This is a genomic window from Nostoc sp. (assembly GCF_036917755.1).
Classification (GTDB): domain Bacteria; phylum Cyanobacteriota; class Cyanobacteriia; order Cyanobacteriales; family Nostocaceae; genus Nostoc.
Genome location: NZ_JBALFC010000014.1, coordinates 1 through 44,059, shown reverse-complemented (window position 1 = coordinate 44,059; position 44,059 = coordinate 1). Strand labels below are relative to the sequence as shown.

The window sequence follows — 44,059 nt, the reverse complement described above, 5'->3', positions numbered from 1 at the left end:
GGTGTTGGATTATCTGAAGGTGTTGGACTTGGTGTTGGATTATCTGAAGGTGTTGGACTTGGTGTTGGATTATCTGAAGGTGTTGGACTTGGTGTTGGATTATCTGGAGGTGTTGGACCTGGTGTTGGATTGTCTGAAGGTGTTGGACCTGGTGTTGGATTGTCTGGTGGTGTTTGGCTGATCGGATTATTTGCAGGTGGTAAGGTTGACGCTGTTTTTGGTGATCGATTAACAGCCGTAGGTTGCGCTAGGGATGGTTCTAGAGAAATAACTAAACTCGTAATAGTCAGTAAAGAAGTTTTAGATAAAACTAATATCAGCTTTCTAAGTAACTTTCGATTCATTTCTCACTCCTCTAAATATCAACACACACCAAAGATATAAATCAACTTATCGCAGATTAGTATACAGGGTAAGCGCATCTAAATTAGTCTTGACAAAAACCTGATTATATGGATTTAGGAAAGAATCAGAATTTCTCGTTTGATATATTTTCTGATGGTCAAAGCGATCGCTTATATCTTGTACCAGGCGACTAGAAGTCGCGCGCCAGGTGCTTCAAGGCAGTTGCTTCTCCCAAAGACGCTACGCGAACAAGCCGGGAAACCCGTCCAACGCACTGCCTCCCCAACGCAGTGGCTTGGCTACACAGGCAAAACCTTGATTTGACCTTAGTCCGCGTAGGCGGACTTCGTTTGTATAGCCGCGATTTCTAATCGCCAGGGCTAGGTGCAAGGCGGAATTCAAAATTCAAAATTCAAAATTCAAACAGGTATACAGCATAAGCGTTTCATTGATTTGGAATGGGTGGCTTATTTACGCCGTACTGTACTAGGTGCAAGATGTGCGATCGCCTAACATTTATCAACAAACAGGAATTAATGCGATTATCCTCCAGCTTATTGATACTGAGGTCTTCTTGTTGACAAGAAAAGTGGCAGCCATATCATAAAATGTTGCCACAAGAAACTTATAATATTCATCTTCTTTTATTTTTATGCTTTTCCTAATTCATCTAATTTTTTTACAACCAGTGTGATTATTTAAACACTGGATAAGCCAAAGTATTCAAAAATAATATCTCTGAAAAATTATTCGCAGCTACTAAAAGTCTTATTACTTCCTTCCAATTTTCCCTGCTGCCAAGTTCCACTAAAACGCGAGCCGTCTTTAGATATAAAAGTTCCTTGACCATCATACTTATTATTTTTTGATTCCCCTATATATTCACAACCATTTTTGTATTTATATTTTCCTACCCCTTGAAACTTCCCCTGATCAAACTGACCTATATAGCGGTCATAGGTATTATCATTTTTATATATGAAGGTTCCACAACCCTTTAACTTATCATTTTCTACATCTCCATAATATCTATTTCCATTATTATAAATAATTATCCCTTTGCCTCCCAGTGGTGAAACATTTGAAAACCCATAAGCTATGCCGTTACCTAATGGCGTGCCTGATGTGTTTGGTAAAGGTGGTACATCTGTTTCTGGGCAAACCAATTGCACATCAGCTACAGATTGTCCTCGATCAGGTGTGACTTGTCCTGAATCAGATGTGGGTTGTCTCCAAAAACTCATAAATAGCAATCCCATTCCGATTAGCACACCCACCCCGACTCCAGCACTAATTAAAATTTTCTGGTAAAGTCTCAATTCTTGTGGTGTTGCGGTTGGTAATAACGGTGATGGCGGTGGTGGTGTTAGCGCTTGCAACGCCTCGGATGCTGTTTGATAACGTTCATTGAACTGATAGCACACCATTTTATCTAACACATCTGCCAGTCTAGGGCTAACCGAAGCCCGATTTCGCCAAATGACTTCAAAAGTTTCGGAGTTTTTTGGCAGTTCTTGAGGTCTGATCCCAGTTAAAGCATAAATCCCTAGCATCCCCACTGCATAAATATCGCTACTCAACTTCGGATATCCATTCAATTGTTCGCTGGGCATATAGCCAGAAGTACCAACAATAACGGAGACGTTTGCTTGCCCTTGAGAATTGACTGCTAATCCGCTAATTTGCTTCACAGCCCCAAAGTCTATCAATACTATCTTGTCGTCTGTGTTGCGACGCATTAAGTTTTGCGCTTTGATGTCTCGGTGAATGATATTTTTATCGTGAATAAATGTCAAAACTTCTAAAATTTCCTGTAATATCTGTGTCACTTCAGCTTCACTCAACCTGTTACCAGGAAAAATTTTCTCACTTAAATCGTGCCCATCTATAAATTCCTGTACTAAGTAAAATTCGCCGTTTTCTTCAAAGTGGGCGAAAAGTCGAGGAATCTGACTGCACTCATTGCCTAAGCGATATAAAACCTTTGCTTCTCTGTCAAATAACACTCTGGCAAGTTGCAAATCTTCTGGATTTTGCATTTGCTTGAGGTTTTTTACAACACACAGAGGATGATCGGGTAAATCTAAATCTTCAGCTAAATAAGTAACTCCAAAGCTACCGCTTCCTAAGAGTCTGACAATTTTGTAGCGCTGGCGGAGAATTTGACCGACGAGCATCATATCTAACCAATAATAAGATGAATTATCTTAAATTTTGCCATATTAACCACATCTATTTTGAGAACCATAGTTTTAAAAGTAGTGGAAGCATCTTGCTAAGATGCGAGTAGTAGTGGGCAAGATGTCCGCACTATTCCAGGTTTCAAAATGGAGAAGGTTTACAACCTAATCGCCCAACCTCTTTATTTCTGCAAGTGAAGAGAGACAGTTTTTCACTTGCAGAAATCAAGAACAACTGTGTAATTGGATACTAGTTATAATGAATACTGTTAGCGTCTAATTTCTAAAGTGTGATCGTCTCTTCTGCTTTTATTATACCGGATTCGTTTCTGTGGAAAAGCTGCACGCTACTGCTTTTCGGATTCGTAAAACAATTCATCAAAGGTCTAATAAATAAAGGCTGGGGAAACTAAGTTCGACTTTTGGCTAGTTTTGATTTTGATGCACTACCTTTAGCCTTAATGTTATGACGGATTTTTTATTTTATTTATGGATAAAACAGGCAAAGAAACTTTTTTAGCGCCTATACCTATAGGAGACGTTGGTGGTACTACCGGATACGCCGATGTTTCAGTTGCTTCTGATGCTAGCACAGCTGCTCAAGAAGCGTATAAGTACCTTAACAACTCGTTGTTAATCAACGAACTTACAGAACGTGTGTATGAGTTGTTACTAGAAGACTTGCGCTATCAGCGTGAGAGAGTAAATAACTATGGTATTGGGAGGTAATTGTATATGGGTTCTAACGGTAATAGCAGTGTTGCCCAGGAATTAAACTATGTCACTAGCAATCGCTTTTATGTAGAGATAGATAGTTCTATTGCTGCTTCCTTTACTGAATGTACAGGATTAAGTGTTCAAATCAAAAAAAATGTCTTCCACGAAGGTGGTGTGAATGACCAGCAACGTGTTTTCTTGGGTCATGCAGAGTTTCAAGATGTAACTCTTAAACGTGGAGTTACAGATAACTCAGGTTTTTGGCAATGGATTAATCAAGTATTTATTGAAAATGGCACAACATCTCGACGCAATGTTAATATTTTAGTTTTTAATCAAGCCGGAGAAACAATGATGAGTTGGACTTTGATTGGTGCGATTCCAATAGCATGGAAAACACCTACACTGCAAGCAGATGGAAATACAGTTGGTATTGAAGAGTTAACTCTAACTTATGAAGGTTTACAAGTAGGAAAAGAACAAGGAGGAGGTAATACCACAACAAGGATGAGTTCGGGATTTTTTGAGTCTAGGTAATTGGCTATTTTCTCACTTGAACTATGCAAATAATTCCATCTTTTCTGAAAACCAAAGCCCCTCCTATTAGGGCAATAGAATCTTTAGACAATCCTCATAGACTTATGTTAAAAAATAAGTCTAACTTTCTGCATCGAGAAAATAGTTTTTTGAAGCAAATAGCAACGCGATCGCCATTAGTCGATTACTCTAAATTTTTATTATCTAAAAAACAGAAACTCTTTCCAGAAACATTTTTAGGATGGGAGAATTGGGAAACTCAAAGTCAAGACTATGATTTACAATCAATTCCATTTGAACCTTTAAACTTAATTATCGAAGAAAATAGCAAAGATAATACAAATGATGAGATAAAAGGTAGTGAAACAGATATATTAACCAGTAAAAAGACAAGTAAGATAAATGATAAAATAGAAAGTAATTTTCAAGAGAAATCAAAATTACCAACTCAACTTAAATCAAAAAGAGAAAATAAGCAATCAGTAAAATTACCTGTTGAAAAGAAAGTTTACCAAGCTTTTAACGAAAGCAAATCAAGCATTAATCTTAATCAAGATAGATTATTGACGACAGTTCAAGCTTTTGATTCGGAATCTCAAATCGACACATTTGACGATAATCTTTCATTACTAGAACAGCATATAAATTTGGCTGGCACTAATATTACAAGTGATAATGAGGGTGTCAACAGTACACCGATTACAGCAATACCTACATCGCCGAATTTTCAAGAGGAACCTTTTAGCAACCTGGGCAATGATCAAGCGCAAGTATTTTCTGAGTTAACATCTACTTTCCCCAGTGGTGAGTTAGCAACAACGGCTAAGGCTGCTGATGTTTTGCAAAATACAGCGCTGACACCAAAGGACGATTATACCACAAAGGAGCTAACAACAACTACGCCGATAGTGCCGATACTGCCTAATGTTGGGGAAACGTTAATGCTCCAATCCCACCTTACTCCCGACCATCCGATCAGCCACCCAGAGGGCATCTATAACAAAGGAGAGTTACCTACGTCCGTTGCATCTCAACCAAAAGCCGAAAGTAGGATCTCAGATATTTCACCCAATATAATTAATCCTAATACAAGTAGTGAAAATCAACTAAATATTCCAGAAAAACCTCAGTCTAAAGAACAAAATAAAACTCCAAAAAAACCGAAATCTCGGAAATCTTTATCTCCAGTGAAGTCACCTGTCAATAATCAAGTTGACCAAGTTTTTGATAAAAATAAACCGAGCATTAATCTTAATCAAGATAGATTATTGACGACAGATCAAGCTTTTGATTCTGAATCTCAAATCAACACATTTGAGGATAATCCTTCATTACTAGAACAGCATAGAGATTTGGCTGGCACTAATATTACAAGTGATAATCAGGGTGTCAACACTACACCGATTACAGCAATACCTACATTGCCGAATTTTGAAGAGGAACCTTTTAGCAACCTTGGCAATGATCAAGCGCAAGTATTTTCTGAGTTAACATCTACTTTGCCTAGTGCTGAGTTAGCAACAACGGCTAAGGCTGCTGATGTTTTGGAAAATACAGCGCTGACACCAAAGGACGATTTAACATTCAACAATACCACAAGCGAGCCAACAACAACAACGCCGATAGTGCCGATACTGTCTAATATTGGGGAAACATTATGGCAACAATCCCCCGTTACTCCCCACCATCCGATCAGCCACCCAGAGGGCATCTATAACAAAGGAGAGTTACCCACGGCCGTTGCATCTCAACCAAAAGCCGAAAGTAGTATCTCAGATATTTCACCCAATATAATTAATAATAATACAAGTAGTGAAAATCAACTAAATATTCCAGAAAAACCTCAGTCTAAAGAACAAGCTAAAACTCCAAAAAAACCGAAATCTCGGAAATCTTTATCTCCAGCCAAATCTCCAAATCAGGAATCAGTCAAGTCACCTGTCAATAATCAAGTTGACCAAGTTTTTCAGAAAAATAAACCGAGCATTAATCTTAATCAAGATAGATTCTTGACGACAGATCAAGCTTTTGATGCTGAATTTAACAATAATTCACCAGCACTACAACAGCATAAAGATTCAGATAATACTAGTGCTACAAGTGATAATGATGGTGTCAGCAATACGCTGACTGGGGCAATACCTACATCGCCGAATTTTGAAGAGGAACCTTTTAGCAACCTTGGCAATGATCAAGCGCAAGTATTTTCTGAGTTAACATCTACTTTCCCCAGTGCTGAGTTAGCAACAACGGTTAACGCTACTGATGTTTTGGAAAACACAGCGTTTGCAGCAGAGAATTTAACAATTAACAATATCCCATCCAAGTTGCCCCAACACAATGCTGACTCCCCAACATCTAGAATATCAGAAGGAAAAAAGCCCCAAACTTCAAGCATTCCACTACAAGCAGTAACAGAATTAGATTCGGGTGGAATTGAAACAACTGGAGCTAAAGTAAATGCAACGGATTTAATATCAAACAGTACTAAAAAGGATGCGATCGCAAGTAATTTTATAGAAAATACGCCTACTTTGTTGCCTCACCCTACCAATTCGGATTTACCTTCTATTGTACCCAGTTTTGAGTCTTCAGAAATTGTTAATGACTCAGTTATCACACAAAATAACATCAATGCAAATATCACCCCAAGTCAGCTTACAAATATCCCCATCTTAACCCCACCCACATCGCCTGCAACTTCTAATGTCATCGTTAATGAAGTTAAAAAAAGTACAGAAATACAGTCTGCACCTACACCTGAAACTTTCCAGCAAACTGCTGAACTTACAGAAACTACACAACTATTTCCAGCAACTACACCTGAGACTGTAGAAAAAAGTACTTCTAAGGTGGTAGAAAATACTAGTTTGCCCTCAGCAGCTATTACACCTAATGTATTCAGCAATCTGATTAACGATAAACAAGTAATATCAGATTTACCATCTCCTGTTACAAACACTGATATATCAACAACAATTAATATTTCAGATAACCCAGAAAGATTTACTCCTCCACAAAATCAGCAAGACTCCTCACCCAACGAAGCAAAAGCAAAAATTGACCCCAATATGCCAGTACCTCAGGGTTTTGCGACTGGTGGACATGTAACAACTACCTACGTTAATAACAACCAGCAGATAGCACCCTCCGATACTGTAGCTGCCATGCTTACACCTGGGGAGTTTGTGATCAATGCCAGGGATGCACAGAAAAACCTCAATACACTAAAGCATATCAATAGTGGTGGTATAGCCAACGATACAAATCTTACAGGTTTAGAAACATCCAATCCCAAAAAGCAAAAACAGACAACTTCTGTGGAGTCTTCGACTAAAGTCGATTCTTTGCAAGACACTTCATTACAACCAAAAAACTCTGATAATATTTCATCTAAGGTATCTAATTCGCTGATTTCTCCGTCTTTGGGATTAGACATTGGAAAGCAGAGACGTTCAATGCTAAGTTCTCCAAATCTTAATCAGAATGTCAACATAGCAAATAATGTGAGTGGACATTCATTTCATTACTCATCACCTTCTTTGATTTTTCAACCAAAAAATTCCTCGGCTTCTACTAATACTAATACACCTTCTGAATGGTCAAATGTTGAAGAATTGCTGAATGGAAGTACTGGCGTGGAATCTAATGGGCATTTAGATTCTCGTCAAGTTAGATCACATACTTCAGAATCGCCAAAAGTATTTACCAAAAATTTAGTTCAACCTAGAGGTTTTGCTGATGGAGGAGAAGTAAATAAAGCAGATGTAAATACAAAAAAACAACCAATAACTGAAACCATAAAAAGACCATCTCCAAGTTCTAAAAAAGAAGAAAATGATGGAAATTTGGAAGTCTTAGCACGGGAAATTTACAGTAGATTGCGGCAAAGAATAGAAATTGAACGAGAACGTTATGGTGTTTATTCAGGTCGCTTACCTTGGTAAAATTACTTTTATAAAAGGATAAATAGTCAAATGGCAGGTCAATCATTAGAAAAAGCCAAACTCATAGCTTATAACGGTGAAGCAGATGATATTGAATTGATGTTTAATCCTACAGAAATTAGTTTCTCTCGAACTGTTAATTGGCAAAAACATCGAGGTAATAGAGGGACTACTTTACTACCTAAGATTAATTTTGCTGGTGTTGAACCTTATAGTTTTACACTCAAACAATTGATATTCGATACTTATGAGACTAAAGAATCAGTTATGAAGTACGTAGATATTATTAAGCAAGGTGTAGAGACTATTAGTGGTGAACCTGATACGCGTCCACCTGTTTATAGATTTACTTGGAATCAAGAATATTTTTATTGTGTAATCCAAAGTTTAACTTACAATTTAACCATGTTTCTTTCAGATGGTACACCAGTAAGGGCAATGGTAGATATCTCCTTAGAAGAAGTAGATCCAAAGAATGTTTCTGGAGGAAAAGAATCGGCTTCTACAGGCGAAGATCGTCAGCAAGATTCGCGGGTAGATCAACAAAATAATCGTTCTGGAGAACAACAACCTTCAGATAGAGAGCAAAATCAGCAGTCCGGTTCCCCAACAAATAACAATAACCGTGGTGGAAGAGGACAATCGCCTTCTGGTAGTTCAAATCGTCGGCGAAAACGTAGATAATTATTAATATATTATTATTACCTTAATAAAAGGAACGGAGACTCATGGTAAAAGGTAAGAAAAAAGATTTGGCGTTGCTGAATCATGGGATGATTTAGCTCAATTTGTAACGAGTTTTCAATGGCTTAAAACGCCAATTCATCCCGCCTTGAACGCCAAAGATTTTGGCTCTCCTAGACTTCGTTTGATAAATTAATACTAAAAAACACCTAAAACACTTGGTATAACAAGATTCCGCTAAAATAGAATCACATATTTAATAAAAATATGCTTTCTGATTATTGAATCCCCTACTATGTAAGGACTTAACCTGATATCAAGTATTAATTTTCTATAACTAGTCTAGGAGAGCCAAGATTTTTACTTTAAGGTGCGTTATAGCTCAATACAGTTCAGTTAATAAATTTTTTCCTTCTCTTTCTTCTCTCTCTGTGTTCTCTGCGCCTCTGCGGTTCGTAAAAAAATGACTTTGACAAAGAAAGAGTGCTAGCCTTAACTGAACCGTATTGCGTTATAGCTTATGCCTAACACACCAGATATTGTAAGTTTTTTCATGTTGACTTATTTACCTTTCTCACTCTTATTAGGTTACTGTTTATGTCCAACCCAAGTCTTTATTTATGCAAACCCACAATCCAATTTTCTAGCGGAGGACAAAGTTGGGAAAGTGCTTCACCTGAATTAATCAAAGATTTGTTGCAAATTACGATAGAAGAAAGTCTTCATTTGCCAGCAATGTTTACGCTGGTGGTGCATAATAGCAATCTTCCCACGAATGATGACCGTCCAGAATATAAGTTTTGGCGTCATGAAAAACTGTTTGAAGTTGGTAAAAAAATCAAGTTAGGTTTTACTTCAAGTACTACCCAAGATAAAAATTTTAAACAGGAGTTAGATGGTGATTTGATTGAAGGCGAAATTACGGCAATTGAGGTTCGCTTTAATGACAAATCAGAAGCGCCGATTGTTGTTCGCGGCTATGATATTTCCCATCGTCTTCACAGAGGTCGTTATAATCGTTCTTTTTTGAATGTAACTGATAGCGATATAGTTAGTAAAATTGCTTCCGAAGCAGGTATAAAACTTGGTAAAATAGATCCTAGCGGTGAACCCCATGATTATGTATTCCAAGAAAATCAAACTAATATGGAGTTTTTGCGCTCAAGGGCGGCTCGCATTGGTTTTGAACTATTTATTCAAGACGATCGCATAAATTTTTGCAAGCCCCAAACAGAAGAAGAATCTCTGATATTAACATGGCTAATTGATCTTAGTAGTTTTAATACCCGGATCACCAGTGCAGAACAAGTGAGCGCTGTAGAAGTCCGTTACTGGGACTACACTAAGAAAAAATTAAGAACCGCAACAGCTCAGAAAGAAACAGTAATAACTGAGACTGGTAATGGAGCGGGTAGCAGTACTAGTAGCAAATTTAATAACAGTCAGTCTCCGATCATGACTGTGGTAGATAAACCTAGCTTTAGCGACAAACAAGCAGAAATCATGGCTCAGGCTTTATGCGATGAACTCGGTGGTGAATTTGTCTATGCTGATGCAAAAGCTCAAGGTAATCCCAAAATTCGACCGGGACGAATTGTGACTTTAGATAAAATGGGCGATCGCTTTACCGGTAAATATTACATTACAGAAGTGCGCCACAATTTCAATCAAAGAACTTATACAACTGATTTTAGTGTCCGCGGCTTACGTGCTGGTAATTTATTTACAACATTATCACCCCAATTACATTTACATCCCGGTCAGACATTTTTAGTGGGAATTGTCACTGATAACAAAGATCCCAAAGGATTAGGTCGAGTGAAAGTGCAGTTTCCTACCCTTACCGAAGAGCATACAAGTAATTGGGCGCGAGTTGTCGCCCCAGGAGCCGGAAACAATCGCGGTTTCGATTGTTTACCAGAGATCCGGGATGAAGTATTGGTAGGTTTTGAACATGGCGACATACATCGTCCTTATATAATTGGAGGAGTATGGAATGGTGAGGATGCATCACCAGAAAATGTGAATGACGCGATCGAGCAACAGGGAGATGTTAAAAGAGTTAGATTACGCACATTTAAAACTCGTACCGGACATACCCTACAGTTTGTCGAAAAGGATAAAAGTGCAAGTAAAACCGGTATTCGCCTAGAAACTGTTTACGGTCATAAAATTTACTTGAATGATAGTGACAAAATCATAGAAATTACCACCACAGGGGGTCACTCGATCAAGATGGATGACAAAAATAAATCAATTTCCATCGACTCAGCAGGCAGTATGTCATTAAATGCTCAGACAAGCATAGATATTACAGCTAACGCGACGATCACAATTAACGGTACATTAATACGACTGAACTAAGGAATAAGAATTAAATAATATACAATGTCCCTGGCTTACCTCACCCTCAATCCCTCTCCTTATAAAGGAGAGGGAAGCTAGATACAGGATGAAGTTTTGCATTTTATTTAATAGTGTTGAGGAGATTTTCATGGGTAAACCAGCAGCAAGAATTACCGACTTAGTGGCACATCCTTTACCGCCAGTCTTAACAGGAGGTCCAGGAAGCTTGAATGTGCTGATTGGGGATCTCCCTGCGTGGCGAGGTATACCTGCGGTATCGGTAGCTGGATTGCAGGCAGCCAAAACAGCTACAGATGCAGTTATCGAAACTGTTGAAGCCGCCTCAAAGGCCGCCGAAGGTACACCAGAAGCACCTGTTGCCATAGCTATAGAAGAAAGTACCAAAGGATCACTACTAGCTTCGATGAATAGCACTATTAACAGTAGCGCTCTTGGTGCTGATATTCATGTTTGCATGACACCCCTCCCCGTCCCTCCCCACGGTTCTGGTGTTGTGATTAACGGTAGCAAAACAGTGCTAATTAACGGCTTACCTGCTTGTCGCATGGGTGACAGGATTTTGGAAGCACTCGGTCCAATTAATATAATTACCCGTGGTTGTAACTCTGTTTTAATCGGCGGGTGACACAATCCAACATCTAAAATCCATAATTTCAAAATTGTATCGACTTTTGGCGAATATGTTTAAAACTTATCTGCGGATATTTTTGAAGTTATAAACCTAATACCATTTCTTTATGGCAGATAGAGTTTACGGTCAAGCAAGACCATATTTGGGGACAGGTTGGGATTTTCCACTCAGTTTGAATTTGCAAGGTGGGATACAGCTAAGTAGTGAAGAGGAAAAAGTTAAACAATCTATTTGGATCATTCTCCGTACTGGAGTAGGTGAGCGGGTTTATCGACCTAATTTTGGGTCACGCTTATCAGAATTGGCGTTTGCACCTTTGAATAGCGATACCTTGATCCGAATTCGTATTTCTGTTTTAGAAGCTTTAGAAGTTTGGGAACCGCGCATTATTGTTGATCAAGTTCTGACCGAACCTGACCCGGTGCGTGGCAAAGTAGACATCATCGTTAATTATCGCCTGAAAAACTATTTTGACGTTAACAGCTTTATTTATCCTTTCTATTTGCTTAACGAAGGTCAGTAATTGTGGAATTTGACTTTTTGCCTAAACTGCCAACTTCCAACTTAGACGATCGCTCGTTTGATGACTTAGTGGAAGAATGCATTACACGTATCCCTCGTTACTGTCCAGAATGGACAGACCATAACCTCAGCGATCCAGGGATTACGCTGATTGAGTTATTTGCTTGGTTAACTGACCAAATGTTGCTTAGATTCAACCAAGTACCACGTAAAAACTATGTCGCTTTTTTAGAATTACTCGGTATTCGGCTTGAACCTCCCGCTCCAGCACGAACAGAGTTAACCTTTTATTTAACCTCCGACCTACCCGAAGCTTATACAATTCCGGTGGGGATAGAAGTCTCAACTTTGCGTACAGAGATCACAGAAGCGATTACCTTTAGCACAGATTCTCCTTTAATCATCGGCAAACCTTATCTAGAACACTTTTTAACTAGCCAAACTGTTGAAGAAATTCCTCAATCTTTCCGAGTCAGAGTGATGAATCAGTGGACTCGTCAACCTGACGGCTATTGGGAAGGTAGCGAGCAATCTGTATTTGAGGAGCAACCTGAGTTTGGTAACTGCTTTTACCTAGTGATTAATTCTGATGACCCTTTAGATGGTAATGTCTTAGCAATCACCTTTACAGGTCCGACTGCTACGCCAACTGGGATTAACCCCAATCAACCACCCCGTCGCTGGGAAGCTTGGGATGGAGAACAATGGCGATCGGTTTTATTGCGCGAAGCAGATGATCTGACTCGCGGCTTCAGTTTTTATGAAATGGCTCAACAAGGTCGCAATCCTGAGCAAGGAGCAGATGTAGTTCTGCATTTACCTCCAAATTGGCCTGTAACCAACTTTACTACTTACCGAGGTCGCTGGTTGCGCTGTGTCTTGACGACTCCAGAAGAAAATCAATCAGGTTATAATCGCTCACCACGAATTACTAGTTTAGGGGTGCAGGCGATTGGTGGTGCGGTTCGCGCAAGTCAAAGCACACTAATTTCAGATGAACGCTTGGGAATTAGTAATGGTAAACCAGGTCAGACTTATCAACTACAATCGGCACCTGTTCTAGAACGCCGAGAAAATGAGGAATATATCATCGTCACTCCTCTCGGTGGCTTGCCGCAAAGGTGGGTTGAGGTAAGAGATTTTGCCGACTCAGGACCCCAAGACCGTCACTATACTATTGATTCACTCACTGGTACAGTTCAGTTTGGACCCTTGATTCGTGAACCCGGTCAAATTAAACGACAAACGCAAGTTCGCTCCCATTTACAGCAACCAAGACAGCAACTCAGAACAGAAGACACATCAGTTCAAGTTACTGATATTGACACCCTTGAACATCAATATGGAGCGGTTCCTGCAAGTGGCTCAGAAATTAAAATGGTTCTTTATCGTATAGGAGGTGGTAGACAGGGTAATGTTAAGGCTGGCACACTCCAGTTTTTGAAGTCTGGCGTTCCTTTTGTTGCCAGAGTCATCAACCATAAAGCAGCGATCAATGGTAGTGATGGAGAATCTTTGGAGCAAGCTGTAATTAGGGCACCGTCCATACTACGCACCCGCGATCGCGCCGTTACTGCTGAGGACTTTGAAGTTTTGACGCAAGCAGCTGGTGCTGGGGCGATCGCTCGCGTTCGCTGTTTGCCAGTGACGGCTGAAACTCAAGCCGGTACGGTTAGTTTAGTTATTGTCCCTCAGACAAATACTATGGCGATCGCACAAGGGGAAGGTATATCTCCAGAAGAACTTAGCCTCAGTCTGGCACTGCAAGACCAAGTTCGGCAATATTTAGATGAAAGACGGTTATTAGGAATACAAGTACAACTGCAAGAACCGGAATACATTGGTGTTTCCATTCAGACCCAAATTTCTCTAGAACCAGCTTATGAAAATACCTTGGCGCGAGAGGAGATTCTCCGCAACGTTCGGGTTTCTTTGTATAAATATTTAAATCCCTTGACTGGAGGACTAGACGGTAAAGGGTGGCCTTTTGGAAGACCCGTTTATCAATCAGATATTGTCGCATTACTGCAACAAACTCAGGGAGTGCGTTATTTAGGAGCAGTTTTGTTATTTCCGATTCGCAAGCAGCAGGGAATTTGGCGGCGACAATCCGCATCAGAACCTTTGATTGACCCAGGTGCAAACGGTTTGATATGTTCTTGGGCTGATCCGGTTTTGCGATCGAGTCATGTTATCGATATCATCAGTAGCTAAGGGAAAATAGTATGGTTCAAAGTCGTTCTAGCCCAGCTGTACGCGTTCTATTAACTCCCATGCAAATTCCTGAAGCTTTACCCGTCTCTAATTTGACATTTGGCATTTCAGAAAGCATGGATGTGGCTGGCACTCATTTGCTCTTGCATCCGGGAGAGCCAAGCGAGATGATTGTGCAAGTGCAAAACTTGGAAAGACGCCCCTTACGGATGAGTTTGAGAGTTGAAGGCGATTTTCCTAGTAGTTGGTGTCAAATTGGTACAGAGGGTAGCGAGCTAGTTCCTGGTTCCAAGATGGATGCTGTGCTTTATTTTCAAATACCGGCGACATTTTTTGAAGAACAGCAAGCGATCGTTGCGGGAAGAACAGATAAATTAACTCTTAACTTTCGCTGCATAGTTTCTGTATACATTGACGAAAATACAGACACTGAAGAAATTCAGCAACAAGAATTTGGTTTATACATACGTCCCTATAGTAACTACATGGAGTTTTTACCAGTTTTATATCGGGAAGTAGACTATATTGGTCGCTTCATGAAGATTTTTGAACAAGCTTTTCAACCTGCGATCGATAGTTTCCATGTCATGTGGGCAAACTTAGATCCGTTGACTTCCTCACAGGCACTATTACCTTTTTTGGCTCATTGGGTTGGTTGGCCTATAGATTCGATTTGGAATCTCAACCAACAGCGACGTTTAATTCGCCGTGCAGTAGAACTTTATTGCTGGCGCGGAACCCGTAAAGGTTTGCGTCTTTACTTGCATCTATATACAGGTTTACCTTTAGATGAGCAACATATTAGCATCACAGAACCTTTTGGTCAGAGTTTTATACTTGGGGAAGCAAAACTAGGCGCAGCAGTGCTAGCAGGTGGGCGACCATTTCACTTTGTTGTGTGTTTGCGTCCAGACCGTCCTAATAGTATCCATGAAGAATTAATCCGACAAATCATAGAACAAGAAAAACCTGCTTATTGCACTTATGAATTATTGATAGAAAATCCCCAAAGTTAAAATTTTACATTTTATATTTAATGAAAAAAGCTTTAGAAAAATGAACAGCAGGGTTACGTAGCTCTGCCGAAGTATTGATTATGACTCCTGAATTCTGAATTCTTCTTCAATAAAAATTGGAGCAAGAAACTTCTATTTATTTATGATTATATTTTTATAGGACTTACGCAAAATATCTCTGAAACTCTGATTTCTCCGTGTACTCTGCGCCTCTGCGGTTCGTTATTCCGTAACTCGTGCGTAAGTCCTATTTTAGAAAAAATCAATATTGAAAATTTTTTAGCCCTTTAGCTCTAAAACCGAATGGCACTAAGAAAAGATATAGCCCATACCCTGACTGGTTCCCAGCCTCTAGGCTGGGAATCCATTCTGGGAGGCTCCGCCTCCAGTAGCTTGACGAGAGGCAGAGCCTCTTTGAATACATTCCCAGCCTGGAGGCTGGGAACGAGGCGACACAAGCCTTTGGGCTTTTCTTAGTGCCATTCAGATCTAAAACCAATATAAAATCCAAAATCCAAAATCCAAAATCGTATGACACATCCTTTTCCACCACCCTCCATCCAACCCTTTGAACGACTTAAACCAACAGATGGTTTACTCATAGATGCTAAACTTTGGAGCAAAGCACACGATTACCATCACAGAAAGCAAAATGTTCATTATCAATGCTTAAACCAACCAGGAATTGCCTGTGGTTTGGGCATCAGAGTTATTCCTGCTCCCCGTAAAACAGAAGCTAAATATCGTGATGGACGATGGGTGCAAATTCAGCCTGGTATAGCAATTGATGTAGCCGGCAATCTGATTGTTGTGCCTCAGTCTTATGACTTTCCCGTTGATTTAGAAGTCGCAAAGACCGACCCGATTATGGTCTACTTAATAGTAACTTACGTAGATCCCAACGAACTGCGAAACGAGCAACAGAAAAATATTGTTCAAGAAACCTACCGATTTGACCAAAAAAATTCTACACCAGAAAGTTTAGAAATAGAACTTTGTCGGATACTCCTACAACCAGGAAAAAGTACGATTACCCAGCCGACGGATGTTTTCTTTCCTGGTTACAACAATATTGATTTATCGTGCCGACGTACAGCACAAGCACGTCCCCAAGCAATTGTACGTATGGCGCAAGTAAATCATAGCGATGGTGAATCCGATCGCAACTTTTTTAATTTATCTTACTTGATGCAATCCGTAGAACCACTGTACTCATTTTTGCAAGGGGCTGATGAAGTCGGTCAAGTCAGTTTACAGGAAAATATCCAAGAATATGACCTCTTATACCTTACGGGAAAACAAGCATTATCTCTAAATAATCCCGAATTTGAATCCTTAAAAAATTACTTAAACAGTGGTGGAGTGCTTGTAGTTGATGCACCTGCTGACGCTACAGAACTGATTGAAAGTACTCAAGCCTTGGCTATTAAGTTAGAAAGCCCCTTGAAACCTTTAGAAGAATCGCGAAGACATCCTTTAAGGACACGACCTTTTTTATTTGCTGCTTTGCCGACAATCAATCAACACCTGATTCGAGTTTCAATTGGGGGAGGAATTATTTTAGTGGTTGGTGACTTAGCAGCAGCTTGGGGATTGGATAGAGAATTGAGTTTACCCAGACTTGTGATTCGCACTGCTCAAGAATTAGGAATTAATATTCTTCACTACGCTTGGAAACGACGACAGTTGATTGGTTTGCAGCAGGAGGATTCTTCAGCGCAGTGGTAAATGCTCTATTATCGTTGCACTAAACTAAAAGTAAAAAGACTTATACCATAAGCATGAGCGCTGATTTGGTGATAGTAGCCTTATTTCCGCTTTTTTGTAATAGGTAAGGTTAAGGATGAACGCAGCAGCAACAAGCAATGGGGAAATTAATAATCATGCCTATCTGATAGCATATCTCGATCAACTTCGAGATATTTTGGTGCAGCACGCCGATCCGAATTTGCTGGAGGATGAATTTAAACTTGGGGAGAACTTAAGTGCAGATTCTACAAAGCCACCTGCTGAAGCATCTGCTTTAGAAAGACTTTGCACCATTTTTGCCTTGAGTGATTTTGAGCGGAATTTGTTGCTGTTATGTGCAGGTATGGAACTGGATGCTAGTTTTGCAGTACTTTGTGCTGCTGCTTGCGGAAATAAACAACATACCTATCCCACTTTCGGTTTGGCGATGACAGTGTTAGAAAGTCTACATTGGAGCGCCTTCACTCCCGCAGGAACGCTACGCAGGTGGCGGTTAATTGAGGTGGGAAGCGGAAGTGAACTCATGAGTAGCCCTCTCAGAATTGATGAGCGCATACTGCATTATTTAATCGGCATACAACATCTCGATCAGCGCCTGTTGGGAATGGTAGAGCCTGTGCAGGTGACGGAGGAATTAGTGCCTTCTCAGTTGCAGCTGATGCAGAAAATGGTAGCTGCTTGGTGCGTGGAAATTAATGATTACCTGAAGTTGCCAATCTTGCAATTATGTGGTAATGAAGTGGCAAGCAAACGCCCGATCGCAGCTTTGGCTTGTCAGTATTTAGGGCTGAATTTATATACAATTGCGGCACACAGCATACCAACAACTTCTAGTGACATCAACCAGTTTAAGCTACTTTGGGAGCGAGAAGTCGCATTAGCCAGCAGCGTTTTGTTGATTGACTGTGATGATTTAGAAGCAACAGATACGGCTAGGGAGGGAGCGATCGCCTATTTGAGCGAATGCCTTCGTTCTCCGATAATTATTACTACTAGCGATCGCAAACGAGCGCGATTAAGACCATTGCTCATTTTTGACATTGCCCGCCCCACAACAAAGGAACAGTATGGTGTCTGGGAGGCAGCGTTAGGAACAAATGCTCAATCTTTGAACGTTAAAGTCGAGAATTTTGTATCTCAATTTAATCTCAGTACACCCGTAATTCAAGCCGCTTGTTCTCAAGTTCGCGTCGAGTGGCAGCAGACACAGCATTCAAAAGCGACAGTAGATTTTCAGTATCTGCTTTGGGATACTTGCCGCGCTCAAGCCCGTCCCAAGTTGGATGATTTGGCACAACGGATTGATTCAATCGCGGACTGGGAAGATTTGGTCTTGCCAGAAGCTCAGATACAAGTCCTGAAAGATGTTGTTACCCATGTCAAGCAACGGACTAAGGTGTACGAACTCTGGGGATTTGGTAATAAAAGTAATCGGGGACTGGGGATAAGCTCTCTGTTTGCTGGTGTGAGCGGTACTGGTAAGACGATGGCGGCGGAGGTGTTGGCGCAGGAGTTGCGACTGGATTTATACCGCATTGATTTAAGTGCAGTGGTGAGCAAGTATATTGGGGAAACGGAAAAAAATCTGGGTCGGGTATTTGATGCGGCAGAGTCCGGCGGCGTAGTATTACTTTTTGATGAGGCGGATGCATTGTTTGGCAAGCGTACTGATGTCAAAGATTCTCATGACCGCCATGCCAATGTCGAGGTAAGTTATCTACTGCAACGTATGGAATCTTATCGAGGGCTATCAGTATTAACAACTAACCTCAAGAGTTCATTGGATCAGGCCTTTCTCCGGCGTATCCGGTTTATTGTGCAGTTCCCGTTTCCAGATTCAACTCAACGGGCGGAGATTTGGCGGAGAATTTTTCCGAAAGCGGCGCCAACAGAAGGTTTAGAATACCAGAAGTTGGGACAACTGAATGTAGCCGGGGGCAATATCCGTAGTATTGCCATGAATGCAGCATTTCTGGCGGCTGATGCAGATGAAGCGGTGACGATGAAGCACATATTACAGGCTGCAAAGAGCGAGTATATCAAGTTAGAGCGAACGCTGACGGATACTGAGGTCAAGGGGTGGGTTTGACAATTTTGGATTTGAGATTTTGGATTTTGGATTGAAAACTTTTAATTTGGGATAGTGATAAATATGTAGTGCTGCTTTGCATTAGCTTGAGAACATTTTATCGAAACAGAATTCAGGAGTCAGAATTCAGAATGAATTTTGACCGAAAAGCGGATGAATAGACTCTTTTTAGCAGGGCTATTTCATTCTCATCTAGTCCGCCTCAGAATAAATTCTGAGTCTAATAGCGAAAGTCATCTAAAGACGACTAAGAAAAGGTTATAGGTTATAGTCAGTTTTAACGGACTTTAGCTATTAGCCCTGAACTTCAGTTCTGGGCGGTTTCTGTCTAGAATGAAATAGCCCTGCTCTTTTTAGACCCCCACCAAATCTACGATTTGGTGGTCTTCAATCAGTGGCCGGTCGGAATCCCCGACTGATGGTTACGTAGCTCTGCCGAAGTATTGATTCTGACTCCTGAATTCTGACTTCTGAATTCTGACTCCTGAATTCTTCTTCAAAAGTGGTTGTTTAGCTAAATTCTCTAAATCTACGGATTTAAGCAAATTCATCCACTCCACCGCTAAAGTTCGATCTTCAGGTTTGGCAAGACGCAATTCAGCCAGAGTAGTCAAAGCATCGTACCAAATGCCATTCTCAGCATAAAGCTTTACCCGTTGCTGAGGAGTTGCTTGCTTCGAGATATCTACTAATTTAGGATTTAGATTCACCCGTTGCACCCATCCTTCCACATACTCCTGCTCTGGAGGTTGTTGGGGATTGCAATTGATTTGAATCTTGAAAAACCAGTGATACATCTTGTTTACTTCCAATGGGGGAGTAGTTGCGTTTAAGCGAATACTAATAATTCCTGGCTCTTCTGGTTTTGTTAGATAAAGAGTTTGACTTAGTTTAGCTGACTCATCTTGGAGAACAAACTCAATGGAATGAATTGTAGATTTTTTATAGGGAACAAAAAACCAAAAAGTTGGATGTTTCTCGGTCGTCAAGCCCCAAACTGTAGTAACAGGAACTGCTTCTGTTTCTTCTCGCTTGAGTGTCTGTTTGTATACAGGTACAAGTGCAATGATCGACTGATTACTAACACCACAGCCACGACTTGCAGCACCGCCGCGATCGCCTGCTGCACCCCTGTCTGGAGGAGGTGGAGGCGAAAATCTAACGCGACTTGCAGCGGCTCCGCGATCGGTTGGTTCACCCCTGTCTGGAGGAGGTGGAGCAGGTGAATATGCCACAGGAATGGCAGCAGATGGTGTCATCCAAATCATTGGAGAAGAGCCGATAATTCCCAACCAAGCCATCCCGACGAATGCAGCGATTAATTGTATTTTTGTGCAATAGTTTTTCATAGAAAATTAGGAGTTACACAATTTGGGATTCTGGATTATGCAAAATTTATACAGCAATACTTTTCAATATTAATTTTTAAATTTTATGTTTAAGTAAGTTGTAACTATTAAAATATTACCTCCTAAAGCCAACATAGCAGGAATGAGGGGAACCCAACAACTATATGCAATAAAAAATATAAAACAGCTACCGTATAAACTTGTAAAAGCTATCCCTGCTGCCAAGCTTAAGTAAGTGAATCGGTGCAGATAAGCAGTAAGCAAACCGCCTACAAAAGACCAGCCCCAAATCCAAATTACTTCACTCCAAAGTGGCCAAGTCCACAACAGAGGTTTTCCGTCCAAAGCAGCACTGAGCAGTTGACTGACCATCTCGGCTTGTAAAAATACTCCTGGTATTGGCTGTAATTTCCCTTGAGGACTGGTGTAGGGAGTTAGCCAGTAATCACCAAAAGTTTCTGCTGTTGTGCCAATAATGACTATCCTGCCTTTGACTGCATTGGCATTTAGCTTACCCGTTAACACTTGTCCCAAAGTAATGTGTGGTGCGATCGCATCTGGGGAACCAGAGAAGCGATAATTTAACAAAATTTGGTGTCCAAAAGCGTCAATCCCTTGATAACCTCCGGCATGAGCTTCTATTGGTTTAAATCCCTGCTTCCCTAATTGCCACGCGCCATCAGGGGTAAATTGCAACTGAATTCCCTTGGTGTACAGGTAACGCAATGCAAGTTGAACACTCAGGGCATAGGAGGCAGTACAAGGAGATGAGGGTGAGGCAGTTAACGCTAACAGATGGCGACGCACGACATTATCTGAATCTACGGCAATATCGCTAAAACCTAGACCCTTTGGAGAAACTTCTGGTGGTGGTTTCACACCTGGTTTTCCGGCTTGGGAATCGCTGAGTTGACACACCCCCACAAAGCGATCGCTTTTTCGCATTCGTTCTGCCAATGCTGGATAATCCTTACCCACTGGATAATCTCGGTATATATCCAAACCAATAACTTGTGCTTGATATGTCTCTAATTTTTCTAAAAGTTGAGCAAGTGATTTGTCTGACAAGGAACCTTGAGGTTTTTCCTGTTTTTGCGCCTGCACATCTTCTTCAGTCACAGTGACAATCAATAGGCGTGAGTCTGGTTTCTCAGCAGGACGCAAGCGTAACATTTGGTCAAACGCACTTAATTCTAATGGTTGCATCACACCCAAATACCTTACCCCTGTTAATATTCCAGTCATTACCATGCTCGTCAGTAAGAGCAATGAAAAACCAAGCCGATTTGTGATTCTTTTAACAGCCGTGGTTTTAGACAAAGATGTGGGAAGATTGGGTGTATTTCTAAATAATTCCCCCCAATTCAACGGCATCTCTGCGGGATTTTGACAGATCACAGGCAACCATGTCGCGCAGGGAAATTGATTTTCTAGTCCCTGTAACCTTTCTCGTGCTTCCCTCACAGCTAAATACAACGAGTTTCCCCCCGCGAAGGCTTCCAAAAAATACTTTAAAAACTGCTGCGCCACCCGATCGGGTACAGGCTCTCGCATCACGATGATTTCGGGAATCTGCAAAGAAGCAAACTCCCGTGCCAATCCCAAGCCATCACAGGAATTGAAAATCGCCAGTTGTAGTCCTCGTTCCACTGCCTTTTTCAGGGCATACTTTAACTGGCTAATTGTGAGACTTTCAGTTTGATTGATGTAGATTTTTCCGATTTCATTCGTTTCCTGAGTAGAACTGTGTCCGGCAAAAAATAGAATCTGCCAATGCTGCTCCCATAGCTGCTCAGTCAGGTCTTGGCATTGTGGTTCAACTAAAAAAGTGATGTCTGTATTCGGTAACAAATTAAGTAGCGCCTGGTCTGCTTTGGTATCAATTCCTTGACTGTTACCCAAAATCGCTAAGATTTTTACTTTGTCGTATGTGGTTGCGGTTCGGTTGACTTGTTCGTAGGCGGGAGCGCTCAGGGCTATTTCCGCCTGGGGATAGCGTTCCAGCAAATCCCAAAGATGCCAGGGGAGTTTCTGTAATCGGAGGTCTTTAGTTTGTAAAAGCACACGGATATTATCCGCAAGCCTGAGTTTTTCCAACCATTTCTCGCGGATAGGACGAAAGGAATCGGCAGCAAGCCAAGTATTAAAACGTATTTTAAATTCCTCACTCACCTGCTGGCAGTCTTCTAGGCTGGCGGCTTGCTTAAGTTCCTTGGGTAAACCAATAGGACGAGATGGCAACCTTAAATTACGATAAATAGATTGCCAACGATAATAATCGCGGAGAATTTCTGGGTTGGGGGGAAGCGCACCCATAATTTCCACACTAGGGCGGACATTTTCATCGCCAATCTGTAGCGTCACCGGAAACCCTTGTTCAAAGTTTCCTTCTCCTAACTTTAAGATGACTAACTTGCCCACAGTGAGTTCTCCACAGATGATGAGTTGTATCTATTATCTCGGTTGCTAAAGTTCTTTTCCTTCTTCCTTTGCGCTCTTTGCGACGGCAGTCGCTCATGGGGGAGACCCCCAAGACCGCGCTGCCTCTCCTTTGCGGTTCGTTCCTTTACCCTTCAAACTTAGCTTGACAGACTACTAGAAAGTCCGATTAAAACCGCAAAATCTCTCGGTCATAATCTTCAGGTGCGGGTTCTATTTCCCAAACTAATCCCTCTCCTAGTTCCAAAATTACTTCCAAATACAACATATCTACAGGAGTTGTTGCTGCATCTTCATTATTCTCAAAAGCTTGTAAGTCTTCCGTTAGTAGCCGAAGCTTAAACCCAGCAGGAATTTGACCACTAGGAGTTGCACTTCGCAATTCAAAGCGCCAAACATATTCCTCAGAAGCGCTTTTTGGGAAAATACGTAACTCGTATGTATGCTCTGCAACTATTATTTGCCGAGACAAGCCTAAGAATGGTTCTGCACTCCGCATTCCTGTAGACACGACGAATTCTCTTTTTTCCCATCCCCACTGTTGAGCTAAATTGCCTACTCCTGTCTGCAACCATTGCGGAATTGACCACTGGATGAGTAAACCCTGACGCAGTTCATACAATTTTTTACGCCAACCGCTATGTGCCAGGAGCGCACCCCATAGTGAAAAGGGAACTGCCAAACGCGGGAATTTCACATTGGGATTACCCAACCTTTCTAAGAGGTTTTCTGCCTGGGTTTTGGCAATCGGAGTTAAAGGTGTAATCTCGGCGCGTAAGGCTTCTGGATCATTAAGTTGGCGTGTAACCCATAACACATTGATATCTGCAATTAAATCTTCAGTTTCCAAGCTGTAAGTACGATCGCCAGCATCATAAACCCCTTTTGTTTTCAGAATTTGATGGGTTGTGTAGCCAAAAATCTTCATCCAGCCATCATCGGGATTGACCTGTACTGCTATGTAGTAGTCAGCAACCCACTCTGGTATATCTACCCATTCTTGCGGTACGCGCAACTCATCGTCATCTATAGCGAGGGTGGGAATTAATACAAGGCGATCGCAATCAAAATTAATAGCTGTACCATTGACTACTTCCCAAAAACTCGGTAATGCCGCACTGTTGGGATAAACCCTGGCGGTGGGAGCAATTTCCTGTTTGAACCAAGGCAAAAATGCTTGCAAGCAAATTTGATTTATCCACCCACGTTGACAAGCACCAGCTGTTGAGTATGGTTGTTCTTGCTCCTCTGGAGATTGGGGAATTTCTAAATATAACTGCCGTGAGTCAATAATGAATGGGGGAGGTGCGTTAAACATAATTTTAGAATGGCTCCATATTAAAAATGAATGGGAAATAGGGATTTTTTCGCCCACCCTACTCTACGAGACGCTACGCGTAGCAAGATCCCGTTCGCCTCTGGAGTCCCGTAGGGAAGGGTACGGCAGAGCTACGGGCATCGCAAGGGGCGAGGCTTAAAACCAAGTTTTCTATCTCTAGTTTTCTCTTCTGTTCCCCACTCCCTACTCCCTACTCCCTACTCCCGCCCCGAAGGTATGGCTATATTGGACTTTGAGCCATTCCTCTAAGCTTGTGTTTATAGCATCTATTACGTCGGATTTATGAGAAATATGCAAGGTGTTTTGACTCCACTGCGTTAAAGTCAGCAGCAATGACTTTTTAATGCTGCTAAGGCGACGGGAAACAGTATATTGCTTAATTTCTAACTGTGCAGCAACTTCTGTTTGAGTCAGCTGCTGACCGTAGTAAGCTTGTAGTAGTTGTTGTGACTTTGCATCCATTGCAGCGATCGCTTGCTGCAAAACTTGGTTTAACTGAGCTTGCTGATTTCGTGCATTCGCAGCTTCTTCCTGCTCAATAATTTCCGTTAGTAAAGATGTTTGCAAATTTGCAGGCAATATCTCTAATAAATTACCATCATCTTCTTTGAGGGGAGCGTCTGCGGAAACAATCTTAGGATAGAGGAAGGTACGAGCAGCTTTAGCAGAAGATAATACCCAGCTTTCTATGGTTTGCTGGTTGACTGCGGCAGTGGGTGAACTCAATCGGCTTAAACGTTCTGTATTATAAAGATTAGTAATAGCCTCCCAAGTCAGAGCATCTGGTTTGGTAAGCTGGCGAATTTTTGTATTGTCACCTGTGTAGAGTTCCTTAAAGCATTCCCAGGCTAAAAGATAACTCTCGATGCTTTGAGCGTTAAATCCGGCATTTTGTAATGACTGCACTAGTCGTTTGCGGCTGAGTTTATGTAATAATGCCCAGTCTGAGCAAATGTTTGCTTCCCGACGTAAGCGGAGTACATCCTTGAGAATCGATTCAAAAGCTAATTCTGCATAGGCTTTTAAATGTGAACTGTATTGAGGATTGAAAGTTTTGAGGATTTTGTTAATATGAGCGATCGCCATCTGAAAACAGTCTGCTAGAGACGATTGTGTGGCAAAGTTGAGGGCGAATTTTCTTGCAGTCCAATAGCACACCTCTTGTAAATAAGCAGAAAGATGTGCGATCGCCACAGTACTAGATTCATTATGCCAAACTTTATACCAGTAAACAGCCCAAAAGGTATCTGATTTCTCAGTTGACGACTCCTCCAGGCAAACTTTCATACTGCGTCGCAGTTTGGCATCTTTTGCCCAACCACTAAATTGGTCTGCCTCAAATTGCACAAATGTAGAAAAGATTTCAACAATGCCCTGTCGGGGTTGCATGGAATATTTGCCGTTGTTTGAAGATAGCTAATCTCAATTATACAGCGATACAGCCAAAAGCTAATTCCTTACTGCATAAGGATTTTACAGATTTTTCCCAACTTTTCTATTCTCAATGCATAAAAACTAAAAGTAATCGTAAAGAGTGATATGCAAAGAAGTTCATTTAGTAAGTATCACAAAAAAGATGGATCCTTTACTACCAAACGTACAGCTGGATACAGGTACTATCAGTTTTAATAATGGAGTTCCAGTAGGAGGCTATGCTCACCTGAGTTTGTTTCCAGATGGAAGTTATAGCTTTACAGGTCATTTCCATGATAGTGGCGCTACTAGCTATAATACATCACTTGTTTTTGCACTTAAAGATGACTTAGATGGTTCAGTTTTTACGTTCTCGCATACGGGGCGAACTCATGGCACTTTTGAGGCTGGTTCTAGAAATGATGATTGGGGTGTATCCGGTACTAATCCAGCGCTAGCTGCTGCTTGGGGCGGAATATCGAGTAACTACAATTGGTCTTGGAATGCTGGGGCAAATCTCGATTTAACGAGTATATTTGATGGAGCAATTAAGGCAGTAGGTTTCGCTGGAGCGGTAATTGCTATTGTTTGATATATATAGCAATCCTAAATCATTCGTGAGAAAGAAAATCGCTGAAATACTTATAGATACGAACTTTCTGGCTACGTATTTTCTCACGTTTCAATTGCGATTGCTATAGCTGTTTTTCAGGACTTACGCAACTGTCATTAGTGACTAAGCTTTTGGGCGATCCATATTTTTCAAATTGGTAGAACTTTCCAGAAATAGCCCAATACTCACAAGTCTAGGTTTAACAAACTAAATATCATCTCTAGTCGGGGAGAAAACCCCGACTTCTTTTTTTCCCTTACCATTCGTCTTGAAAATGAAATACCAAATAGTTCTACAACACAGTGAAAAAGACTGTGTGCAGCGTTCCTAGCAACCATTGCCAAACACCACGGACGCACCTTTACCCTCAAATTGTACAAAGGTAGAAAGATTTCAACAATGCCCTGTCGGGGTTGCATGGAATATTTGCCGTTGTTTGAACCATAGCTGCTCTCAATTATACAGCCATACAGCCAAAAGCTAATTCTTTGCTGCGTAAGGATTTTACAGATTTTTCAAAAATTTTTCTGATCCAAGTGCATAAAAACTAAAAGCCGTCGTAAAAAGTGATATGCAGAGAGATTCACCAAGTAAGCACTACAAAAAATGTGCAAATAAGGTGAATTAAAATTTATCCACTTCTCTCTGTTTGGTGACTTTTTAATTGAAATTAAAACTTAATTACAGAGTCATTGAGCCAACTTTGATTTTGAACCTCGAAGTAACAAATCTATCTGGAAAAATTCCTTCAGGAAATTCCAGTCAATTACAATCAAGGAGAAAAACAATGTCAAATATCGACAATATCACTTCTAACAATTCTGTTGTTGCTCAAGAACAACTGTTCACCGAATTAACTCTCGATGAAGGAGCAATGATTGAGGGAGGACAGTTTACAGTTTTAATTAGAGATGTCGGTCCAGCTAAGGCCAGCGTGCCTCCCCAAGGAGGTTTCCATGCTCTGGCCCTTACAGCCAACCCGACAGATCTTCAAATAACAAATGGCACTAACTACAATTTGTCCTATGACTTAGCCTTTGATGCTTCTAATGCTGGCAGTAATCTTTCCATTGCACCAGGGCAAGTTTCAGATTTTCTAGGTCGAGATCCAATAGCTACAGCAAGTTGGGATCTTGATCTACTGACGCCAGGGGTACAAAATAGGACTCAGGATCTAGCACCAGGAAGGAGATATGAATTTTACGAAGTCTAACTGAACTGGTTGTCTGACATCCTAAAGAGTCCCTACTCAGTCAGACCTAATAGTAAAGAGTGGGGTGAATCGCAGATCGGTGCGTCTTGAGGGACTGCCAAGCGATCGCTCTTACCAACTACTTTTTACTTTTGACTACACCCCCAAGCAGTCAAACGTCTGAATGGAAAAACTAAACACTGAATACAGTCGGGTCACAAGACCCGATTGTATTTTCTCGCCAATCATCACACCAGAAGATGAAATACCAGATAGTCCTCCAACACAGTGAAGAAGACTGCGGGGCAGCGTCCCTAGCAACCATTGCCAAACACCACGGACGCACCTTTACCCTCAAATTGCACAAAGGTAGAAAAGATTTCAACAATGCCCTGTCGGGGTTGCATGGAATATTTGCCGTTGTTTGAACCATAGCTGCTCTCAATTATACAGCCAAAAGCTAAATCCTTACTGCATAAGGATTTTACAGATTTTTCAAAATTTTTCTGATCCAAGTGCATAAAAACTAAAAGCCGTCGTAAAGAGTGATATGCAGAGAGATTCACCTACTAAGTACTAAAAAAAGGTGCAAACAAGGTGAATTAAACTTTATCGAGTTATCTCTGTATGGGGCATTTAATTAGTGCCTAATTGGTGAATTTTACTTGGAATTAAAACTTAATTCCAGAGTGATTGAGCCAACTTTGATTTTGAACCTCGAAGTAACAAATCTATCTGGAAAAATTCCTTCAGGAAATTCCAGTCAATTACAATCAAGGAGAAAAACAATGTCAAATATCGACAATATCACTTCTAACAATTCTGTTGTTGGTCAAGAACAACTGTTCACCGAATTAACTCTCGAAGAAGGAGCAGTGATCGAAGGTGGTCTTACCTACGATCTCAGTAATAAATTGACTACTCCCGTCAACTACAATATTGACGGAGTAAGTGACGTTTTGAACCCTGGCGGTGATAAGCTATATACTTCCTCTACACCACCAATTGTTAACTTCGACTCACAGATTGGATCTGGCTATGTTCCAGTTAGCCAAACACTAGTTCCAGATCCAGGAAAAAATGTTTTTGATGTTGCTCCCGGCAATACTTTAGTCTTAACTCAATCTAGTATTTTTGGTGGTCCTCCGGTTGGAAATGATCAGGGAGCTTTCCTCGCAGGCAAAGTGTAATGACATTTTACTGCCTCAGCCAAGCAGTGAAAGGTCGAATATGACAAGCTAAATGCTCAATCAAGTCGGGTCAAATGACCCGACTGTATTTTTTCACTCAGTATTAATTAATTGCACCTGAAAATGAAATACCAAATAGTCCTTCAACACAGTGAAGAAGACTGTGGTGCAGCAAGTCTAGCCACCATTGCCAAACACTACGGACGCACATTTACCCTCAAATTGCACAAAGGTAGAAAAGATTTCAACAATGCCATGTCGGGGTTGCATGGAATACTTGCCGTTGTTTGAAGATAGCTGATTTCGATTATACAGCGATACAGCCAAAAGCTAATTCCTTGCTGTATAAGGATTTTACAGATTTTTCAAAAATTTTTCTGATCCAAGTGCATAAAAACTAAAAGCCGTCGTAAAGAGTGATATGCAGAGAGATTCACCTACTAAGTACTAAAAAAGGTGCAAACAAGGTGAATTAAACTTTATCGAGTTATCTCTGTATGGGGCATTTAATTAGTGCCTAATTGGTGACTTTTACTTGGAATTAAAACTTAATTCCAGAGTCATTGAGCCAACTTTGATTTTGAACCTCGAAGTAACAAGTTTATCTGGTAAAAATTTATTTACATAACTTCCAGTCAATTACAATCAAGGAGAAAAAGAATGTCAAATATCGACAAGATCACTTCTACTTCTAACTATTCTGTTGTTGATCAAGAACAACTGTTCACCGAATTAACTCTCGAAGAAGGAGCCGTGATCGAAGGTGGTTTTACCTACGATCTCAGCAATAATTCGGGTATTGGCATCAACTACAATATTAACGGAAAAAGTGCCTTTTTGAAGCCTGGTGATCAAAAGCAATATTTTTACTGTACAGCACCAACTGTTAGCTTCGACTCACAGATTGGACCTGGCTATGTTCTAGTTTTCCAACAACTAGTTTCAGATCCAGGACAAAATGTTTTTGATGTTGTAAATGGCAATACTTTAGTCTTAACTCAATCTAGTATTTTTGGTGGTCCTCCGGTTTCACCTCCGGCTTCAATTGATCGGATTGTCCACCCCCTATTCTAAGCGCAATGACTTTTTACTGCCTCAGCCAAGCAGTCAAAAGTCGAATATGACAAGCTAAATGCTCAATCAAGTCGGGTCAAATGACCAGACTGTATTTTTTCACTCAGTATTAATTAATTGCACCTGAAAATGAAATACCAAATAGTCCTTCAACACAGTGAAGAAGACTGTGGTGCAGCAAGTCTAGCCACCATTGCCAAACACTACGGGCGCACATTTACCCTCAACCGTGTCCGGGAAGCCGTAGGCACTGGTTCCAGAGGAACATCCTTGCTGGGATTGAAGCGAGGAGCGGAAGTACTAGGATTCAATGCTCGCCAAGTTAAAGCCACTCCCCAACTAATCGACCAATTACACCAAATATCCCTACCAGTCATTATTCACTGGAAGGGCTACCACTGGGTAGTTTTATACGGGCAAAAAGGTAAGAAATATGTCATCGCTGACCCTGGTATTGGTATCCGTTATCTTACCCGCCAGGAGTTAGTTGCAGGTTGGGGTAATGGCGTGATGTTACTGCTAACTCCTGATGAAAGCCGCTTTTATCAACAAGAGTCAGATAAAATTGGCGGTCTTGGGCGTTATATGCAACGGGTTTGGCCCTATCGCTTTATTCTCGCTCAAGCGATCGCGATTAACATCGCTATTGGACTGCTTTCTTTAGCATCTCCCTTCATGATGCAACTGCTCACCGATGATGTGTTAGTACGAGGTGATACCCAACTACTAACTACTGTGGCAATTGGCGTTATTACCATGAACTTAATTAGAAGCGCCATTAGTTTAGTACAATCTCATCTCATCGGTCACTTTGGTCAAAAATTGCAATTAGGACTAATCCTCGAATACGGACGCAAACTCTTACATTTACCCCTCTCCTACTTTGAAGGACGACGCAGTGGGGAAGTTGTCAGCCGCATTTCTGATGTTAAGTCCATCAATAACTTAGTTTCCCAAATTGTCCTCGGATTACCCAGTCAATTTTTTATCGCTGTAATTTCCTTGGGCATTATGCTCTTTTACAGTTGGGAACTAACTCTAGCTTCCATAGTTGCATTTATTATTGTCACGGCTGTTAACTTGCTTTTCTTACCAGCAATGCGCCAGAAAACCCGCAATATGATTGTTTCTGGTACAGAAAACCAAGGCTTTTTGGTGGAAACATTTCGCGGTGTCCAAGTATTAAAAACTACCCAAGCCACTCCCCAAGCTTGGGAAGAATACCAAGGGAATTATGGTCGTCTTGCCAACTTGGGCTGGAGTGTGATGAAACTGGGACTTTACAGCAGTACAATTACTGGCGTTCTTTCCACTTTCATTAGTATTGGCATCCTCTGGATGGGTAGCTATTTAGTCATTAATCGCACCTTAACAATCGGTCAATTGATGGCATATAACGGCATGAGTGGCAATTTTCTGGGCTTCCTAAGTGCTGCGATCGGCTTAGTAGATCAGTTTATCACTGCTCAGATAGTCATTCAACGGATGACAGAAGTTATTGATGCTACCCCAGAAGACGAAAATGATTTTAAAAAGCCTTGGGCACAAATTCCTGGTAATGCAGATATTACTTGCACTGAACTTAACTTTCATCACGCAGGTAGAGTTGACCTACTAGAAGATTTTTCCTTAACTATTCCTGGCGGTCAAGTCATTGCTTTAATTGGTAAATCTGGCTGTGGTAAAAGTACCCTGGCGAAATTGATTACTGGTTTATATAAACTTCAGTCTGGCAATATTCGTTATGGTTTCTATAATCAGCAAGACCTGTCTTTAGAATGTTTGCGACAACAGGTAGTATTAGTTCCTCAAGAACCCCACTTCTGGAGTCGTTCTATTATTGATAACTTCCACTTTAGCTATCCTCACATCAGTTTTGAAGAAATTGTCAGAGCTTGTCAAATTGCTGGTGCAGATGAATTTATTAGCAAACTACCCGATAAATATCAAACTGTCTTAGGAGAATTTGGTGCAAATCTTTCCGGTGGACAACGCCAAAGATTAGCGATCGCCAGAGCAATAGTTACTGAGCCACCGATCTTAATTTTAGATGAATCCACGGGCGCACTCGACCCTGTAAGCGAAAGACAAGTACTAGATAGACTTTTATCCCATCGTCATAATAAAACGACCATTCTGATTAGTCACCGTCCCAAGGTCATACAAAGAGCAGATTTAATTGTACTTTTAGAACAAGGACGCTTAAAAATCCAAGGGACACCAGAAGAATTGCGGAAATTACCTGGTGAACATTTAGACTTCCTAGATGATATTTTCCCCTCTCAGGATGCGTTAGCGCTGACATATTCACCCGCTCACCGTAACGGCAAGTCTGCGATAATTCGTAATTCGTAATTTTCTTGATTCTGATTTATGACTCCTGAATTCTTCTTCAATCATATTACATCATGGTTAGCAATACAGATTTTCTACCCCCAATTCAAACTAATGAATTTCTTCCACCAATTAATCGTTGGACAACCTTTGGCGGAATGTTTATTCTCTGCGTTCTAGGACTAGCTGTTCCAATCGCTGCTGTTACTAAATATAAAGTCACCGTCCAAGGACAGGCGGTTGTGCGTCCGGCGGGTGAATTGCGAATTGTGCAAGCGGCGATTGAAGGTCAAGTAATGCACATTTATGTCAAAGAAAATCAAGTTATCAAAAAAGGAGATGCGATCGCAACTATCGACGACTCCCGTCTGCAAACCAAAAATAGCCAATTGCAAACTAGTATTCAACAATCTAAGTTACAACTAGTGCAAATCAATGCCCAGATTAATGCCCTCAACAGCCAGATTCGAGCCGAAACTGACCGCGTAAACCGGATTATTACTGGCGCCCAAGCCGAATTGAGCGGTCGCCGTCGGGAATATCGAGATAAAAATCTTACCACTGTTTCCGAAGTGCAAGAAGCTGATGCCAACGTCAGAATTGCTGAATCAGAATTGCAGGCTGGGAAAGCACAGTTAAAAACAGCACAAGCGAATCTTCACGCTACTGAAGCTGCTTTGGGTGCAGCCCAGTCAAAACAGAACCGATATGAGAGTGCAGCTGCCCTTGGGGCGCTATCTAAGGATCAATTGGAAGAAGCACAATTAGCTGCAAAACAGCAAGAGCAAGCGGTAAAGGCGCAAGAAGCAGCAGTGGAGGCGCAAACAGAAACAATTCAACGGTTACAACAAGCTATATCTGCTGCCATTGCGAGAAGACAACGCACCCAAGCATCCGTAAATCCAAGTAATGCAGAAGTAACTGTTGCTACTGAGCGCATCGCTCAAGAAAAAGCTGGAGGAGAAAGCAATAAGGCGACTTCAGAAAAGGAACGTCAAGCCCTAATTAAGCAACGGATTGAAATTGAGAAGCAGCTAGAGCGTGATACTAGCGAACTCAAACAAGGGAAAATAGATTTAGCTCAAACCGCGATCGCAGCTACCGCCGATGGGATAATATCTCAACTAAATTTGCGAAACCCAGGTCAAACTGTGCGTGCTGGCGAAGAAGTGGTGCAAATTGTCCCCACTGATGCGCCTCAAGTTTTGAAAGCATTAGTGGCATCTGAAAATCAAAGTAAGTTAAAAATTGGTCAAAAAGTTCAAATGCGGGTGAGCGCTTGTCCTTACCCAGATTATGGTACTCTTAATGGAAAAGTGCAGGCGATTTCTCCAGATGCGATCGCTCCCCAAAAGAATAATAGCAATTCATCTACTGACACATCTGTTAGTCGGCAAGCACCAACGGCTGGTGCTTTCTATGAAGTGACTATTGAACCGGAAACTCTGGTTTTAGGCAAAGGTAAAAACCAGTGTCACATTCAATTGGGCATGGAGGGTAGGGTTGATATTATTTCCCGTGAAGAAACGGTGCTGCAATTCTTTCTCCGTAAGGCGAGGTTGATGAGTGATTTGTAACTTTTTCTTTTGGGAAGCATTACCTAATGTAAAGTTTTAGAAACTTTACTATCATCTAGTTAAAATATCTGCTGAAATTAATTGTAGAAAAATTTATCAATATAGCGTATAGCGTTTCCTAATCACATGAAGTCCATCATAGTCCCCTCTCGAAGAGCGGGGAGGGGGTTGGGGGTGGGGTTCTTGTATCTCATTCAAGCGAGAAACGCTACAGCGGTTCTCGTTTGTATTAAATACACTCTGACCTCTCTCCTAAAAGGAGAGAGGCTTTGAATCTTACTCCCCTTCCCTTGTAGGGAAGGGGCTGGGGGTTAGGTCTGTATTGAACTCAACCCGAAGCGCTATAGATTGATTGCATATTCACAGGTAGGAAATGAGCAAGTGAGGCTGATTCTGATATGGCAATCTGTGGATATAGGAATTGGCGCTCAGATTTCTTAGGAGTTGTTAGCATTATTGGAGTGCTTACTCATGTCATATTTGGTTCCGAAAATCACGCCTTAGCCCAGATTATCCCTGATGGAACTTTGGGTAATAACTCTTCAAGAATCACTCCTAATGTCAATATTAAAGGTAGTGCTGGTGACCGGATTGATGGCGGAGCAATTCGCGGTGCAAACCTGTTCCAGAGTTTCCAGGAATTCAATGTGGGGGAGTTGCAGCGTGTTTATTTTGCCAATCCCACAGGAATCTCCAATATTCTCACACGAGTGACGGGGAGCAATGTCTCGAATATTCTCGGCACTTTGGGGGTAGATGGTGGTGCAAATTTGTTTTTTCTCAATCCCAATGGCATCATTTTTGGACAGAATGCGCGTTTGGATGTGAGCGGTTCCTTTATAGCGACTACGGCGAACTCATTTGTGTTTGGTAATGGGTTGGAATTTAGTGCAACTAATCCTCAGACTCCTTCTGCATTACTAACAGTTAATCCTTCGGCGTTGTTTTTTAATCAAATAGAGGCTGGTAGCATTGAAAACAGGTCAATTGCACCAGCAGGAATAGACCCAACAGGTTTCCCATTAATTGGTTTAGGAGTACCTGATGGTAAAAGTTTGCTGCTAGTGGGCGGTAATGTCAGCATGGATGGCGGCCAGTTAAATACTTATGGTGGGAGAGTTGAATTAGGGGGGTTAGCAGCACCGGGAAATGTCAATCTTCTTTTTAATAATAGGGATAATCTCAGTTTGAAATTTCCTCTTAATGTGACTCGTGCTGATATATCGCTTACCAATCAAGCGGCTGTATTTGTGACTGGGGCTGGTAGCGGTGATATTGCAATTAATGCCCGTAATTTAGAGATATTAGGAGGAAGTATCCTTTCTGCTGGTATTGGGCAAGGTTTGGGTACACCTGAAAGTGTTGCTGAGGATATTACACTTAATGCTACCGGGGAAATCAAAATTGCAGGTTCTGGGAGCATAATTCGCAATTTAGTGCGCTTGGGATCAAAAGGCAATGGAGGTAACATAACCATCGATTCTGGTGACTTCTCATTACAAGATGGCGCTGAACTTCAAACATCAACTTATGGACAGGGGAATGCGGGGAATGTGACAGTGAGTGCAAAAAATGCTGTTTCCCTTGCAGGTAACGCTTACATCCTCAGCACAGTGGAAGCAGGAGGTGTAGGTAAGGGTGGCAATATCGACATCAATGCAGCAAACATGTCACTCACTGATGGCGCTGAACTGGAAACCATTACTAGTGGTGCATCTGATACCCAACCAGCAGGAAGAGGGGATGCAGGTAATGTCAATGTGAAAGTTACAGGTGCTGTTGATATTGCTGGGGAGAAAAACGATTTTCCCAGTGGGATTTTCAGCAGTGTGGAAACGGGAGCAGTTGGGAATGGGGGTAACATTACCATCGATTCTGGTGACTTATCATTACGAGATGGCGCTTTACTTGAAGCCTCAACTTTGGGACAGGGGAATGCGGGGAATGTGACAGTGAGTGCAAAAAATGCTGTTTCCCTTGCAGATGCTTACATCTTAAGTACGGTAGAAGCAGGAGGCGTGGGTAAGGGTGGCAATCTCGACATCAATACAGCAAACCTGTCACTCACTGATAGCGCTCAACTGCGAACTGCTACTGATGCTGCATCTGATACCCAACCAGCAGGAAGAGGGGATGCAGGCAATGTCAATGTGAAAGTCACAGGTGTGGTTGATATTGCTGGGGAGAAAAACGGTTTTCTCAGTGGGATTTTAAGCTATGTGGACACGGGAACAGTTGGCAATGGGGGTAACATTTTTATCGATTCTGGTGACTTATCATTACAAGATGGCGCTCAACTTGAAGCCTCAACTTTGGGACAGGGGAATGCGGGGAATGTGACAGTGAGTGCAAAAAATGCTGTTTCCCTTGCAGATGCTGGCATCTTAAGTACGGTGGAAGCAGGAGGTGTGGGTAAGGGTGGCAATATCGACATCAATGCAGCAACCCTGTCACTCACTGATAGCGCTCAACTGGAAACCTTTATTCGTCGTGCATCTGCTACCCAACCAGCAGGAAGAGGGGATGCGGGGAATGTGAATGTGAAAGTCACAGGTGCTGTTGATATTGCTGGGGAGAAAAACAATTTTCCCAGTGGGATTCGCAGCAATGTGGAGACGGGGACTGTTGGGAATGGGGGTAACATTTTTATCGATTCTGGTGACTTCTCATTACAAGATGACGCTCAACTTGCTGCATCGGCTTCTGGACAGGGGAATGCGGGGAATGTGACAGTGAGTGCAAAAAATGCTGTTTCCCTTGCAGGTAACGCTGGCATCCTCAGCACCCTGGATGCAGGAGGCGTAGGTAAAGGTGGCAATATCGACATCAATGCTACTTCTCTGTCAATCACTGATGGCGCTCAACTGCTAACCATTACTCGTGGAGCATCTGCTACCCAGCCAGCAGGAAGAGGGGATGCGGGGAATGTGAATGTGAACGTTACAGGTGCTGTTGATATTGCTGGGGAGAAAAACGGTTTTCTCAGTGGGATTTTCAGTGCCGTAGCCACAGGAGCAGTTGGGAATGGGGGTAACATTTTTATCGATTCTGGTGACTTCTCATTACAAGATGACGCTCAACTTGAAGCCTCAACTTATGGACAGGGGAATGCGGGGAATGTGACAGTGAGTGCAAAAGATGCTGTTTCCCTTGCAGGTAACGCTGACATTTTAAGTGCGGTAGAAGCAGGAGGCGTGGGTAAAGGTGGCAATATCGACATCAATGCTACTTCCCTGTCACTTACTGATGGCGCTCAACTTCTTGCCTCAACTTTAGGACAGGGGAATGCGGGGAATATTGGCATCAATGCAAAAGATGCAGTAACTGTTTCTGGAACTAATCAAGAAACAGGATTTTCTAGTGGTTTATTCACATCTACTGATTCTACTTCCACTGGCATTGGTGGTGATATCACCGTAAACACCAATATATTTCGCGTATCAGACGGCGCTTTACTAAATGCAGATTCCGCAAATAATCAAAAAGGTGGCGATATTACGGTAAATGCAAATATCTTTGAAGCACTCAACGGCGGACAACTCACTACCACTACCTCAAGCAATGGAGGTGCAGGTAAAATAACTGTCAACGCTGATGATAAAGTAATAATTAGTGGTATTGACCCTAGTTACAATAACAGAAGTACTAACTTTCCTGACAACGTGGTAAATATCGGTGCTAACAGTGGCTTATTTGTCAGTTCTACTGGTTCAGGAATCACAGGCGATATCGAAGTCAACTCACCCCAAATTACCTTAGATAACCAAGGCAAACTCAACGCTGAATCTGCATCCGGTAACGGTGGTAATATCAACGCCAACAGCGACTTACTCTTACTCCGTCATGGCGCTCAAATTTCCACCAACGCAGGTACAGCCGAAAAAGGTGGCGATGGCGGTAGCATCCATATCAACTCAAAATTTATCGTTGCAGTTCCCAACGAAAACAGCGATATCAGCGCTAACGCCTTCACAGGGATTGGTGGTAAAGTTGACATTACATCAGACGGGCTTTTCGGTATTGTTCCGCAAAAAAGTCCAACCGGAAAGAGCGACATTACAGCGAGTTCCGAATTGGGAATAAATGGTACAGTAACCATTAACACCCCTGATGTAGACCCAAGTCGTGGCTTAATTCAACTACACTCTAACGTCGTGGATGCATCCCAACAAATCGCCCAAGGTTGCACACCCAGAAGAGGACAAAACGCCAGTCGTTTTATTGCTACAGGACGCGGTGGATTACCCCAAAGTCCTAACGAGCCTCTGCGGGGACGAGCTGTGATTACAGGTTGGGTAGATTTACCCCCACAAGCAACAGAAAGAGTAACCGATAAATTAGCTGTGGAAATTACAGATAAAAAACCTATTGTATCTATTACCAAATCTACTAATCAGATTGTGGAAGCTCAAGGATGGATTGTCGATGCTAACGGTGATATTATCCTTGTGGCTCAATCTGGGCAAAGTTCTTCTATTCTCTCTGCCATATCCTGTAGTCAATAATTTGTTACCCAAAGAGTAGGGGGAGGAATTTCTATGAAACCGAAGAGTCATAAAAACAATCAGTGGCAACGAGGGTAGGGCTGATATTATTTACCATGAAGAAACGCTGCTGCAATTCTTTCTCTATAAGGCAAGGTTGATTACTGATTAGTAACTTCTTCTTTTGGGAAGTATTACTTAACGTTAAGTTTTAAAAATTTCACTCTCTTCTAGTCAAAATATCTGCTGAAATTAATGGCATAAATAAAAATTTATCAATAGATTGATTGCATATTCACAGGTAGGAAATGAGCAAGCGAGGCTGGTTCTGATATCGCAATCTGTGAAGATAGGAATTGGCGCTCAGGTTTATTAGAAGTTTTTAGTATTATTGGAGTGCTTGCTCATGTCATATTTGGTTCTGACACTCATGCCTTAGCCCAGATTACCCCTGATGGAACATTGGGCGATCGCTCTTCAAAAATCACTCCCAATGTCAATATTAAAGGTAGTGTTGGCGATCGCATTGATGGCGGAGCAATTCGCGGTGCAAACCTGTTCCATAGTTTCCAGGAATTCAATGTGGGAGAGTTGCAGCGCATTTACTTTGCCAATCCCACGGGAATCTCCAATATTCTCACACGGGTGACGGGAAGTAACGTCTCCAATATTCTCGGCACTTTGGGGGTGAATGGTGGCGCAAATTTGTTTTTTATCAATCCCAATGGCATCATTTTTGGGAAGAATGCGCGGTTGGATGTGGCGGGTTCATTTGTCGCTAGTACAGCGAATTCATTTGTGTTTGGCAATGGGTTGCAATTTAGTGCAACTAATCTGTTAACGTACTTTTTTCGCTCTAATATTCTCCTAACTTCAGAGCCACTTAAGTTGATTCCTGTTGGATTGGGATCCACGACTGAATTGTTGCACCACCAAATTTTCTTGTTTTGTGGGGGTGCAAAAACGCCGATTATTCATCCGCTTTATTTTGCTTTCATGACTAAGAATAATCTAGTAACTATTTTATCTTGATAGCTACGCTTTTTATTTAATTTTTCTCCCTACCTAAATTTCAATTGATGATGTATCAAAAAAAATGTCTTACATGACCTCATGTAAGACATTTTTTATTGCTTGTGATAAATCCGGGTGAGGAGGGCAAACAGCCGTTCCCCCCTACGATAGAATGATGTTGTGTGGTAATTTTTATTCTGGAAATCACCTAAAATCGTAGATGCGAAAACAACATGATTTTCGACCCTTTTTTATGGTGGGCTGTACTTAGTGCCATTCTACTCAACCTTTTTGAACTCGGTGTTCAAACTCCTCACGGGTTTCTTCAACTATAGCCAGAGAAGATGCATAGATATCTTCATGTTCCTGTTTCAACCAGTTTAAAAGACGAGCCATCTGGGCATTTCTTAAATCTAGGTCGGTCTGAAAAATAATTGAAGTTGCCATCACTTGAGCATATTGAAGTGGATGACCTTGATTTACTAAACTAGCAATTAAGCCTGCTAATGCTTCCTGCCGTATTCGATCAGAAGTAGCTTCTATAGACATGATTTTTGTTCCTAGATAATTCTTGAGAATATCCTATGTTATTTACCAAAGGTTTTAGTAACTGTAATATCACGTAATTTGAAAAGGATGGATAAAAATAGCAGTGTATTTACTTAATAAATTATTTTAAAGTATAGTAAAACATCAAAAAAATATATTTATTTAAATATTTAAAAGTCTAGCAAAAATAAAAAAAATACATTAAATATTACAAAATAAACAGAATCTGATATTAAAGCTTACATTTTTATTTAAGTCCTATATAAAATAAGCATAAGTTCAACATTAAAGCTATCAATTGCTTTTGACTACTTGTTTTTCTGAGATTTTTATACAGATAAACTCTTTACATTTATGAAAACATATGTTTAATTTGATTCAGTAGAGAGCAAAGGCAAATGCCTAGCTAAATACTAAAAACTAACAATGAGTTAAGGTCTAAAATCATGGCAGTCGAAAAAACTAATTCTTCTTCAAGTTTGGCAGAAGTTATTGACCGTATCTTAGATAAAGGTATCGTTATAGATGCTTGGGTACGTGTTTCCCTAGTTGGTATTGAATTACTTGCAATCGAAGCTCGGATTGTTATTGCTTCTGTTGAAACCTACTTGAAATATGCAGAAGCTGTAGGCTTAACACAGTCAGCTGCTGTACCTGCTGTATCTGCTTAATTATTAAGTAGATGCAATCAAATTAGAATTACAACCTAAATAATTCTGATTTGCATTCTGTTTTTTGTCGATTATCTTGATACTTGTCAATCAAGATTTATCAAATGATAAAATCCCAAGAGCAGCTATTATTTAAGCTACATTATCTGGATATTAATTGTCCAGATAATGTAGTTTATTCACGATTTGAATAATATTGCGGAGAATCTCATGACGGCTTTAATGGAAAAAATCCGGCAAGAGCATAAGTCGATAGTTGAGGAAGTATCTCAACTATTTAAAGAGACTCATAAATTTTTGTCCGCTACAACAGCAGACAGACAAGAGAAAGCCAAAAAGCAAGCGCAAGAGCTGCATCAGTTTCACCAAAACCTGGAGCAAACAACCGAGGAATTTCTAGCCGAAACCGCTAAAGAAAGGTTTGCTCAAGCTAAAGTACAAGCAAAGTTTTTGGATGAGTTCTATCAAGAACTTGAGCAAACAACCCACGAGTTTTTAGCAGAAACAGCAAAGGACAGAACTGAGCAAGCCAAAGCACAAAGACAATATCTGCATCAATTTCGTCAAGATTTGTTTGCGAGCATTTTTGGCACATTTAGTCGTCAGTCAACACTCTGACCAAGGGAGTTAATACCCTTTCTCTAAATTACAGTTCATTCTTCTGTGTTCCTGGCCGTACATCCGTAGATTTATTTTAGAGAATTGGTAATCTGTTGGCAATAGCCGAACGTAGTAAAAATATAACCTTCAGCAGGATCAGATATTTTTGGTTCGCTTCCCGAAAATAGACCAAAATGCCTTGTCCAATTCAACCAATGCTTAACATTGCAAAGAATTTCTAAGATACTACGCTCCGGCATCAAAGCACGAATTTTTGATTCTAATTCTTCGACTTCATTCGTTTGGGCTAGGGATGGGATTCTTTTAAGTACAGGTTCTCCGTCTTTATTGATAGTGAATTGTTTATCAACCGCACAAATCTCATCTACAATGTCAGCTACCTGCGCTAATTTATCTTGTAGGTGTTTTTAACAAAGTCATCTGGGTTAGCAGGAAATTCAAGTAAGCGACAGTATTCCTCTGGTAGGGTCGAGGTGAGCATTACTGCTCAACCCCTCCCATTCGGAACCGTGCTTGCGCCTTTCAACGCACACGGCTACTCAATGTATGTCACTATATTTAGGATATTTTCTTCAAGTTTAATATCAGAAGCTTTCGGATTTTCTTCAAACCAAATCTCTACAGGTAGTCTGCTCATTAAATCAATAACTGTACTCATCTTTCCTGCTAATTGTCCTCTTTGAGCCGATTCTAGGCTTTGTAATTTCCTAAACAATGCTTCTAATGTTGAGCCGTCTACTATCCAAATCTTCTCAAATTTTGATAAAGTAAACTGAATGCTTTCTGGCAACGGTCGTTTATTTCTACTATGCGAATCGCTATTCTTAAACTAAGCAATAAATCTTTAAATACTTTTTCAAAAACTGCGGATGGAAATGTCAAAAATCGTTGTGATACCGCTTGTTGACTAACTTTTGTGGGATTACACCACAAAAAACCGTCTCTTGCTAACATTCATGTCAGTTCTCTGACTCCTGCTACATCTCGCCACAGTAGGGTTAACACCGCAGCTATCATCAATGGTAAATTCAGTATCCGTTCTCTGAGTCCTAGTTTGCCGTAGTAATTTTCTTGATTTGTAATGGCTGGTGTCAGTAATCTTTCCAGTTGCTCGGCAATTACTTCATCTTCCACCATTGGTCGTTGTTTCTTTTTCGCGTGGTCTCGATTGGTTTTTCGGCTCTGAGTCATGGCTAGTCACAATCGCTCAATCACTTATCTATGCTGAGTTTTACACGATTTTTGACCAGTGCAAATACCACCCTTGACAATTTCCCCTTTTCCTTAACTTGTCACCAATGGTAGGTTTTGGTGCATAGTCATTTGAGATCCCCCTTAGTCCCCCTTTTTAAGGGGGAAGTGGCCGGTAGCCCCAATAGCCAGTCATTGCTCCCAGCAATATGAGCAATAATACTAACCATAATTCATGTCTTCGTCCCCGGATGTGCCTATCGTCTGGGACTTGCTGTAATTGTTCGACGAGATTCAGACTTGTTAGTTATCCATTTTTCTCCACTCTCTACAAATCATTATTATTTTTCTCTCGTTGTATGAAACCACCCTGCCTTTTTAAGGGAGATTGGGGGGATCGACTCAAAACCTACGCAGTATTGATTAGTCGCTGTAATGTCTTCAACTTTTGAGTCAAATTCTTCGTCTTCAAGGGGGGGGTTAACCAGTAACGACTCTGGTGTGGTTTAAGTTCTGCCTCCTCTAATAATCTTCCAACATGACGGACAGATATCCTTTCAATAATCCCTTGTTATCAGGAGCTTGCCGTAACGCAATGCGGATTTAAGACCCCCGCCACTTTTTGGTGGATTTAAATCAGGTGGGGTTTGAATCCCCATCTGATTTCTCCCCTTGTCTCTTTCCTGACTTTTCACGGGAAGTCCTCAAGCCCCGAAAAAACGTGACTTTTTCCACAGGCTAATTCTCAATAGCTTTAAGTTAATGAAAATAGCTAACAAAAAAATCAGGGCTTGGAAAACCCTAAAAATGGCCTTTTCCACATACCATAAAAAGTCAGGTTTCTTTCTTCAACGAACAGATACTGATTTTTGTCGCAAGATAATTCTTAAAAACATCCTAACTTAATTTTTCAAGATTTTAGTAACTGTAATATCACGTAGTTTTAGAAAAAAGGTGGAAAAATTACAGTGTATTTGCTTACTAAATTATTTGTCCAATCTAAATCAGCATATTAAGTAAAAATAATTTTAAAAAATTACAAATTTTAAAAAATACGTTAAAGATTACAAAACAAACAGAATTAAACATTAAAACTTACATTTCAATTGAAATTTTATATTAAATCAACATGAATTAAACATTAAATCTCTCAATTGTTGTTGATTGACTATCTTTTTGGATTTTTTATACAGATAAACTCTTTACATTTATGAAAACATATGTTTAATTTGATTCAGTAGAGAGCAAAGGCAAATGCCTAGCTAAATACTAAAAACTAACAATGAGTTAAGGTCTAAAATCATGGCAGTCGAAAAAACTAATTCTTCTTCAAGTTTGGCAGAAGTTATTGACCGTATCTTAGATAAAGGTATCGTTATAGATGCTTGGGTACGTGTTTCCCTAGTTGGTATTGAATTACTTGCAATCGAAGCTCGGATTGTTATTGCTTCTGTTGAAACCTACTTGAAATATGCAGAAGCTGTAGGCTTAACACAGTCAGCTGCTGTACCTGCTGTATCTGCTTAATTATTAAGTAGATGCAATCAAATTAGAATTACAACCTAAATAATTCTGATTTGCATTCTGTTTTTTGTCGATTATCTTGATACTTGTCAATCAAGATTTATCAAATGATAAAATCCCAAGAGCAGCTATTGTTTAAACTATATTATCTGGATATTAATTGTCCAGTTAATGTAGTTTATTCACGATTTGAATAATATTGCGGAGAATCTCATGACGGCTTTAATGGAAAAAATCCGGCAAGAGCATAAGTCGATAGCTGAGGAAGTATCCCAACTATTTAGAGAGACTCATGAATTCTTGTCTGCTACAACAGCAAACAGAGAAGAGCAAGCCAAAAAGCAAGCCCAATATCTGCATCAGTTCCACCAAAACCTACAGCAAACAAACCGCGAGTTTCTCACAGAAACTAATAAAGAAAGGCTTGCTCAAGCTCAAGCTCTCCACCAAGAACTTGAGCAAACAAACCGCGAGTTTCTCACAGAAG

31 protein-coding genes and 2 pseudogenes are annotated in these 44,059 nt (G+C 41.0%); 26 read left to right on the top strand and 7 right to left on the bottom strand.

Features of this window, described 5'->3' with window-relative positions; genetic code table 11:
• On the top strand, positions 1-384 hold a 384-nt coding region (locus tag V7L05_RS05010), incomplete at its 5' end, for a hypothetical protein (protein ID WP_335162364.1).
• Positions 385-1,091: 707 nt separating this feature from the next.
• Here V7L05_RS05010 and V7L05_RS05005 read toward each other — a convergent pair.
• Positions 1,092-2,525, bottom strand: coding sequence for a protein kinase domain-containing protein (locus V7L05_RS05005; protein WP_335162362.1), 1,434 nt, complete (start codon positions 2,523-2,525; stop codon positions 1,092-1,094).
• A gap of 489 nt (positions 2,526-3,014) precedes the next feature.
• On the opposite strand from V7L05_RS05005, the gene V7L05_RS05000 reads away from it, so the two are divergent.
• The 11 genes from V7L05_RS05000 (at position 3,015) to V7L05_RS04950 (ending at position 18,998) form a co-directional block, all read left to right on the top strand.
• The gene (locus V7L05_RS05000; RefSeq protein WP_335162360.1) at positions 3,015-3,254 is read left to right on the top strand and encodes a hypothetical protein; all 240 of its coding nucleotides are present in this window, start codon (positions 3,015-3,017) and stop codon (positions 3,252-3,254) included.
• A 6-nt stretch (positions 3,255-3,260) separates the two neighbouring features.
• Positions 3,261-3,779, top strand: a complete 519-nt coding sequence (locus V7L05_RS04995; protein WP_335162358.1) for a phage tail protein — start codon at positions 3,261-3,263, stop codon at positions 3,777-3,779.
• 149 nt (positions 3,780-3,928) lie between these two features.
• Positions 3,929-7,726, top strand: a complete 3,798-nt coding sequence (locus V7L05_RS04990) for a hypothetical protein (protein ID WP_335162356.1) — start codon at positions 3,929-3,931, stop codon at positions 7,724-7,726.
• 30 nt (positions 7,727-7,756) lie between these two features.
• Positions 7,757-8,410 carry a CIS tube protein gene (locus V7L05_RS04985; protein WP_335162354.1) on the top strand — a complete coding sequence of 218 codons (654 nt, stop codon included), beginning with the start codon at positions 7,757-7,759 and terminating at the stop codon, positions 8,408-8,410.
• A gap of 597 nt (positions 8,411-9,007) precedes the next feature.
• Positions 9,008-10,774 carry a VgrG-related protein gene (locus tag V7L05_RS04980; RefSeq protein ID WP_335162352.1) on the top strand — a complete coding sequence of 589 codons (1,767 nt, stop codon included), beginning with the start codon at positions 9,008-9,010 and terminating at the stop codon, positions 10,772-10,774.
• An 88-nt stretch (positions 10,775-10,862) separates the two neighbouring features.
• Entirely contained in the window at positions 10,863-11,402 is a 540-nt protein-coding gene (locus tag V7L05_RS04975; protein WP_335162350.1) for a PAAR domain-containing protein, read from the top strand.
• 112 nt (positions 11,403-11,514) lie between these two features.
• On the top strand, positions 11,515-11,931 hold the full coding sequence (locus V7L05_RS04970) for a GPW/gp25 family protein (RefSeq protein WP_335162348.1): 417 nt from the start codon (positions 11,515-11,517) through the stop codon (positions 11,929-11,931).
• Between the two features lie 2 nt (positions 11,932-11,933).
• Positions 11,934-14,144, top strand: coding sequence for a putative baseplate assembly protein (locus V7L05_RS04965; protein ID WP_335162346.1), 2,211 nt, complete (start codon positions 11,934-11,936; stop codon positions 14,142-14,144).
• Positions 14,145-14,155: 11 nt separating this feature from the next.
• Entirely contained in the window at positions 14,156-15,160 is a 1,005-nt protein-coding gene (locus V7L05_RS04960; protein ID WP_335162344.1) for a phage tail protein, read from the top strand.
• Positions 15,161-15,691: 531 nt separating this feature from the next.
• Complete coding sequence (locus tag V7L05_RS04955) at positions 15,692-16,888, top strand: DUF4159 domain-containing protein (RefSeq protein ID WP_335162342.1); 1,197 nt, start codon at positions 15,692-15,694, stop codon at positions 16,886-16,888.
• 115 nt (positions 16,889-17,003) lie between these two features.
• Complete coding sequence (locus tag V7L05_RS04950; protein ID WP_335162340.1) at positions 17,004-18,998, top strand: ATP-binding protein; 1,995 nt, start codon at positions 17,004-17,006, stop codon at positions 18,996-18,998.
• A 422-nt stretch (positions 18,999-19,420) separates the two neighbouring features.
• On the opposite strand, the gene V7L05_RS04945 is transcribed toward V7L05_RS04950, so the two are convergent.
• From V7L05_RS04945 to V7L05_RS04930, 4 genes are all read right to left on the bottom strand, one after another.
• On the bottom strand, positions 19,421-20,347 hold the full coding sequence (locus V7L05_RS04945) for a DUF928 domain-containing protein (RefSeq protein WP_335162338.1): 927 nt from the start codon (positions 20,345-20,347) through the stop codon (positions 19,421-19,423).
• 69 nt (positions 20,348-20,416) lie between these two features.
• Complete coding sequence (locus V7L05_RS04940; RefSeq protein WP_335162336.1) at positions 20,417-22,768, bottom strand: CHASE2 domain-containing protein; 2,352 nt, start codon at positions 22,766-22,768, stop codon at positions 20,417-20,419.
• A 187-nt stretch (positions 22,769-22,955) separates the two neighbouring features.
• Positions 22,956-24,104 (bottom strand): DUF1822 family protein, encoded by a 1,149-nt coding sequence (locus V7L05_RS04935; protein WP_335162334.1) that lies wholly within the window; start codon positions 24,102-24,104, stop codon positions 22,956-22,958.
• 204 nt (positions 24,105-24,308) lie between these two features.
• Positions 24,309-25,514, bottom strand: coding sequence for a sigma-70 family RNA polymerase sigma factor (locus V7L05_RS04930; RefSeq protein WP_335162332.1), 1,206 nt, complete (start codon positions 25,512-25,514; stop codon positions 24,309-24,311).
• A 187-nt stretch (positions 25,515-25,701) separates the two neighbouring features.
• Here V7L05_RS04930 and V7L05_RS04925 point away from each other — a divergent pair, with 187 nt between their 5' ends.
• The 10 genes and pseudogenes from V7L05_RS04925 (at position 25,702) to V7L05_RS04880 (ending at position 39,034) form a co-directional block, all read left to right on the top strand.
• The gene (locus V7L05_RS04925; protein ID WP_335162330.1) at positions 25,702-26,130 is read left to right on the top strand and encodes a hypothetical protein; all 429 of its coding nucleotides are present in this window, start codon (positions 25,702-25,704) and stop codon (positions 26,128-26,130) included.
• A gap of 808 nt (positions 26,131-26,938) precedes the next feature.
• Positions 26,939-27,364: a hypothetical protein gene (locus V7L05_RS04920; RefSeq protein WP_335162328.1), complete on the top strand. Its 426-nt coding sequence runs from the start codon at positions 26,939-26,941 to the stop codon at positions 27,362-27,364.
• A 239-nt stretch (positions 27,365-27,603) separates the two neighbouring features.
• A complete protein-coding gene (locus V7L05_RS04915) occupies positions 27,604-27,771 on the top strand; it encodes a cysteine peptidase family C39 domain-containing protein (RefSeq protein WP_335162326.1) in 168 nt (55 codons plus the stop codon).
• Positions 27,772-28,131: 360 nt separating this feature from the next.
• Positions 28,132-28,533: a hypothetical protein gene (locus V7L05_RS04910; RefSeq protein ID WP_335162324.1), complete on the top strand. Its 402-nt coding sequence runs from the start codon at positions 28,132-28,134 to the stop codon at positions 28,531-28,533.
• Positions 28,534-28,656: 123 nt separating this feature from the next.
• A pseudogene (locus tag V7L05_RS34605) lies at positions 28,657-28,755 on the top strand (cysteine peptidase family C39 domain-containing protein); the annotation flags it as partial.
• A gap of 438 nt (positions 28,756-29,193) precedes the next feature.
• The gene (locus V7L05_RS04900) at positions 29,194-29,607 is read left to right on the top strand and encodes a hypothetical protein (RefSeq protein ID WP_335162320.1); all 414 of its coding nucleotides are present in this window, start codon (positions 29,194-29,196) and stop codon (positions 29,605-29,607) included.
• Positions 29,608-29,736: 129 nt separating this feature from the next.
• The gene (locus V7L05_RS04895) at positions 29,737-31,962 is read left to right on the top strand and encodes a peptidase domain-containing ABC transporter (protein WP_335162318.1); all 2,226 of its coding nucleotides are present in this window, start codon (positions 29,737-29,739) and stop codon (positions 31,960-31,962) included.
• Between the two features lie 53 nt (positions 31,963-32,015).
• Complete coding sequence (locus tag V7L05_RS04890) at positions 32,016-33,518, top strand: HlyD family efflux transporter periplasmic adaptor subunit (RefSeq protein ID WP_335162316.1); 1,503 nt, start codon at positions 32,016-32,018, stop codon at positions 33,516-33,518.
• Positions 33,519-33,916: 398 nt separating this feature from the next.
• On the top strand, positions 33,917-38,023 hold the full coding sequence (locus V7L05_RS04885; RefSeq protein WP_335162314.1) for a two-partner secretion domain-containing protein: 4,107 nt from the start codon (positions 33,917-33,919) through the stop codon (positions 38,021-38,023).
• A 375-nt stretch (positions 38,024-38,398) separates the two neighbouring features.
• On the top strand, positions 38,399-39,034 hold the full coding sequence (locus tag V7L05_RS04880; protein ID WP_442937041.1) for a filamentous hemagglutinin N-terminal domain-containing protein: 636 nt from the start codon (positions 38,399-38,401) through the stop codon (positions 39,032-39,034).
• 264 nt (positions 39,035-39,298) lie between these two features.
• Here V7L05_RS04880 and V7L05_RS04875 read toward each other — a convergent pair whose 3' ends face one another.
• On the bottom strand, positions 39,299-39,565 hold the full coding sequence (locus tag V7L05_RS04875; protein ID WP_335162312.1) for a hypothetical protein: 267 nt from the start codon (positions 39,563-39,565) through the stop codon (positions 39,299-39,301).
• 446 nt (positions 39,566-40,011) lie between these two features.
• Between V7L05_RS04875 and gvpA (V7L05_RS04870) the strand changes: the two genes are divergently transcribed.
• Both gvpA (V7L05_RS04870) and gvpC (V7L05_RS04865) read left to right on the top strand, forming a co-directional pair.
• The gene (gene gvpA, locus V7L05_RS04870; RefSeq protein ID WP_334789054.1) at positions 40,012-40,236 is read left to right on the top strand and encodes a gas vesicle structural protein GvpA; all 225 of its coding nucleotides are present in this window, start codon (positions 40,012-40,014) and stop codon (positions 40,234-40,236) included.
• Between the two features lie 186 nt (positions 40,237-40,422).
• Positions 40,423-40,854, top strand: coding sequence for a gas vesicle protein GvpC (gene gvpC, locus V7L05_RS04865; protein ID WP_335162310.1), 432 nt, complete (start codon positions 40,423-40,425; stop codon positions 40,852-40,854).
• A gap of 550 nt (positions 40,855-41,404) precedes the next feature.
• Here the strand turns inward: gvpC (V7L05_RS04865) and V7L05_RS04860 are convergent.
• Positions 41,405-41,994 (bottom strand): annotated as a pseudogene (locus V7L05_RS04860) (IS4 family transposase); the annotation flags it as partial.
• A gap of 1,356 nt (positions 41,995-43,350) precedes the next feature.
• On the opposite strand from V7L05_RS04860, the gene gvpA (V7L05_RS04855) reads away from it, so the two are divergent.
• Together gvpA (V7L05_RS04855) and gvpC (V7L05_RS04850) are read left to right on the top strand one after the other, a co-directional pair.
• The gene (gvpA, locus tag V7L05_RS04855; RefSeq protein ID WP_334789054.1) at positions 43,351-43,575 is read left to right on the top strand and encodes a gas vesicle structural protein GvpA; all 225 of its coding nucleotides are present in this window, start codon (positions 43,351-43,353) and stop codon (positions 43,573-43,575) included.
• Between the two features lie 210 nt (positions 43,576-43,785).
• Positions 43,786-44,059, top strand: a 274-nt coding sequence (gene gvpC, locus V7L05_RS04850; RefSeq protein ID WP_335162307.1) for a gas vesicle protein GvpC, incomplete at its 3' end; no start/stop codon positions are given.

What these genes read in the sequence shown, in the direction of transcription:
- V7L05_RS04895 (WP_335162318.1), top strand. Translation starts at nt 29,737, where the DNA reads ATGAAATACCAAATAGTCCTTCAACACAGTGAAGAAGACTGTGGTGCA.
- V7L05_RS04970 (WP_335162348.1), top strand. Translation starts at nt 11,515, where the DNA reads ATGGCAGATAGAGTTTACGGTCAAGCAAGACCATATTTGGGGACAGGT.
- V7L05_RS04930 (WP_335162332.1), bottom strand. Translation starts at nt 25,514, where the DNA reads ATGCAACCCCGACAGGGCATTGTTGAAATCTTTTCTACATTTGTGCAA.
- V7L05_RS04960 (WP_335162344.1), top strand. Translation starts at nt 14,156, where the DNA reads ATGGTTCAAAGTCGTTCTAGCCCAGCTGTACGCGTTCTATTAACTCCC.
- V7L05_RS04910 (WP_335162324.1), top strand. Translation starts at nt 28,132, where the DNA reads ATGTCAAATATCGACAATATCACTTCTAACAATTCTGTTGTTGGTCAA.
- V7L05_RS05000 (WP_335162360.1), top strand. Translation starts at nt 3,015, where the DNA reads ATGGATAAAACAGGCAAAGAAACTTTTTTAGCGCCTATACCTATAGGA.
- V7L05_RS04925 (WP_335162330.1), top strand. Translation starts at nt 25,702, where the DNA reads ATGGATCCTTTACTACCAAACGTACAGCTGGATACAGGTACTATCAGT.
- V7L05_RS05005 (WP_335162362.1), bottom strand. Translation starts at nt 2,525, where the DNA reads ATGATGCTCGTCGGTCAAATTCTCCGCCAGCGCTACAAAATTGTCAGA.
- V7L05_RS04980 (WP_335162352.1), top strand. Translation starts at nt 9,008, where the DNA reads ATGTCCAACCCAAGTCTTTATTTATGCAAACCCACAATCCAATTTTCT.
- V7L05_RS04945 (WP_335162338.1), bottom strand. Translation starts at nt 20,347, where the DNA reads ATGAAAAACTATTGCACAAAAATACAATTAATCGCTGCATTCGTCGGG.
- gvpA (WP_334789054.1), top strand. Translation starts at nt 40,012, where the DNA reads ATGGCAGTCGAAAAAACTAATTCTTCTTCAAGTTTGGCAGAAGTTATT.
- V7L05_RS04995 (WP_335162358.1), top strand. Translation starts at nt 3,261, where the DNA reads ATGGGTTCTAACGGTAATAGCAGTGTTGCCCAGGAATTAAACTATGTC.
- V7L05_RS04955 (WP_335162342.1), top strand. Translation starts at nt 15,692, where the DNA reads ATGACACATCCTTTTCCACCACCCTCCATCCAACCCTTTGAACGACTT.
- gvpA (WP_334789054.1), top strand. Translation starts at nt 43,351, where the DNA reads ATGGCAGTCGAAAAAACTAATTCTTCTTCAAGTTTGGCAGAAGTTATT.
- V7L05_RS04890 (WP_335162316.1), top strand. Translation starts at nt 32,016, where the DNA reads ATGGTTAGCAATACAGATTTTCTACCCCCAATTCAAACTAATGAATTT.
- V7L05_RS04900 (WP_335162320.1), top strand. Translation starts at nt 29,194, where the DNA reads ATGTCAAATATCGACAAGATCACTTCTACTTCTAACTATTCTGTTGTT.
- V7L05_RS04985 (WP_335162354.1), top strand. Translation starts at nt 7,757, where the DNA reads ATGGCAGGTCAATCATTAGAAAAAGCCAAACTCATAGCTTATAACGGT.
- V7L05_RS04915 (WP_335162326.1), top strand. Translation starts at nt 27,604, where the DNA reads ATGAAATACCAGATAGTCCTCCAACACAGTGAAGAAGACTGCGGGGCA.
- V7L05_RS04935 (WP_335162334.1), bottom strand. Translation starts at nt 24,104, where the DNA reads ATGTTTAACGCACCTCCCCCATTCATTATTGACTCACGGCAGTTATAT.
- V7L05_RS04920 (WP_335162328.1), top strand. Translation starts at nt 26,939, where the DNA reads ATGTCAAATATCGACAATATCACTTCTAACAATTCTGTTGTTGCTCAA.
- V7L05_RS04875 (WP_335162312.1), bottom strand. Translation starts at nt 39,565, where the DNA reads ATGTCTATAGAAGCTACTTCTGATCGAATACGGCAGGAAGCATTAGCA.
- V7L05_RS04950 (WP_335162340.1), top strand. Translation starts at nt 17,004, where the DNA reads ATGAACGCAGCAGCAACAAGCAATGGGGAAATTAATAATCATGCCTAT.
- V7L05_RS04885 (WP_335162314.1), top strand. Translation starts at nt 33,917, where the DNA reads ATGGCAATCTGTGGATATAGGAATTGGCGCTCAGATTTCTTAGGAGTT.
- V7L05_RS04975 (WP_335162350.1), top strand. Translation starts at nt 10,863, where the DNA reads ATGAAGTTTTGCATTTTATTTAATAGTGTTGAGGAGATTTTCATGGGT.